At 51.7% G+C, this 57671-nt stretch carries 55 protein-coding genes and 1 pseudogene (1 of these 56 running past the window's edge); 25 read left to right on the top strand and 31 right to left on the bottom strand.

The features are described 5' to 3' along the window. Positions 1 to 95: the final stretch of a hypothetical protein gene (locus AD930_RS07670; protein WP_244150528.1), read on the top strand. 307 nt of this gene lie to the left of the window's left edge; only the last 95 of its 402 coding nucleotides appear in the window; its start codon lies beyond the left edge, outside the window; its stop codon occupies positions 93 to 95. A 37-nt stretch (positions 96 to 132) separates the two neighbouring features. Here AD930_RS07670 and AD930_RS07665 read toward each other — a convergent pair whose 3' ends face one another. From AD930_RS07665 to AD930_RS18290, 4 genes are all read right to left on the bottom strand, one after another. Continuing rightward, positions 133 to 603 (bottom strand): hypothetical protein, encoded by a 471-nt coding sequence (locus tag AD930_RS07665; RefSeq protein WP_061505745.1) that lies wholly within the window; start codon positions 601 to 603, stop codon positions 133 to 135. Beyond that, positions 600 to 914, bottom strand: a complete 315-nt coding sequence (locus tag AD930_RS07660) for a rod-binding protein (RefSeq protein WP_061505744.1) — start codon at positions 912 to 914, stop codon at positions 600 to 602. The genes AD930_RS07665 and AD930_RS07660 overlap by 4 nt, the downstream gene beginning before the upstream one ends. Further along, complete coding sequence (locus AD930_RS07655; protein ID WP_061505743.1) at positions 914 to 2053, bottom strand: flagellar basal body P-ring protein FlgI; 1140 nt, start codon at positions 2051 to 2053, stop codon at positions 914 to 916. The genes AD930_RS07660 and AD930_RS07655 overlap by 1 nt, the downstream gene beginning before the upstream one ends. 259 nt (positions 2054 to 2312) lie before the next feature. Continuing rightward, positions 2313 to 2462: a hypothetical protein gene (locus tag AD930_RS18290; protein ID WP_167375157.1), complete on the bottom strand. Its 150-nt coding sequence runs from the start codon at positions 2460 to 2462 to the stop codon at positions 2313 to 2315. A gap of 24 nt (positions 2463 to 2486) precedes the next feature. On the opposite strand from AD930_RS18290, the gene AD930_RS18500 reads away from it, so the two are divergent. Further along, positions 2487 to 3131 carry a transglycosylase SLT domain-containing protein gene (locus AD930_RS18500; RefSeq protein ID WP_167375156.1) on the top strand — a complete coding sequence of 215 codons (645 nt, stop codon included), beginning with the start codon at positions 2487 to 2489 and terminating at the stop codon, positions 3129 to 3131. A gap of 397 nt (positions 3132 to 3528) precedes the next feature. Here AD930_RS18500 and AD930_RS07640 read toward each other — a convergent pair whose 3' ends face one another. After that, on the bottom strand, positions 3529 to 5040 hold the full coding sequence (locus AD930_RS07640) for a tetratricopeptide repeat protein (RefSeq protein ID WP_244150527.1): 1512 nt from the start codon (positions 5038 to 5040) through the stop codon (positions 3529 to 3531). A gap of 296 nt (positions 5041 to 5336) precedes the next feature. Here AD930_RS07640 and AD930_RS07635 point away from each other — a divergent pair, with 296 nt between their 5' ends. Beyond that, a complete protein-coding gene (locus AD930_RS07635; protein ID WP_244150526.1) occupies positions 5337 to 7559 on the top strand; it encodes a flagellar biosynthesis protein FlhA in 2223 nt (740 codons plus the stop codon). Between the two features lie 330 nt (positions 7560 to 7889). After that, positions 7890 to 8657: a P-loop NTPase family protein gene (locus AD930_RS07630; protein ID WP_061505739.1), complete on the top strand. Its 768-nt coding sequence runs from the start codon at positions 7890 to 7892 to the stop codon at positions 8655 to 8657. A 90-nt stretch (positions 8658 to 8747) separates the two neighbouring features. On the opposite strand, the gene fliP is transcribed toward AD930_RS07630, so the two are convergent. From fliP to flgG, 11 genes are all read right to left on the bottom strand, one after another. Then, the gene (fliP, locus tag AD930_RS07625) at positions 8748 to 9542 is read right to left on the bottom strand and encodes a flagellar type III secretion system pore protein FliP (RefSeq protein WP_082781756.1); all 795 of its coding nucleotides are present in this window, start codon (positions 9540 to 9542) and stop codon (positions 8748 to 8750) included. Next, a complete protein-coding gene (locus AD930_RS07620) occupies positions 9539 to 9961 on the bottom strand; it encodes a hypothetical protein (protein ID WP_061505738.1) in 423 nt (140 codons plus the stop codon). The genes fliP and AD930_RS07620 overlap by 4 nt, the downstream gene beginning before the upstream one ends. Next, positions 9958 to 10317: a FliM/FliN family flagellar motor switch protein gene (locus AD930_RS07615; protein ID WP_061505737.1), complete on the bottom strand. Its 360-nt coding sequence runs from the start codon at positions 10315 to 10317 to the stop codon at positions 9958 to 9960. Before AD930_RS07615 ends, AD930_RS07620 begins: the two co-directional genes overlap by 4 nt. 36 nt (positions 10318 to 10353) lie before the next feature. Beyond that, positions 10354 to 11034 carry a FliH/SctL family protein gene (locus tag AD930_RS07610; protein WP_061505736.1) on the bottom strand — a complete coding sequence of 227 codons (681 nt, stop codon included), beginning with the start codon at positions 11032 to 11034 and terminating at the stop codon, positions 10354 to 10356. Continuing rightward, complete coding sequence (locus tag AD930_RS07605) at positions 11034 to 12122, bottom strand: flagellar motor switch protein FliG (RefSeq protein WP_244150525.1); 1089 nt, start codon at positions 12120 to 12122, stop codon at positions 11034 to 11036. Before AD930_RS07605 ends, AD930_RS07610 begins: the two co-directional genes overlap by 1 nt. A gap of 12 nt (positions 12123 to 12134) precedes the next feature. Beyond that, a complete protein-coding gene (fliF, locus tag AD930_RS07600; RefSeq protein WP_061505735.1) occupies positions 12135 to 13757 on the bottom strand; it encodes a flagellar basal-body MS-ring/collar protein FliF in 1623 nt (540 codons plus the stop codon). Between the two features lie 558 nt (positions 13758 to 14315). After that, positions 14316 to 14996, bottom strand: coding sequence for a MotE family protein (locus AD930_RS07595; protein WP_156476924.1), 681 nt, complete (start codon positions 14994 to 14996; stop codon positions 14316 to 14318). A 105-nt stretch (positions 14997 to 15101) separates the two neighbouring features. Beyond that, positions 15102 to 15596, bottom strand: coding sequence for a hypothetical protein (locus AD930_RS07590; protein WP_061505733.1), 495 nt, complete (start codon positions 15594 to 15596; stop codon positions 15102 to 15104). A gap of 137 nt (positions 15597 to 15733) precedes the next feature. After that, positions 15734 to 16465: a flagellar basal body L-ring protein FlgH gene (gene flgH, locus AD930_RS07585; protein WP_244150524.1), complete on the bottom strand. Its 732-nt coding sequence runs from the start codon at positions 16463 to 16465 to the stop codon at positions 15734 to 15736. A 14-nt stretch (positions 16466 to 16479) separates the two neighbouring features. Beyond that, positions 16480 to 17505, bottom strand: a complete 1026-nt coding sequence (gene flgA, locus AD930_RS07580; RefSeq protein WP_061505731.1) for a flagellar basal body P-ring formation chaperone FlgA — start codon at positions 17503 to 17505, stop codon at positions 16480 to 16482. A 7-nt stretch (positions 17506 to 17512) separates the two neighbouring features. Then, positions 17513 to 18298: a flagellar basal-body rod protein FlgG gene (gene flgG / locus AD930_RS07575; protein WP_061505823.1), complete on the bottom strand. Its 786-nt coding sequence runs from the start codon at positions 18296 to 18298 to the stop codon at positions 17513 to 17515. Between the two features lie 249 nt (positions 18299 to 18547). On the opposite strand from flgG, the gene flgF reads away from it, so the two are divergent. The 8 genes from flgF (at position 18548) to AD930_RS07535 (ending at position 26767) form a co-directional block, all read left to right on the top strand. Then, positions 18548 to 19300, top strand: a complete 753-nt coding sequence (gene flgF, locus AD930_RS07570) for a flagellar basal-body rod protein FlgF (RefSeq protein ID WP_061505730.1) — start codon at positions 18548 to 18550, stop codon at positions 19298 to 19300. 134 nt (positions 19301 to 19434) lie between these two features. Continuing rightward, on the top strand, positions 19435 to 20991 hold the full coding sequence (gene flgK, locus AD930_RS07565; RefSeq protein WP_061505729.1) for a flagellar hook-associated protein FlgK: 1557 nt from the start codon (positions 19435 to 19437) through the stop codon (positions 20989 to 20991). A 31-nt stretch (positions 20992 to 21022) separates the two neighbouring features. Further along, positions 21023 to 22108 (top strand): flagellin N-terminal helical domain-containing protein, encoded by a 1086-nt coding sequence (locus tag AD930_RS07560; RefSeq protein ID WP_061505728.1) that lies wholly within the window; start codon positions 21023 to 21025, stop codon positions 22106 to 22108. Positions 22109 to 22291: 183 nt separating this feature from the next. Continuing rightward, the gene (locus tag AD930_RS07555; RefSeq protein WP_061505727.1) at positions 22292 to 22813 is read left to right on the top strand and encodes a flagellar basal body-associated FliL family protein; all 522 of its coding nucleotides are present in this window, start codon (positions 22292 to 22294) and stop codon (positions 22811 to 22813) included. 16 nt (positions 22814 to 22829) lie between these two features. After that, complete coding sequence (locus tag AD930_RS07550) at positions 22830 to 23954, top strand: FliM/FliN family flagellar motor switch protein (RefSeq protein ID WP_061505726.1); 1125 nt, start codon at positions 22830 to 22832, stop codon at positions 23952 to 23954. Between the two features lie 13 nt (positions 23955 to 23967). Next, a complete protein-coding gene (locus AD930_RS07545) occupies positions 23968 to 24903 on the top strand; it encodes a DUF6468 domain-containing protein (protein WP_061505725.1) in 936 nt (311 codons plus the stop codon). Then, the gene (gene tmk / locus AD930_RS07540) at positions 24890 to 25549 is read left to right on the top strand and encodes a dTMP kinase (RefSeq protein ID WP_167375155.1); all 660 of its coding nucleotides are present in this window, start codon (positions 24890 to 24892) and stop codon (positions 25547 to 25549) included. The genes AD930_RS07545 and tmk overlap by 14 nt, the downstream gene beginning before the upstream one ends. Positions 25550 to 25825: 276 nt before the next feature. Further along, a complete protein-coding gene (locus AD930_RS07535; RefSeq protein WP_061505723.1) occupies positions 25826 to 26767 on the top strand; it encodes a flagellin in 942 nt (313 codons plus the stop codon). A gap of 152 nt (positions 26768 to 26919) precedes the next feature. On the opposite strand, the gene flgC is transcribed toward AD930_RS07535, so the two are convergent. The 4 genes from flgC to AD930_RS07515 all read right to left on the bottom strand — a co-directional run bounded on the left by flgC (position 26920) and on the right by AD930_RS07515 (position 30938). After that, on the bottom strand, positions 26920 to 27330 hold the full coding sequence (flgC, locus tag AD930_RS07530) for a flagellar basal body rod protein FlgC (protein WP_061505722.1): 411 nt from the start codon (positions 27328 to 27330) through the stop codon (positions 26920 to 26922). Between the two features lie 24 nt (positions 27331 to 27354). After that, a complete protein-coding gene (locus AD930_RS07525) occupies positions 27355 to 27768 on the bottom strand; it encodes a flagellar basal body rod protein FlgB (RefSeq protein WP_061505721.1) in 414 nt (137 codons plus the stop codon). A 29-nt stretch (positions 27769 to 27797) separates the two neighbouring features. Further along, the gene (locus AD930_RS07520; RefSeq protein WP_244150523.1) at positions 27798 to 30179 is read right to left on the bottom strand and encodes a tetratricopeptide repeat protein; all 2382 of its coding nucleotides are present in this window, start codon (positions 30177 to 30179) and stop codon (positions 27798 to 27800) included. Positions 30180 to 30668: 489 nt separating this feature from the next. Further along, the gene (locus AD930_RS07515; protein ID WP_156476923.1) at positions 30669 to 30938 is read right to left on the bottom strand and encodes a hypothetical protein; all 270 of its coding nucleotides are present in this window, start codon (positions 30936 to 30938) and stop codon (positions 30669 to 30671) included. Between the two features lie 234 nt (positions 30939 to 31172). On the opposite strand from AD930_RS07515, the gene fliE reads away from it, so the two are divergent. From fliE to AD930_RS07490, 5 genes are all read left to right on the top strand, one after another. After that, entirely contained in the window at positions 31173 to 31487 is a 315-nt protein-coding gene (gene fliE, locus AD930_RS07510; protein WP_061505719.1) for a flagellar hook-basal body complex protein FliE, read from the top strand. A gap of 9 nt (positions 31488 to 31496) precedes the next feature. Continuing rightward, positions 31497 to 31772, top strand: a complete 276-nt coding sequence (locus tag AD930_RS07505; protein ID WP_061505718.1) for a flagellar biosynthetic protein FliQ — start codon at positions 31497 to 31499, stop codon at positions 31770 to 31772. Positions 31773 to 31814: 42 nt separating this feature from the next. Next, complete coding sequence (locus AD930_RS07500) at positions 31815 to 32603, top strand: flagellar biosynthetic protein FliR (protein WP_061505717.1); 789 nt, start codon at positions 31815 to 31817, stop codon at positions 32601 to 32603. Between the two features lie 25 nt (positions 32604 to 32628). Then, entirely contained in the window at positions 32629 to 33708 is a 1080-nt protein-coding gene (locus AD930_RS07495; protein ID WP_061505716.1) for an EscU/YscU/HrcU family type III secretion system export apparatus switch protein, read from the top strand. 208 nt (positions 33709 to 33916) lie between these two features. Next, a complete protein-coding gene (locus tag AD930_RS07490; RefSeq protein ID WP_061505715.1) occupies positions 33917 to 35644 on the top strand; it encodes a flagellar hook-basal body complex protein in 1728 nt (575 codons plus the stop codon). 106 nt (positions 35645 to 35750) lie between these two features. Here the strand turns inward: AD930_RS07490 and AD930_RS07485 are convergent, their stop codons facing one another. The 4 genes from AD930_RS07485 to AD930_RS07465 form a co-directional block, all read right to left on the bottom strand. Continuing rightward, on the bottom strand, positions 35751 to 37223 hold the full coding sequence (locus tag AD930_RS07485) for a protoglobin domain-containing protein (protein WP_082781753.1): 1473 nt from the start codon (positions 37221 to 37223) through the stop codon (positions 35751 to 35753). A gap of 140 nt (positions 37224 to 37363) precedes the next feature. Next, on the bottom strand, positions 37364 to 37645 hold the full coding sequence (locus AD930_RS07475) for a DUF2312 domain-containing protein (RefSeq protein WP_061505712.1): 282 nt from the start codon (positions 37643 to 37645) through the stop codon (positions 37364 to 37366). Between the two features lie 149 nt (positions 37646 to 37794). Then, the gene (locus AD930_RS07470; RefSeq protein WP_156476922.1) at positions 37795 to 38673 is read right to left on the bottom strand and encodes a MucR family transcriptional regulator; all 879 of its coding nucleotides are present in this window, start codon (positions 38671 to 38673) and stop codon (positions 37795 to 37797) included. Positions 38674 to 39894: 1221 nt separating this feature from the next. Further along, a complete protein-coding gene (locus tag AD930_RS07465; RefSeq protein WP_061505710.1) occupies positions 39895 to 40752 on the bottom strand; it encodes a hypothetical protein in 858 nt (285 codons plus the stop codon). A 582-nt stretch (positions 40753 to 41334) separates the two neighbouring features. On the opposite strand from AD930_RS07465, the gene AD930_RS07460 reads away from it, so the two are divergent. The 3 genes from AD930_RS07460 (at position 41335) to AD930_RS07450 (ending at position 43897) form a co-directional block, all read left to right on the top strand. Next, entirely contained in the window at positions 41335 to 42087 is a 753-nt protein-coding gene (locus AD930_RS07460) for a hypothetical protein (RefSeq protein WP_156476921.1), read from the top strand. Between the two features lie 122 nt (positions 42088 to 42209). Next, positions 42210 to 43097 (top strand): 3'-5' exonuclease, encoded by an 888-nt coding sequence (locus tag AD930_RS07455; RefSeq protein WP_061505821.1) that lies wholly within the window; start codon positions 42210 to 42212, stop codon positions 43095 to 43097. A gap of 116 nt (positions 43098 to 43213) precedes the next feature. Further along, positions 43214 to 43897, top strand: coding sequence for a LabA-like NYN domain-containing protein (locus AD930_RS07450; protein WP_082781752.1), 684 nt, complete (start codon positions 43214 to 43216; stop codon positions 43895 to 43897). Here AD930_RS07450 and AD930_RS07445 read toward each other — a convergent pair. Next, on the bottom strand, positions 43894 to 44844 hold the full coding sequence (locus AD930_RS07445; RefSeq protein ID WP_156476920.1) for a hypothetical protein: 951 nt from the start codon (positions 44842 to 44844) through the stop codon (positions 43894 to 43896). The two genes, AD930_RS07450 and AD930_RS07445, sit on opposite strands and share 4 nt — an antisense overlap. Next, positions 44765 to 47842 carry a hypothetical protein gene (locus AD930_RS07440; RefSeq protein ID WP_061505707.1) on the bottom strand — a complete coding sequence of 1026 codons (3078 nt, stop codon included), beginning with the start codon at positions 47840 to 47842 and terminating at the stop codon, positions 44765 to 44767. The genes AD930_RS07445 and AD930_RS07440 overlap by 80 nt, the downstream gene beginning before the upstream one ends. 271 nt (positions 47843 to 48113) lie before the next feature. On the opposite strand from AD930_RS07440, the gene AD930_RS07435 reads away from it, so the two are divergent. Further along, on the top strand, positions 48114 to 52169 hold the full coding sequence (locus AD930_RS07435; protein ID WP_167375154.1) for a bifunctional DNA primase/polymerase: 4056 nt from the start codon (positions 48114 to 48116) through the stop codon (positions 52167 to 52169). Positions 52170 to 52335: 166 nt separating this feature from the next. On the opposite strand, the gene AD930_RS18285 is transcribed toward AD930_RS07435, so the two are convergent. The 4 genes and pseudogenes from AD930_RS18285 to AD930_RS17760 form a co-directional block, all read right to left on the bottom strand. After that, on the bottom strand, positions 52336 to 53064 hold the full coding sequence (locus tag AD930_RS18285) for a DNA methyltransferase (protein WP_244150522.1): 729 nt from the start codon (positions 53062 to 53064) through the stop codon (positions 52336 to 52338). 264 nt (positions 53065 to 53328) lie between these two features. Beyond that, a pseudogene (locus AD930_RS18495) lies at positions 53329 to 53553 on the bottom strand (DNA methyltransferase); the annotation flags it as partial. Between the two features lies 1 nt (position 53554). Then, a complete protein-coding gene (locus AD930_RS07425) occupies positions 53555 to 54193 on the bottom strand; it encodes a guanylate kinase (protein WP_061505704.1) in 639 nt (212 codons plus the stop codon). 51 nt (positions 54194 to 54244) lie between these two features. Beyond that, on the bottom strand, positions 54245 to 54418 hold the full coding sequence (locus AD930_RS17760; RefSeq protein WP_156476919.1) for a hypothetical protein: 174 nt from the start codon (positions 54416 to 54418) through the stop codon (positions 54245 to 54247). 214 nt (positions 54419 to 54632) lie between these two features. Between AD930_RS17760 and AD930_RS07415 the strand changes: the two genes are divergently transcribed. Further along, positions 54633 to 55538: a hypothetical protein gene (locus tag AD930_RS07415; protein ID WP_156476918.1), complete on the top strand. Its 906-nt coding sequence runs from the start codon at positions 54633 to 54635 to the stop codon at positions 55536 to 55538. Next, positions 55535 to 56128 carry a hypothetical protein gene (locus tag AD930_RS07410; protein WP_061505701.1) on the top strand — a complete coding sequence of 198 codons (594 nt, stop codon included), beginning with the start codon at positions 55535 to 55537 and terminating at the stop codon, positions 56126 to 56128. The genes AD930_RS07415 and AD930_RS07410 overlap by 4 nt, the downstream gene beginning before the upstream one ends. A gap of 47 nt (positions 56129 to 56175) precedes the next feature. Here the strand turns inward: AD930_RS07410 and AD930_RS07405 are convergent, their stop codons facing one another. Next, positions 56176 to 56796, bottom strand: coding sequence for a hypothetical protein (locus AD930_RS07405; protein WP_061505700.1), 621 nt, complete (start codon positions 56794 to 56796; stop codon positions 56176 to 56178). A 165-nt stretch (positions 56797 to 56961) separates the two neighbouring features. Here AD930_RS07405 and AD930_RS07400 point away from each other — a divergent pair, with 165 nt between their 5' ends. Together AD930_RS07400 and AD930_RS07395 are read left to right on the top strand one after the other, a co-directional pair. Continuing rightward, positions 56962 to 57249, top strand: coding sequence for a hypothetical protein (locus tag AD930_RS07400; protein WP_061505699.1), 288 nt, complete (start codon positions 56962 to 56964; stop codon positions 57247 to 57249). After that, positions 57246 to 57671, top strand: a 426-nt coding sequence (locus tag AD930_RS07395; protein WP_156476917.1) for a hypothetical protein, incomplete at its 3' end; no start/stop codon positions are given. The genes AD930_RS07400 and AD930_RS07395, both read left to right, overlap by 4 nt.

Below are 57671 nucleotides of genomic sequence, written 5' to 3'. Positions count from 1 at the left end.
GGCGGGATACGACCGCATGGGATTGGAGTGCATGGACGCCCAGCGCTGATCCCGGCAGCAACCAGCCCAAGCATATGATCGGAGCTTACTGGTAAGCCTTATCGTGCGGAGGGGCTGTCATAACGCCCCCCCTCACGCATCTCGCTGGTGAGCTATCATGCCCTCCGTCTTGCCAGAAACCGGCTCGCCTTTAGGCCCGTAACCAGAAAAGCCCCCTTGCACGGCGCTCTCAACCAGCATCCTCATTACGACCTTCTGGGCAGCAATCGATGCGTCTAGAAGGACAGTGTTTTCCTGGACAGCCAAATTGAACCTTTTCTGCTCCGCCCCGATCCGCTGCGATATCCCGTTTGCATAGTCGCCGGATGAACTAAACACCTCGAATTCTTTCTTGAGATTTGCGAGGGATGCCGTCTTCTCGGGCAGGAGTTTCTGGACATCCTGCAGGCTGACAGCCTTGAGAAATTCGTTCTCTTTCTCCAGGATTTCCGTTGTCTCGGCAAAAGCTGATATCAGCCTGTCCTCCAGACCGGCCGCGTCTCCTGTCCTGGTAGATCTGCGAAATATCTTTCCGATATCCTTTACAGTGACTGGCGCTTTCATCGACGGCTACCCCCTTTCTGCATCTCTACCATTTTTTGGTAAACCCGATGGGCGATCCCAACACCACCGCTGTTCGCTATCTGTTTTCCAAGCTCCATAACCTGAAGGGACCTGAACTGTTTTTCAGCAGAGCCGCCCCCGAAAGGGCCGGACGATGTATCGACAGTATCAAACATCGGCTTGAGCATTTCCCCTAACGTCACGGCCTCAAAATCTCTCGCAGTCTTTTCAATCTTCGGGTCGATTTTTTTTTGCTCTTGCAGATCCCGGTAGTGCGAGGGACCAGAGTTCATGGCTGTGATGCCTGACATTATCTAACCTCCAGATCAGCCTGTAAGGCCCCATCAGCCTTAATGGCCTGTAGAATGCTGATCATATCCCTCGGCCCCATCCCAAGCGCATTCATGCCCGTAACAAGGCTGGACAGAGTTGGCCCTTCCTTAAGAATGCCAAGTCGCTCCTGGCTTCCTGTGGTGGCATTAACCTGCGTACGAGGCACCACAGCCGTCTGCCCTCCGGCAAGAGGGTTTGGCTGCACAGCCTGTGGAGTTTCGGCCACCTGAATGGTCAGATTGCCTTGTGCAATCGCCACCGTCGAAATCCTGACATTGCTGCCCATAACAATCGTGCCGGCCGCCTCATCTACAATGACCTTGGCCATCGTGTCCGGCTCAATCGTAAGATCGCCGATCTCATACAGGGTTTGCGCAGCCTTTCTGCCCTGAAGATGCACAGCCACAGTGCGGGGGTCATCAACTTTGGCAACGCCCTTCCCAAGATTTTTATTGATGACGTTGGCAATTCTATTGGCCGTGGTGAAGTTGGGGTTCTTCAGAGACAGGTGAATAACGCCGCTGGAACCCAGCAGAACCGGAACCTCCCGCTCTACTGACGCACCGTTGGCGATATGGCCGCTCGTTGGAACGTTTCTGGTAATGGAGGCCGAAGCACCAGTCGCCGTGAACGCATTCGTCACCAAAGAACCTTGGGCAACAGCATAAGTCTCGCCATCTGCGGCCTTAAGCGGGGTCGCAACCAGCGTCCCCCCCGTAAGACTTTGCGCGTCACCCACCGCTGACACTGTCACATCAATATGGCTGCCGCCGTGCGAGAATGCTGGGAGCCATGCCGTTACCATCACTGTTGCGACGTCATGGGTCTGCAACTGGATCGAGCGGTCGCGGATATTCACGCCTAATCGATTGAGCATCCCAACCAATGTCTCGCGTGTGAACAGGGTGTTAGTCAGACGATCACCGGTGCCATTCAGACCGACAACGAGACCATAACCCACAATTGGGTTGTCTCTGACCCCCTCGTAGTCCACGATATCCTTGATCCGAACTGATGCCGCGTGCGCAGTAACCGGGACCATCTGCCCACAAAAAACGGCTGTCGCCGCCGCGACCGCCATCCCTTTGCGGAAGATCCTCCTTGCGAAATTACTCATCCGCGCGCCCCTTCTTTTCCATCAGATGACGACACGCCTTGGATGAGGATCTGCACCTCAAATTGTTGCTGTAGGAAGATGTGACGTCTGTAGGGTCTTGTATGCACGCGATACTGCTCCAATGCCATCTGCTTTCTGAGAGATGGCAAGATTATCCAGTTGTTTTGTCGCAAGGATATTAACCCCCTCACTATCATTCAACCGGAAAGGCGGAAAAGGCTTTGGATTTTGTTATTCCAAAAGATATAAACTCCTCATGTCATGCCCGCCGCCACCCTTCATAAAAACACGCCTGTTCGGGGCGTTCGTAGGAATAGTCTTTGCCTTGGCTCCGGCTCTGGCAGAAGGAAGGACTATTGAGGGTGGGCAGTGCGTTGCCGCCACCCAGCAGGTCGAGCGCGGACTTCATATCCCCGACGGTTTTCTGTCAGCCATGAGCCGGGTGGAAGCAGGGAAACAGGAGGCAGACGGCAGCATTGTACCGTGGCCCTGGACAGTAAACGCTGCTGGCGTGGGTCATCACTATGCGTCAAAGCAAGAGGCAGTGGCTGCGGTTGAGGAGTTCCAGAAGGAAGGCATTCGCTCAATCGATATTGGGTGCATGCAGGTGAATATAATGCATCACCCGGACGCATTCTCAGACCTGAATGCGGCATTCGACCCCTATACCAACTCAGCCTATGCAGGCAGATTTCTTACTCAGCTTTTTGACAAGATGGGCAGTTGGCCAAGAGCGGCGGCCGCCTATCACTCCCAGACCCCAGGCGTCGGGGAGCCATACCAATGGAAAGTACTAGAAGCATGGGCGATTCCGCAGGATGAGAGAGGAGCCAGGCCGAACAGACAGCTTCCGCCAGCTCATCCAGCTCCGCTGCCGGCCCCCGTGGTGGCTGCCAGCCAGAATATTGCCCCTACAGTGAGTTCTTTCCGCCCGTTCCGACCTTTTACAGGAGTTTCCGGAGGACTATCCTCCACCCCTCGGCAGGCCGACAAATTTAGCTCTGGACGCACTCTGGCCTCCTACAGAGCCAATCCAACGCATATGGTCTCTATGACCCCCAGGCCGCAAATATATTGATAAGGACCGCGCCCTAGATGCCACCCTCTGAAGATCAGATCACAGACGAGCTGATAACCCCTCACCCTCAGTGCCTGCGCTGCAACGGAACTGGCTGCCACGCGATATGGCATAAGATTCGAGAGGGCGATGAATTCCGCACCATAGAGCGATGCGCTTGCTGCTCATCCCCTACATCGGAGTGCGAGTTAGAGGCCGCTTTAGATAAGCTTCCAGTATCAGACGCCTTGAAAGAGGGTATAAGAACCCTTTTCTCAACCTCAGCGGAGGAAGGCATGGAGAACGCCCGCAAGCTCCTGCGACTGGCCACCGCGAGATATCAGGCAACCGCTCCAACACCAAGATTGGGCGGTGTGAAAATATCCCCCGAATAGAATTCAGGGGATATTTGCCACATTCAGACACCCAAAGGTTCGGCATCATTAAGGGCAATAGTGTCCTTTAAAGCCTCTCCAACCTGGGACAAGACAGGCCCAAATGATAGTCCGTTTGCACGGAAAATCTTGATTGTTGGATACCACGGCGAGGTTTCGCCTCTGTCTCCCCATCTCCAGCATGCATCCCAGCGGCTGATCATCCATACTGGCACGCCAAGCGCCCCCGCAAGATGCACAACCGAAGTGTCTACAGACACAACCATGTCCAGATTTTTGATCAGAGCGGCAGTGTCAAGCATATCGCCCACATCGCTCATGAGATCGATGACAGGCTGCCCCTTCCACTCTGCAAGGTCTTGCCTGCGGTCACCGAACTGGAGGTTGAACAAATCGGCGTCAAGTGGCGTGAGAGCCGTGATAAGATCGTCGAATGTCACCGACCGCCTCTTGTCAGCGGCCACATCCTTGGCATTTTTTCGGCGATCACCTGACCAGACGATGCCAATGCGAAGCCGCCTCTTATCTGGCACAGCCCCCGTCTTTTCGATCCCCAAATCACAAAGCGCTGAAAAGCGGTCTGTGATTTCATCAGGGACATGAAGGTAAGGGACCTCGCTCTCTTCCCCACGCGCCAAATCATGTTCGGTGATGGCCTTCACGCGAGCGATATAAGGCAGGTCCGGAATAGGACAGCCATAATGATAGACGCGTTCGTCCTCGGAAGACTTGGGGGTGTTGAAATCCGTCATGAGGCGGACATCAACATCAGGGTAAGACGTTTGCATGAGCCTGAATAGTTGGGGCGGTACCGCCAGGACTACCTCCGCCCCCATAGACACAACCCATGGGATATAGCGCACGAACTGGAGTGTATCTCCAAGCCCCTGCTCCTGATAAAAGACAATTCGCTTGCCTTTCAGCTCATCCTCTTCAGTGAGCCGCGGCAAATCAAGAAACCAGTAATTGTTGGTGCTCATACTGGGCGTACGGCGGGAGTAGAGGCGCAGTCCCTCCTGAATCCTACCAGCTTTCAGAAGAGTGATTGCATAGCCGAAAGAAATGTCTGGATGGTAAGGGGATAGGGCAACAGCTTTTTCATAATATGGGAGCGCCTCAGCGGATTGGTTCAGCCGCTGTAAGGCGCACCCCAGATTATTGAGAAGAATGGGAGATGAAGCCCCCACCTTCATCCAGGTGCGAATTACTTCCGCAGCCTCAAGAGGATAGCCAGCCTCCAATAGAGACATGGAAATATGCTCACAAAGAGACATGCCATCTGCGGGCTGCTCAGCGAGATTCTCTTTGTAAATCGACAGAGCTTCACCGACTTTGCCGTCCGCCATCAATGTATCGGCCAGGCTCGTCTTAATGTCCGCCGCCAGCTTCACGAGTTGCGGATTATCCCTTGGCAGCAGGTGAAGGGCTTTGCGAAATAGCGCTGCAGCAATATCGTGTCGAGAGGCAAGACTGCCCATGATCGTAGCTGATGCGAACAGCAGATCCGCCCGGTCGCTTTTCCCTCCGACATTCATGGCCATCCTGACCGCTTCGTCCCCCCTCCCTCTGGAGAAGAGCATTTCGCAGACGAGTATCAGATCCGTGGGGCTAAGATCTTTTGCGGCGGCATCAGCCCGTAGTTTATCGTTCAAGGGCAGAACCTTTCTTGTCTTGGGCCTCGTGAACCCGGCTTCCTCAGATAGGAAAGGATAGCAATCAAAAACTACGGCTCAAGGCCTTTATTCCTTGAACAGCTCCGCAGTGATAGATAGTTTCCATTCAGCAGATTTCCAGCAAGCCTTACTAGCCAGTCAGCACTCAGGGGATAAATTTGGAAAGTTCCAATTCCGCCAACTCCGGCTCACCGCAAAAACCCGAGAGCAAAACGGTAGGTATTGCAGGAAGCATTCCAAATCTTGGGGCAGCAGCTAAGCATCTAAACTTTCTGATTTCCCCCATCAGCCGGGCTGGATGGAAAGTTTTCAAGTTCAAGTCGGTCATGCCGGGGACCGACGTATCCCTCGCCTTGGGCGTGCTCGCACTACTTGCAATTTTCCTTGTCCCCCTTCCTTCATTCATCCTTGATGCCGGACTTTCTGTTTCGATCACCTCATCAGTTTTAATCCTGATGGTTTCGCTGTTTATTGAGAAGCCTACTGAATTCACATCGTTCCCAACACTACTTTTGCTGACCACAATGTTTCGCCTTGCTCTGGAAGTGGCTACGACAAGGCTCATTTTGGGGCGCGGCAGCGAAGGATCTGATGCTGCAGGCCATGTGATTGCGGCATTCGGCAACTTCATGATGGGGAATAATGTCGTTATTGGCGGCATCGTTTTCTGCATCATCCTTATCGTCAACTTCATGGTCATAACGAAAGGCTCCGGGCGCATTGCTGAGGTTTCTGCCAGATTTTATCTGGACGCCATGCCCGGCAAGCAAATGGCTATCGACTCCGATCTTTCTTCAGGTTCCATGAACGAGGCTACAGCCCGAAAAAAACGTAAAGAGCTGGAGGAAGAGAGTGCGTTTTTCGGCTCAATGGATGGTGCTGCAAAATTCGTAAGAAATGATGCTATTGCCGCAATTATTATCACCTCGATAAACATCATTGGCGGCCTTGCTATTGGCGTAATCTACTTCGGAATGCCGGTGGCAGATGCGGCGAGAACCTTCACCACACTGACCATCGGTGATGGCCTGGTCTCGCAAATCCCCGCCCTACTTATCTCCCTTGCTGCCGGGATCGTGGTAACAAAAGGGGGGACAGACGAATCTGCTGACGTGACGCTGTTTAGGCAGCTTGGCAGCAACCCCAAGCCCCTGGCTCTGATGGCAGTCATATCAATGGCATTCGCGCTTTTGCCAGGCCTTCCCGCTTTCCCCTTCATAGCAATTTCCGTCATTTCGGGAGCTGCAGCCTGGACCAAGCGCAATCAGCCCGTGGTCGATAGTGATGGTGATGTCACCGAGTCCATCCCATTAACACCCTCTTCCGTGCCTGTAACGGAACTCCTGAAGGTCGAGGCTATACGGATCGATATGGGCATTGGCCTTACCTCCTTGGCGACCGGCGATCACTCCCCACTAACTGAAAAGATCAAGGCCCTGAGACGTCAGATAGCATCAGAAATGGGTCTGATCATTCCGTCAGTTCGCCTGCTGACCGATATCAAACTCGATGCAGACAGATACGAAATAAAGCTGAAGGAAATCACCGTTGGAGCATGGTCGATGCGGCCAGGGAAGTTCCTGGCCATTCTGCCCATGGGCGCTCAGAATATTGATGGCGTTCCAGGAGAAGAGACCACAGAACCATCCTTCGGACTTCCTGCGCTCTGGATCGATCAGGCCGACAAAGAAAAGGCCATTGCAAAGAGATGCTCCATCATCGACCCTGCTTCCGTCCTCATCACTCATTTGACAGAAGTGCTCAACAACAATCTCAAGGATCTTCTCACATATTCAGAAACTCAAGCTCTTATTGATAATCTGCCTAGATCCGAGCAGAAGCTGGCTAATGATCTAATCCCATCGCAGATCAACCTGATAGTCCTGCAGAGAGTTCTTCAGTCTCTCCTGCAAGACGGCATCTCGATCCGAGATCTCTCGACAATTCTTGAGGGCATCCAGGAAAGTTTGAGCATGAACAAATCCGGCGTGGTCGAAATGACCAGTCATGTCAGGGTAAAGCTTTCCCGCCAGATCTGTGATGGCTACGCCAAGCTAAGCGGGTTTCTCCCAATCGTAACTTTCTCAAGCGGATGGGAATCAATCCTGGCAGAGCAGAGCAAAATTAGTGGAAATGGCGACGAACGGGTCCTCGCGCTCAAGCCTGAGACCATGGATAAACTTTACAAATCTTTGGTCAGATCGATCAACAAGGCCTCAGAGGACGGGAATACGCCTGTCATCCTTACGTCTGATATCAACAGATTGACCGTCAGGATGATTATGGAGCGCTTAAGAGCGAACAAAAGCATGATCCCTGTAATTTCCCAGTCTGAATTATACCTTCCTACACCACGGCAAATTGTGGCAACTGTTGCCTGACATGGATTTTGAGTGTTAAATCCATGGAATTCTCTAGATGTTGTCGATCGAAAAAATACGAGGCTCAAACCATTGCAGGATAACCATGACGCGGCAGCGTGCGCAGACAGTTCCGTTCCTGCGGAGGTGCAGACGCCATTGGAAGCCGCACCATCCAGTGCACCTGTATCTGCGAGGTTAGATGTGGATTTGACCGTCGACAGTTCTCAAAGTCACCACTGTCAGCCTACATCGGACCGAGAGCATCCGGCTGGAGACGGAACAACTGTCAATGCGGGAACTGATGCTCGGATTGCGGCTGCTGAAAAAGTATCAGGGGACCAAAGTGTTGTGCACAGCACGGACACTCATCCCGAAGTGGCTCTTCCCGTCCATAATCTTACTGTCGAAGATATCCTGAAATGGCATTCTCTTCCGAGAGAGCTGATTACAGCCTTGTCAGGCGGGACGCTCGCCTCTGGCCTTGAAAGACTACTCACCTTCGGTGATTTGCCTGTAGCGCCGGGTAAGCCCATCGCCTTCTCTGGGGCATCCGGCTCCGGAAAAACCATGGCGCTGGCCAAATTGGCTGTTCGCCTATCCCAACAGAATGTAGCGGGGCAAAGACCGCCTCTCGTTGTTGCGTGCGACACAACACCCGGAAGCTTTGCCAAACTCGTCACAATCCTTGATCCATACAATGTTCAGGTTATCGACGGAAAAGACCTTCCCAATGAGATTCCTGAAATTCTCAAAAGCAAACGGACGGCCAGTCGGAGAGTCCTCGTGGATCTTCCTGGAGTCTGCATTTACAATCAGACGGCGATGTCTCGGATCTCGGACATTATTCGGGTCCTGAACTCCTCTCTCTGCGTCGTAATCCCCGCAGGAATGGATCCAGAGGAGGCCGCTGACATCGCGTCAGCGATGTCAATGATAGGGGCCAAATATGTGATCGGCAGCCGACTGGAGCAGTCCGGCCGCATTGGTGGCCTGTTAACTGCGGCCGCTTGCGGCCTCACAATGACCTATGGAAGCCATTCAGAACACATAACGAAAGGGTTCTCGCTCTTAACCCCCAACGTGGCAGCCAAGAGGCTTTTAAACCTACCCTCTTGAGATTCTCCCCGCCCCGGAGGGCGGGGTTTCAAGTTGCGTCTAATGCAATCGGTAAGAGCAGGATCACCCGCTCTTTTTTGCTAGAAGCGGTTAGCCCCCAAAACTTCTTACCAGGCCGCCCGCCACCATCTGCCAACCATCAATCATAACGAAGAAAATAAGCTTGAACGGCAATGATATTGTGGCCGGCGGCAGCATCATCATGCCTAAGCTCATGAGTACACTTGATGTGACGATGTCGATGACCAGAAAAGGCAGGTAGATCAGGAAGCCCATTTTGAAGCCACGGCTAATCTCTCCAACCATAAACGCCGGAATCAGGACACGCCATGGGGTGTCTGCCGCAGTTTTTGCAGGCTCGATATTTGCGAGATGATAAAATGTCGTGAGGTCAGCCGGCCTTACATTGTTCACCATGAAGCCTCTAAAGGGCTCCGCAGTGGCTTTAAGCCCATCCATCTCTTCCACCCGGCCATCCATAAGCGGCACAATGCCCTTATCCCACGACTGCTGGAGCGTAGGCTGCATAACGAAAAAACTTAGGAACATGGCCAGCCCAATGAGGACCGTGTTTGGTGGAGTTCCCTGCGCACCTATGGCGCTTCTTAGCAACGACAGCGTGATGATGATCCGGGTGAAGGCCGTAACCATCACCAAGAGGCTGGGAGCCAAGGAGAGAAATGTAAGGAGAGCAGTAAGCTGCACTATTCGGCTGGTTGTTCCAGCCTCTCCTATCCCACCCCCCTTGCCCATATCTAAGGTAATGGATTGGGCAAATGCCGGATGCGCGGCCACCAGCAAAAAGCCAAGAACCCCAGCGGCAGACAAAGCTGCCACTGCACGAAAGTTGGAACGATCAGGAAGCAAGAAGCCTGCAAATTTCATAAAGAGACCTCACCGCTTTTCATCGGGGGTGAAAGATCTTCCATCCCGCTGCATTCGTTAGGCATCCATCCGAGACAGACATCCTCGCCACCGCCGGTAAGGACAACCACCGTGGCTTTTTTTCCAGACGGATCTTTAACCTCAATGGCAGAGACACGTCTTTTTTGGTCCAAAGCTATAGTGTCAAGGATCTTCAGACACTTATCCTTGCCGCCTGAACTGGATGCGCGCTTGGAAATTGCATTTTGTAACCTCTCCGCCACGAATTTGGAGCCAAAAATCATAGCTAGGACAACCAGCAAGGCGATCACAGGAAAAATGTAGCCCCAGGCGGCCCCCATAGCGACGTGCCATGTAAAGGGGGCGGTGCTCGCCTGAACCATGTGCGGCACCACCGCCGCACTGTCACCTGAATTCATCCCGGAATGGATTTCGACATAACTTCTGTCATAGTGACGGCAATACTTTCCCCATCCAAAATGACAATTTCACCGCGGGCAATGACAACCCCATTGGCATAAACATCGACAGATTCGCCGATTTTCTTGTCCAGCTTGATTACGGCACCACGGCCAAGACCAAGAAGTTCACGAACGGGCATTTTTACCTTACCAACGACGGCCATGATCGCCACCGGCACATCAAGGATCGCTTTATTCTCGACCTCTTCCTGTGACATTCCGGGAGGGTAAGGCCTCGCGCCTTTGGCAATGTCATCATCCAAAGATGAAGATCCGAAGTCTTGGAGGTCAACGGGTTTGTTTTCTTCAGCCATATTATCCTCTTGGATATCGTAGTTCTTGTCTAGCAATCAGGATGCTGATGCGGCAGTTTTAACAGTGTCCAGAACTTTCCTCTGAACTTGGTTTACCCAGCTTTCATGGTCAATGCTGATCTTGTTTCTACCCGACATAAAAATAACCTGCCCCTTCTGCAAGTTTTGGTCTGGTAGGATCTCGATATCTCCTTGACCCCTTACAGCCTCACCTAAGGCGCTCTCTTCAAGCGGTGAGACCGCAATGGATATTTTTCCATCACAATCAGATATTAAATCGATAATATCAGAGGCAAGTGATCGCTGAATGGAAGAACAAATCTCTGGCGCGCTTATCAAAGCGCAAACGGTGCCTGTTAGACCATCAACAAAAGTCTGGGACACTTCTTCCAGTATCCTTTTTCCTTTTGACGCCTCTTCTTCCAGGAAAGAAACCACATGGCGAACAACACCAGCCAAAGCCTCGGTTGATTGCTCGGCCGCCTGTTCAAAGCCTTCCTTGTGCCCGTTCGCGTAAGCCTCATGACGAATTTGATCAAGCTCCGCCTTTGTGAAAGAGAATTTTTCTTCCACAGGGAGTTCTGGAGCCAACTCCTCGAAATCGTCATCCAAAGGGCCATCCCGCTCAGAATCACTTGCCGAACGCTGCTCACGAAAGTCCGTGAGTAGCGAAGAGAATGGTTCTCGGGTGCCTGCTGAGGCCTGATTCATACTCATCAATCTACCAGTTCATCATCGGATGAACCTGGGGCCAGATCCACTTCTCCCTCTGATGCCAAATCCTTGATTATGTTGATGATGAAGAACTGCGCCGCTTCAACATCTTTCATTCTCACAGGGCCAAGGTTCGCCACCTCTTCAAGCAGCATAGCCCCGGCTCTCTTGGCCATACATGCAAGGAACAAATCTCGAATTTCCGGCTTAACGCCTTTCAGAGCCAGAGCAAGTTTTGTACGCCCTTCCGGATCTTTATTCACTGCGTTCACCACCCGCATCATATCAGGGTGTGTCAGCCTCTTAATATCGTCGAATGTGAACTTGAGCTTGTTCACTTTTTCCATATCGTCTTGGTCGCGCTCGCCGAGCTTCTCTGTAAGAACGGACTCTGTTTTCCTGTCAAAATTGTTATAAATTTCTGCCACGAACGCGTAGCTATCTCTTTTGGAAGAGCGGCCAAAGGTGCTGACAAGTTCTTTCCTGAGGGTCGTTTCGAGGCAGTCTAGGACGTCTTTGTTCACTGACGTGACATGAAGCATCCTGTAGATCACATCAACAGCAAAGTCCTGCGGGAATAGTGAAATTATCTTGGCCACATGGACGGGTGGGAGATTATTCAGGATGACTGCTACAATTTGCGGCTGTTCGTTCCGAAGATAATTGGAAAGCGTCACTTCGGGCATATTGCTCATCTTGTCCCAAACGCTTCTCCCAGAAGGTCCCCTCAGGTCTTCCATAAGACGTTCGACAACATCGGCCGGCAGCGCCTTTCTTAGGATTTCCTCAGTTGTCTCGTAATTCCCTATAATGCCATCGGAAATCTCGAAGTTCCTGTTGAACTCTTCACATACGGCCTCGACAGTAAGCGCCTTTACAGGACCAAGCTCTGACATGGCAGCAGAGATATCCCTCACTTCATCTTCGTGAAGGGATTTGAAGAGCGGAGCTGATTTCTCCCGCCCAATGGCGAGCATTAAGATCGCCGCTTTCTGCTTGCCGTTTAAATTGCCCAAAATATCAGCTTTTGCGCGCGCTCTGTCGGCGGAATTGGCTTCAGCCAACTGCTCCGTCATCTGGTTCTCTGTCATGACTGCCTTCCCTTACTTATTCGCCGAATTGTTTTTTTGAGGACCAGCAGGCTCTGACAACCACCCTTTAATAATCATGATGCACTCATCATGATTTTCTTCGACATGCTTGGAAACTCTATCCAGCGTCTCTTTGCGCATCTTGCCTTCGACATTGCCGACGGAAACTTCCTCGTCGGCAGCTCTGCCGTGCAGTGCATGAGAGACGATGGCCGCACCTTCCGCCGCGAGTTCAGAGATTACCCCTGCGCCACCCTCTCCTTCTTTGCCTCCTTTGCCCATAGAGCGGAGAATAATGAGGGCTGCCACCACGAACAGTATGATAGGGATAACCCACTTTGCGATGTAGACGAGCATGTCTTTAGTGAAGAAGCTTGTCTCCTCACGCGGGAAGTCAGTGCCACCATCGCTGCGGAACGGCATTGATACAACATTCACCTCATCGCCACGCGCTTTTTCGTACCCAACGGCAGTTTGCGCCAGCGTTGTCAGACGCTTGATCTCCGCGTCATCCAGAGCCTTCCAAACTTCTTTCCCGTCTTTGTCTTTGATAAACTTACCATCAACCATGACGGCCAGACTAATGCGAGATACACGGGGTCTCGTTTGGTTTACGACCCGCGTTCTCTTCCCGACCTCGTAATTATTGGTTTCGTCTGTTTTATCGTCAGTCGAACCCGACTTGTTATTTTGTGAAGCGTTTGCATTCGGTAAGTTGTTACCAACGGATGTGTTGGGGGTCGTTTCAGTGTTGACACTTTTCTCTGTACTGGTCTGCTGAGACCGGAGCACCTGCTGATTGGGATCGTAGGATTCTTCAGTTTCGTGGATTTCATCCGTGTTCATTGTGACGGCGGCCTTCGCGCGCACATGTCCACTTCCCAGTGTTGGGATAAGCATCTCCTCGACGGCCTGGGCTAGTCGCTGTTCTTCTGCGTGTCGCTGCTTTTCAAGGGACGTCTCCTGGCCTGCTAGGCTGTCAGGATCTCCGGGCTTTGCCAACACATCTCCGCGTGTGTCCACAATCGATATATTATGCGACTGCAGGCCAGGGACTGCTGCAGCAACAAGGTTGAGTATGGCCTGTATGGCTTCCTCAGATGCTGCCCCAGAGCGCCCAACATCCAACACTACACTTGCCTGTGAAGGATTGGTTTGAGTGGCGAAGAGATCTCTATGCGGAAGAACCAGATGCACTCGTACGTTGCGGACACCGTGAAGAAGGCGAATGGAACGCTCCAATTCACCTTCCATAGCACGTGTCTGATCTATTCCCTGCTCGAACTGGGTGCTCGTCAGTGTTCCGCTTTTGTCGAAAAGTTCATACCCAACAACACCACCACTCGGCAGCTTGTCTTTCGCAAGGAGAAGCCTTGCGCTGGCAACTTTATCCTTAGGGACATAAATACTTCTTCCATCATCGCTGGAAGTAGAGGGGATATGAGCCTTTGTGAGATCCTCGACCATCTCCGAGGCTTCATTCAGGTCGAGCTCGCCATAAAGAAGAGACATCGGGGCAGAACCACCCCGAATGGCGATAACGCCAATGGCAACGAGCAGAAGGACGCCCACCGCGCCAAGTGCTATGAGCTTCGTCCGTCCAAGGCCTTTTAGGCCGGCAATAATCTTCTGCATAAGGAGACTGTCTACCCGCTGCTAACTGCTAAATTCCAATCACAGAAAATCGCCATGATTGTATACTGTGACGTATCATCTGAACGCTTGTCGCTACCTTCGCGCACCAAGCAATAATACGGACGAAAACCCCGCAATGAAGGACAAAAGGCCTTCTCGCCAAAAAAAGCTGTAGGCGCGCTCATCCATCTTACGGAGGAGAATACTGAGAAGTTGGCGGAATCTGATCCACAGACATGTTCAGCCGTCTCGCATTCTGATCTTGCGTCAAACCTCTTGGCCCTTGGTATGTCTCTTTGGCCATGTTCGGCGTCAAATCAGGTCTGGCCCAGCAATCAACACCATTCCAGCTTTGAGTGCAGTAAGGCTGTGGCTGAGGGGGGCGCTCAACGGGCGCGCACCAATCTTCCCCTTGCGCCAGATAACCAGAATTACATTCGCGGCCAGTTATTTTCCGGGCTATCATATCAGGGGAACATGCAGACACAGAGAGCATCGCCAGCATCAGCGCACTCGCACTCACAACATGAAGTTTGTTCTTCATCTAAAAGGGAAACCTCACTGTCTGGAAGGTATTAACGGAGCTATTTGAGGCATTTGACCTTTTTTGGGAAAGGCTTTTTCGCTTGAAGACCCGCTGTGAGAGGGGAATGTCCTTACGCCGACCAAAAATTGAGAAATCAAGTTAACCCGATCGGGGGACATGTTGGCCATTATGGCGGACAAGTGTCGAGTGTCCATTTGGCTGGCAATACCCACAAGGATATGCGTATCCATAACATCAAAGATAGCAGCCGCCTGCCTCGGCGGCATTGCCTGATAGATCCCAACCAATCTTCCGGCTGCGTCCTTATCAATCATTTCCCTTGGAGGCTGATCTTTAGCGAGAGCATCAGAGGAAAGATGGAAGTCCCGCATTTTCGCTTGTAACGCCTGCTTCGCGGCATCCAAAATTCTCTTTCTTTCAGACAGACTTTGAGACGTAGGGTCGTCTATGCCATCCAATGCTGGTGGCGTAACTACTGGTTTTTGAGCGGGATCGCCACGCTCCTCACCGAATGGATCTGCTATCTTAGGTGCGGGAAGGACGGACCCCGGATAGAGCGGAGCAGCCGCGCAAGAAGCCCCCATACATGATGACCCAAGCCAAAGGGACAATACGCCACAGCCGAGCCATTTCAGCCCCAACCCTTGATTGCGCCCCACCCCAAAATTCCCAGATACAGACCATTCTGACATTTTCGATGTCTTACCATAAAAATGAGGCGGAATCTCAAAAAAAACCCGCCAATTTTGACATTGGCGGGCGGAGAACTAGCGCTAACCAGCACTAATAAGTCGATGTTAACCTTCGCCACCCACCTTGATAGCTTCCTCCTCCGGCTCTGCCTTTTTGGTCGGGGAAGGCGATGAGGAAGGCTTTTCCTGTGCGGACGGCGCTGCGCGGACGGGAGCTTCTACCACCGGGGCCGCAGGGGATACATCACCCAAGGAAACATTGGTGACGTTAAAAACCACATCGCCTTCAAGGCGAGCCTTCTCATCGATTGCAACGCCGACATCGCCCTGCATCCCGATAGTCGCATCCTGACAAAATGAACCTGCTGCGGCCACAAAGGTATTTGCGAAGGTTTTTGTGTCAGACATCTTACCTTGGAGCACAAATGCACCAACACGAACTTCGGATCGCGTAAGACTGCCATTTTCCGTGATGACGACGCTGTTAGCCCGGATCTTTGCGTCCCGCACATGCCCTGAAATGACAAGGCAACCTTCCACTTCCCCGGTCATTCCGGAAATTTCAAGACCCATGGGAATCTCGTAACGCGTCTCGCTCATATTTTTCGCCCTGTTCAAAAAAACAAACCGCACAAATCATCGCAAATGAGAAATGCAGGTTATATAGCAAGGATAATTAGTCCGACGATCTGTCCTGTCAAGTTTGCTGTAGCCTTTTTTTAATAATTTATCCTTGTCTAGAAAGGCAGCACACCATCAATGATCTGCTGCCCATACCTCGACTCCTGAAGCCGCGATAGCTGGCCTCTGCCGCCATATGAGATCCGAGCCTCAGCAATACGATCGTGCGTAACAACATTGTCTTCAGAGATATCCTGAGGACGCACCACGCCACTAATCATAATCTGACGAAGCTCACCGTTAACTCTCACTTCCTGTCGGGCCACTATTACGAAATTCCCGTTAGGCAGGACCTGGGTAATCGTGCCCCCCAGTGTCAACGTCACAGCATCAATGCGCCTAATTGAACCCGTGGCCGCATTCGCGCTGGAACTGCTCGTATTCAGTGCATCTGAATTCGTTAAATGTGAGAGCGCCTTCCCATGAAATCCGAGGAGACTGGGGATTCCAAAATCTTCCGATCCACTGCCGCTTGCCGTGGTGTTATTGGTGACGTTTGCGTTGTCGGCGACTTCCACTTTGATCGTAATAAGATCACCAACCTGCGAAGCCCTCTGATCCTTGAAGAACGCCTGGCTTCCCGGCCGCCATAAACTGCCAGCCTCGGTCGGAGGGGCCTGCAGAGGAGGCATCGGCATTGTGACTGGTCGATATTCGGGAGCCATAGTCGGATCTGATGTCTGGGTCATCCTGGGCGGGTGACCGATTTCGCTCATGGTCGACATCCCGGCCGTGCAGCCAGTCAATGCGCTTAGGGCGAGACATGCCGCAATTTTCAGAACGTTCATGCGAATCAACAGCCTCATTTACCTTCTACCAGCAGTGCAGAGACACCCAGCTTTTTTGCTTCACTTGAATCTGAGGAAATAGCCGTGGAGGCAGCATCAACAGTGACTTCCCCTGCCCCGCTGACTCTCCCATAGACGATCATCTTGCTTCCGAGATTCAGGGCGTGGACGAATTGAGATTTCCCCCCCTCCTCCAAGGCCCGACCTGTTGCTGCAAGGTGTATCCCCGGAGAACTGAAGGAGATCAGAACCGGGTCTCCGCGATGCACAAGCAAGGTCTTCCGGAGGTCACTGCTTAATACCGGCGTTCCCTCCGCCACAGGGTGAGAGAGGGCCATGCCCACAACATCATCTGGCGGCGGAACTGATCCTGGCACAAGGTTCCCAGAATAGGATTGATCAACATGCACGTCCCCATCCGCAATGATGTATCCAGCAGGGAAAGCTGAATTGTAAACCATTACAGGCTGCGCAATCTGCACCTCACCCTTTATCTGGACAGTGTCCTCTGCTTCAACGCCGGTAGGGTGCGACCTGTACGCTGTGGCGAAAAATTTTCCCGTCTTTTTGTCCCAGTTTACATCAGAAAGCACAAACGGCTCTTTATCGTCAGATGGGACGGTTATCGGCTTGAAGTTCCCGACAGATACGACTGCGCCCTCGCCAGAACCCCCAAGGCCACGCTTCACGAGGGAGGCTATATAATCACGCCCAACAACGTGCCCCGAGCGGGTCAGAGTAAGCATCACGGATGACGACTGGTCTTCCCAGTCCACACCATATTGATCGGCGATCGCGATAAGCTGATAGCCGCCTATCTGGATTGACTTACCCGGCGCAGGAGCAGGCCCCAACACACGGTTCTGTCCTGCTTCCAGTCCATCAAAGATATCGGAGAGAGAAACAGTTGGTGCAGAGATGTCTCCTGACGGACGCAGCGTGGCAGCCACAGCCGAATGGGCAGCCACCACCCCGCCAAGCATGCAGGCGATGGCTGCAGAGAGATATATCTTGCCGTAGGACGGCTTCTTGTCTGTCATTTTTACCTTAGGTCTGTTTGGTCAGCGTCTGAAGCATTTCATCAGAAGCGGTGATGGTCTTACTGTTCATATCATACGCACGCTGTGCCGTAATAAGATCCGTGATTTCCGTAACAGCATTAACCGCGGACTCTTCGACAAAACCCTGACGCAGATCACCAAATCCTGTGCTTTGTGGCGTGCCGACATTCGGATCACCTGAAGCCGTCGTCTCAGTGAACAGGTTCTGCCCCATGGCGGCCAGGCCATTTTCATTTTGGAAGGTAGTCAACTGCAACTGACCGGCGACCTGGGACGTGGTCTGCCCTGAGACCGTATACTGAACCTGCCCAGTCTGATCGACAGTAATATTTTCCGCGTTATTGGGAAGAGTGATATTCGGAACGACAGGATATCCGTCGGCCGTTACGATAGCGCCCGTTTCCGAAAGGGAGAAAGTCCCGTCTCTGGTGTAGGCATACTCCCCGCTTGGCAACAACACGCGAAAATAGCCACGCCCTTCAATAGCAAGATCGAGTGAATTGCTTGTCTGTGAGAGCGAGCCTTGCTCATTAATACGATAAATTGCAGCCGTTCTTACACCAAGCCCGACCTGCGCACCGGCAGGGACACGATATCCCGTATCCGAACTCATTGTGCCCACGCGCCGCTGATCCTGATACATCAGATCCTGGAACTCAGCACGCCGCCGCTTGTATGCCGTCGTCGTCATGTTGGCAATGTTGTGAGAGATAGTTTCCACATTGACAGTTTGAGCTTGCATGCCCGTGGCTGCGATATCGAGAGACCGCATCATATGCGCAGAATTCCTTCCGGATTGCCCACGCCCGGTTCTTCGGTCGTACGGCGTCTTATCGAAACAATTGGTTGAAAGCTAAGGAGTAGCATTTTTCTTAGCAAGACGTTTTTCTTACATGGATATTAATTTGTTTTAAATCATAAGGTTAGGTGGCTGATATAAAAAAACATTCAAAGTCGAGACCTCTATCCTTACACTTAGCAAGATCAAAATAACCATCGGACCAACCAGCCGGAGCGCCGCGTGGACAACACCAGTTATCTTTCTCTTTCTCGCATCGATGGCCTTACCAGAGCACTGGACGTCACAGCGAACAACCTCGCTAATGCCAGCACTGATGGCTTCAAAGAGTCTCGTGTTCAGTTTGCCGACTACCTTTCAAAACAAAAAGGCACCCAAGGCGCCGCAGGTGAGAAACAACTCCAGTACAGCCAAGATCGTGCGACTTATCATAATTTTGATCAGGGCGCGCTGAGACAGACCGGCAATACTCTAGATCTCGGCCTGAATGGCGAAGGCTATTTCACCGTAAGAACAAAGAACGGAATACGTCTCACCCGGAATGGGCAATTCCTCAGATCAGATGACGGCACCATTACTGACAGCGCTGGCAACCCCCTATTGGATCAGGAAGGCCGCAACATCAGGATGGATCCAGAAGAAGTCATGGAACCTCTCTCCATTTCTTCGGGTGGAATTATCTCCACGAACCGCAATGGTGCGCTTGCGCAAATAGCGGTCGTTAACGTCGAGAATCAAAACACCCTGAAGGCGGAGGGGAGTGATCTCTATAACCCGACCACTCCGACGACGGCGGTGGCAAGCCCGGAAATCCGTCAGGGAATGCTTGAAGCCAGCAACGTGAATGCGGTGCAGGAAACGACCGAAATGATCAGAATACAACGCGCCTATGATCTGAATTTCCAGGTCGTTCAAACTGAATCAACCAGGCAGCTAGACGCTATCAGCAAGATAACTTCAGAGCCGAACGTCTAATTCCCCTCCGTCCGTTAACCTCTTTGTAGCAATCTTCTCTTACACAAGAATGACCACGCAAGGTTTGTTTCATCTTTGCCTTACGTGAAGGCAGAGCAGTTCATGTGAACTGGACATAATTTGAGGACGTTACGATGGGCCTGAATGCTTCACTATCCATTGCCAACAGCGGACTGCACAGTATCGAATCTCAGCTTGCTGTGGCATCGGAGAATGTGTCGAATTCCGGCACGCCCGGATACGTCCAGGAAACTGCAGTGGTTAATTCTGCCGTAACTGGAGGGGTCGGAGCTGGGGTCAGAAATGGCAATACAGCTCTCTCTGTATCCCCCTTCCTTCAGAAAGCCCTATACACGCAGAATGCGGAGGTGTCGGGCCTGACGGTGGAGAGCAATTCACTGGCAAGCCTTTCCGCCGTCCAGGGAACAACCACATCATCGTCTGACAGCTCAGGCACAGATTCCACCGCAAACACACTGACTGATCTCCTTCAGAACGTGTCGAGCGCGTTGACTTCGCTAACAGCTACGCCCGACCAAAGCGCCTCTCAGGCGTCCGTCGTCTCTTATGCGCAGTCATTGACCGACAACATCCACACACTGGCCAGCGTGTATCAAACACAGAGGCAATCGGCTGAGGATAGCATTGGCACAGCCGTTTCTGGTGTAAACACGGACCTTACCTCAATCGGCCAGATCTCTCAGAAAATTATGGCAGTTAAAGCCGGTGGTGGGGATACCGCGTCTCTCGAAAACCAGAGATACGAGGCCATGAATGATCTGTCCAGCAAGCTCGGGGTCCAATACACCGAGAAGTCAAATGGAGATATGGTTGTTCGAACACAGGATGGCACCATCATCCCTACTCGGCCAGATCAGATCAATCAGAACGATTCAACTCAGAAACTTCCAAGCTCCACGTGGCCACTTATCACGTCATCTGAGAACATCAGCAGCAGCATGTATTATAAGGCAGGAGATGCGCAGTCCATTCCTGGGATTATGCTGGGCGATAAAGATATTACCAGTCACCTGACTGGAGGCACGCTTGGGGCAAACATCACGCTCCGTGATGAAACCTACCCCAAAATGCAGGCTCAACTAGATTCCTTCTCTTATACCCTGATAAATCGCTTCAGTAGCGCCGGCCTCCCCCTCTTCACCAATGGCACATCCTCCCCACTCTCAGGCGACACCCAGAAAACCACGCCTAACGGAATTGTCGGCCTTTCATCGGCCATTTCAGTCAACGCGACTTACGCCGCCAAGCCTTCTCTACTGACGACGGATGCAAGCGGGAACACTGGTGTCACCTCAACCATAACCAGCGCATTACAGAACGCTTTCGGGACTTCGACTGACGACACAACAGGTGCAATGTCCTCACCGACGTCAAAGCTCGGCCCCGACGGAGGAATCTCGATCAGCTACTCAGGCTCGCAAGGACTTAGTGAACTGGCAACTTCCCTGACGACTGATCAGGCCAGTGTGATTGCCAATGCGAGTTCAAACCTGACGTCGGCCACATCCATGAAAACAACCTTATCGACAAAAGTGGCCAACGTCTCCTCCGTCGATGTGAACAGTCAGATGGCTGACGTGGTTACGCTTCAGAACGCATACACTGCCAACGCGAAAGTCGTTTCAGCAGTGCAGTCGATGTTCAGTGCACTGCTTGGCGCGATCAATTAAAACAAGTCGAAATATCTCAGGGAAATAAGCAATGACCGGCTCGATAGGTTCTTACGGCGCATCGGGGGCGTCTGTTATCCTGACATCAGGCATTAAATCAATCACAGACGCGCAGACAGCAATTGCCTGGGAGGTCTCGGAGGGCACGACTTCACAGACAATTGCCGGACTGGGAGACTCTGCTCATGAGGCCGTCTCGCTAAGCCCTAAAATTGGTCAGATTAGCGCCGTACAGGGCAACCTATCGTCCGCGCAGGGGCGCCTGTCGAGCACGTCTACCGCTCTGAACCAAATCGTGAAGATCGCACAAGGGCTTTCCACACAGGCTCTGTCCACAGAAGAAACTCAAAGCGGAGATAGCACAAGCTTTTCCACCCTATCTGACGAGGCACAGTCGGCTCTGACACAGCTCGGAACCATTCTGAACTCCACCGATGGCAACGGTTATATTTTCTCTGGCTCCAACTCTTCAGATAAGACCGTCCCAGACCCATCCGGCCTGAGTTCCGGAGCGCTGGCGGCCAAGATATCCTCTTTGGTCTCCGGACTGACAGATGACAACCTATCTGACGTTATCTCAGGGGCCACAGACGCAGCCGCTGACAATTCAGCAGGAACCAGCGTCTTTGCAGGGAGCCTTTCAGTAAGCGGATCGAGTGCTGCGGATCTGACGAAGTCCGTAGTGACCGGGACTGATGGTAGCACCACCCAAATCGGGGTCGTGGCCACACAAGGCGGAACAAAAACTTCAGATTCCACAGGATCGCCAATCAGAGATCTGGTGCGTGACCTCATGATCCTTTCCTCAACCAAAGGAATGACATCATCCACTCCTGGAGCTAACCAACTTCTCCAAAATCTCCATACGTCACTCACCACTACAGCCAACAAGGTGATTGACATGACGACTGGCGTGGGCGTCACCCAAAACAGCCTCACGAGCAGATCAACCACCCTCTCCAGTGCCCAGCTCATGATGAAAGAGCAGATGACAACGAATATCGGGGCCGATCTTGCGACGGTGTCTTCTCAGTCAAATACTCTCCAGGCCAGCCTCAAAGCCACCTTTATGCTTATCACAGATATGAAGGGCATGACATTAGCCAACTATCTTTGATTGTAAGGGTCTTTGGTCGGGCGGCCTATTGCTCATTTGGGGGGCTACAGCCCATCCCACGCCCCCTAGATCCCGGATTACATTCCCATTAAACCTTGCCCCTCAAGGTCGAATTTAACTCTTCCATTGAGAACGAAGAGAATATCCTTTAACACCTAAGGAAAATTCACGGGGCAAGGCGTAATGAGCGAAAGCATTTCCACACCAGAGGTTGACGACGAAACCACCTCCCCTCCCCTTTCTCAAAAAGGGAAGTCCAAAAAAAAGCTTATCATTCTTCTTGGCGCAGTAGTCCTTCTGGGGGCCGGGGGCTATGTAGGTTGGTCGAAAAACCTTCTTCCGCTGGCAGGTCTGAAGAAAGAAGCAACCAAGGACGAGAAGGCTGCGCACGCAGCCCTTACTCCCCCAGTTGTATTGAGTATTCCCTCCGCGACTGCCAATCTTGACAACGGCAATGGTCGGGTCGTTTACGTCAAAATGAGCGCCTCCGTTGAAATTTCAGGCACGCAGAACAGTCCGGAACTGCAATCTCGCATTCCGGAAATTGAGGATATATTCCAGACATACCTGCATGAGACACGGCCTCAGGATCTTCGTGGGAACGGGTTTTACAGGTTGCGTGAATCACTGCTGCGGCGACTGAGAGCGGATCTGTCCCCTTTAAACGTCACGAACCTTTATATCACCGAATTCCTCACGCAGTGACTGGAACGATTTCACGATGGCTGATTTGAAAGACAATATGGAAAATGGTGAGCCGGACGGCGTGGAAGGCAACGTCCTTGACCAGGACAGTATCGACAATATGTTCGGGGGGGCATTTGACGGCCCGGCGCTGCCAGAAGAAAGTGGCCTGGAGCGCATGGCTAAGGCAGGTTTCGTTGCTTATCCGCGCCTGCCGATGCTCGATAGTATTTTCGATCGCCTGACACGCCTTCTCTCCGTAAGTTTGCGCGGGTACACCAGCGACACTGTCGACGTGACAATCGATAGTAAGAATTCAATGCGGTTCGGGGACTTCATGGAGAGGGTCCCCTCTTCATCCATGTTCGCCATATTCAGTGCTGAACAGTGGGAGAGCTACGGGCTTATCGTAATTGATTCCGCTCTTTCCTATGCGCTTGTCGACGTCATCCTGGGGGGGCAAAACGGATCAAAGGTATCCGCAAAAGTTCCAGAGAACCGACCGCACACTCAGATAGAAAAAGATCTGATTGAAAAAATTCTGAACGTCACACTCCAAGATTTTTCGGAAGCATTTTCCCAGGTCTGCGAGATCGACTTTAAGCTTGAACGAATGGAAATCAGCTCAAGCTTTGCTGGGATTGCTAGGCACTCGAATGCGGCAATCATTACCAGATACCACATCGACTTATCGCCAGAGCGGCGCGGAAATCTGGATATCGTTTTCCCTTATTCCTCTCTGGACTCAGTTCAGGGCAAACTATCTCAGCAGTTCATGGGGGAAAGCTTCGGAAAAGACACGATCTGGGAAGATCATCTAGTCTCTAAAATCAAGGCAACCGACATAATTGTCGATGCTATTTTCAAAGAAAAAGATTTCCCTCTTGGCGAAATCATGAATCTCAAAAAAGGCTCGACCCTTGTCTTCCCCCACACTGCCGGGACTCCCTTCCGGGTGCGCTTGCAGTGTGACAACACTCCGCTGTTTGAAGGAGAAATGGGAAAAGACGGCAGCCAAATGGCTGTTAAGGTCACCGAACGGCTCATCCCACCCGAAGACGCCCTTCTCTCCGCGGAAGATTTCTCAAGCATAGGCTTAGCTCCGGGCGACGCCCCCTCCATGAAGAACACTGTACCGCCTTCTTCAAACAACCCCTCATAAGAAGATCGTGTGAATGATTAACCTTGTTATTCAAAATCTGCAGACAATTGTAAGCGTCGCCACTTGCCTTGTGATCCTTATCGGGTTGCTGGGAGGCCGAAAAATTACGAAAGCCCTGAAAGAACTGAAATCGGTCCAGCCTGCGGTACAGACCCTCGTACAAAGCCTGGACAACGCCTCGGATGAAGCGAAAGCGAACATTGATGCCCTCCATTCTGCGGCCAAAACCGGTGGGAAAAAACTCACTGACACATTAAATTCCGCCGGTATCGTTTCAGAAAATCTTGAGGATGCTCGAAACAGCGCAGCCCAAACCCTAAAGTCACTCAGCGAAAGGGAGGATGCCTGTCTTCAAACGATGATAGACCTTCGGGGCACGATAAAAAACTCAGAAGAAGTTAAAGCCTCATTGGCTTCGACCATCGAGGAGGCAGAGAAGGCTCGGCGGGCTTTTACCCCGCCTATGGCCTCCCTTAAGGATGACAGCGCACCAGAAGAGTTGGAAGATATTACGACCTCTGAGACGATCAATGCCCCCTCGTCACCTCAGCCTGAAGCGCCGCCAAATCAGGAGAGCGCGGCTCATTTGGATGATGAGACGCCCGCTTTGGGAAGCACGACTACTGCAGCCGAACAGCCAGACACCTCAGCAATGGCTGAGGCCGATATGGACAGTCACGAAGAAACAGTTGCCTCCCATGCGGAGGAGGACGCCGCACCCGTCAAGAGCGCTTCGGAGACCATTGAGGCCGAAGACACGCCTCATGTAGAAATTCCTGTTGACGCAGAAGAGGCGCCCATTACCTCTGAGGAAGACACTATGAAGAAAACTGCCTTCCTGGACGTCCTGCCAACGGCCACTCCCACGGCGCTATCCAAGCCGCGCCCCTATCTTAAGGCTCTTCACTCTTCAGAAAATGAGTTGGAGGCTGCCTTTGACCCGGCCTGATGCATCCTACTTCTTCTCCATCGAAGGGATAGATGGTAGTGGCAAGACTACGCAGTGTCGATCTGTGAAAGAGCGTCTTTTGGCTCTGGATCTCCCCGTAATCCAGACGCGCGATCCCGGCGGCACGGCTGCCGGGGAGGCGATCCGAAACCTACTCCTGTTCGAGAAAGCTGATCTTTCAATCACTGCCCAAGTCCTTCTCTTTTTTGCCGCCAGAGACCAAGCGCTTAATGAGGTTATTCGGCCATCTCTGTTGGATGGCAAAATAGTCATGACTGATCGCCACACACTCTCCACCCTGGCTTACCAGGGATATGGACTGGCTAAGGGGGACGAAGGCACTTTAGAAATGATCAGCACGCTGGATAGGACTATGCCTGTACGCCCGGACATTACATTCTGGCTCGACGTCCCTGTATCTATTAGCTCCCAACGAACAGAAGCGAGGAACGCTGGCAGCGATCGCCTTGAAAGCAACGGAGCAGATTTCTTTGAGCGTGTACGAACGGGATACAGCGAAGCATGGAAGAAAAATCCGGAAAGGATTATTCGGATAGATGGGACTAAGGAGCAGTCCTTAATCACCCTTGAAATAATGTCTATCCTTAAACAAAGTATGGCCGAGAAGGCTATTCTATCCGCATGACGGCTAGGTTCTTAAGCCTGTGAAGAAAGGTTTAGTCGAGCGCGCAAAATTGCTTCAAACTTCCTTTTTAATCTTGGCATAAGGGCAGCAAGCATACAAAAATTCGTTTCGTATCTTTTAAAAAGCACTGATATGTCAACGACAAATATTGACATTGATATTTTATTGAAAAAATATCTAATCCATTAATAATCTTGTAGCAAATGTATTGTTTAACCTGTGTGTCATTAAAACTTCCGGCCCCACAGATGGGCAGGGAAATTACGGAGCACACACGTGACCCTTTCCATTAACACCAACACTTCTTCAATGGTTGCCCTGGAAACTCTGTCCGCCACGGGCAAAGAGCTTTCCGCCACAGAAAACGCCGTCTCCACCGGCAAGAAAGTCTCCACTGCTGCTGACAGCCCGGCCGCCTTCGGCATCTCTTCTCAGATCGGTGGCGACATTGCTGGTCAGAGCGCTGTCAACGACGGTCTGAGCTACGCGAGCCAGGTTGTCTCTTCAACAACGACAGCGGCCAACAGCATCATCTCCGTCCTGCAGAGCGTTCAGAACGCTGTGACCGGCCTGGAAAACAACGAGGGCAATACGACCTCTCTGGGCCAGATCAACGACGAACTGAACGGCTACATGAAGCAGATCGACACGATCGCTCGTGACGCCACAGTGAAAGGCATCAACCTGCTGGCCACCAGCACGAAAGATGGCCTTGGCATCACCGCCACAAACATGACGTATGTCACAGGCCTGCAGGGCGACACGCAGACGATCAGCGGATTTACCGCCTCCATCGTGGCCGATACCGGCGCGTCCGGCACAGCCGGTTCTCTGACCGACGCTCTGGGCCTGACCACCGGCAGCACGGTTGGCGTCAACCCGACATCCAACCTGTTCCTGACCGGCACAGGCGCCTCCATCGCGCTGGCCGGCACGGGCGGCGGCGCTGCACTGATCGACCTGGTGAAGAACGCCATCACGGCTATGACGAACGTCACGTCTCAGCTCGGCTCGAACTCCAAGATGATCACGCAGATGTCTTCTTTCGGCCAGGCTCAGGCTGATGATCTGACGGCTGCTTCCGGCGCCCTGACCGACGCGGACATGTCCGCTGAAAGCGCAAAACTGACCTCTCTGCAGACGAAGCAGTCTCTGGGCATCAAGTCCCTGTCGATTGCCAACAACTCTTCGCAGAACATTCTGTCCCTGTTCCAGTAATCACTGCTGGCCGGCGCGGTCGCCTCAGGGTGACCGCTGCAGGACTAAGAACGCCTCCGGTTACGGGGGCGTTTTTTTATGGGAACAATCCGACAAAAAAAACCGAGACCATTGGCCTCGGCTTAGGAACTCAGCCTCAAAGTTATTTGAGTTCAATTCTTCATCAATGATATGGATCGCGCCAGCATTGACCTCGAAACCTGCATTGTATTGAGGTTTGCCTGATAAGAGTGCTGCGCGTCATGCGTATCCATTATCTCAACCATTGGGTTCACATTCGGCATTTTGACATACCCGTTCTCGTCTGCCCCTGGATGCGATGGATCATAACGCATCTTGAAGTCTGACTGGTCTTTCCCGATCTCCTTCACCTTAACGGAAGAGACGCCGGTCGAGCGGTCGAGGACATCCTTGAATGTTATAGTTTTCCGCCGGTAAGGGTCCCCTCCGGGGGAAGATGACGTCGTTTCTTCATTCGCAAGGTTCTCCGCGGCGATACGCAGCCGAGCAGATTGCGCGCTCATTCCACTGGCTGAAATGCCTATCGTGTCAGAGAAGTCCATTCCCTACCTCCGTTGTAGCTATGATCATTGAGATGAAGATCCAAGCACCGTTCCGAACATGCCCATATAACGGCTATAGGCCGCCGTCGCCAGACGATGCTGATCGTTAGTGTCGGCTATTTTTTCCAACTCGTTCTCCAGGACAACATGGTTCCCATCGATAGATGATGGGCCTCCGACATTATGTGAGCCAGACTGCCCGCCATGGCCTGCCATATGCCCCGGCTCTGTCTGCGCCAGAGTCACTTCCTGGTGCGAGCTAAGAACGCCGTGGAACGATGAAACGTCTTTTGGAACGTAGTTGGGTGTGGTGGCATTGGCGATATTCCCTGCAAGTACAGACTGTCTGTTCTGGAGCCAATGCATTTTTCTTTCTGCCAGGCGGAGGAGATCAGTCCCCCCCACCTTCTGCTGCATCATAGGAATCGGATCAGCCATCTACTGCCCCCTGAATTTAGAAGTTTCCATCAATTCACGGACACGAGAAGGCGAAACATTTTCTCAGTTTCGCTGTCGAACTGCCGGTCCCCTATCCGATCAGATATCCACTTTAAAGCCCCAACATCCCCCGCCCGCGAGGCGTCAGAAGCAAACCTCAAGGCAAGCAGTTGCTGGTCGACGGTCATAGCCCCCTCCGCGGGGATTTGCGCCTCGACTATTTTCCTTACGTCAGAGACCGCGGGCGACCATTCTTCTCGGCTTTCGTGGATGCGGCCGCGCATATCTGCCGCAACAGCATTGTTGTCGCCATTGAGAAGATACAGAGAAATCTCAGGTTTTCCGGATGACAATGCAATTCGCGCCGCGACTCTATTCCTGCCAGAGACTATTTCGGGCGGCAGGTTACGCGCTCCCGTGTTGGCAAGCGCCTCTGACGCATCATTGAGCATGCCTCTCTGGATAAATGCATCAGCCAGCCCTTCACCAGCAATGGCCCTATCTGCTTCGGAATCGATCATTGGGATGGCATCAGAAAATGCCTGCGTGGCTTCATCTGCAAGTCCAAGGTTCAGAAGCATCCGCCCGTAATCAGTAAGGACAGTGCCTTTTTCAATGCCGGGGGCCATATCCGCTATATGGGCGCGTAACATTGCTGCGCTCTGAAGAAGTGCATTCTGCGACGCGCCATGTGACGTTATATTGTCCATGGCCTCACGCGCGATGCCTGCCAGTGTGGCATAGAGCTTAGGAGCAAGTGACGGGTCAACCTGTCGAGACGGAGATCTCTGCGCGAGATCTATTGCCCCCAAGGCTTTTTCCCATTTCCTCTGCGCCATATAAACATCTGCCTGAAGCAAGCGTGGCACGCCTTCCCTCCCGGCCAGCCTGGCGTCCGGAATAATACTTCCATACATCTCTGCCGCTGTGTCAGGTGATATCAGGCCGCTATCCACATCCATAGATATCTTTTTCTCAAGAGCCTTCTCCGATACGACCGGGTCCTTGTCCAAGGCCAGATTGTTTATTTCGGAGTGTGCAGCATCCTTTTTACCATCTTGCAGGTCCGCGATTGCGCCTGCAAACTTATAAGCGGCATCATCGGTAGGCATGGATTTAAGAGCAGCCCTATCTGCTGCTGTGCCATACCGAGCAATCTCCTCTGATACACCTGGCAGGATAGCGCTCCTCAATGGCTCCGGATAGTTAAGGAGGCGTTCAAAATCTGTTGCGAGATAGTGAGCCGCATCCTGGTCCCGTCCGCCCAGAGCAGAGTAATAGATGCCCCTCCATACCTGGGTCGCTCTCTTATCCCCTTCAGGCCAGGCGCCATCTAGCAGGGATGCTCCATCCATGTTTCCGTTCATCAATTCAACGGCCCCTAGGAAAAAGCGAACATCTGGCTTGAATGCTTCTTCCGGGTCATCTTCCAAAGCCACAGTCATTATCGCTCTGGCGTCGGGGAATGCCCCTAACGAAAACGCGGCGCGCGCCGCTTCAATCCTCTTCTCAAAGCGCTTGGCTGGCTCTGAATCAGCGGCATCAATGATGGCCTGACGATAACGTTGCTCCAACTTCTGTGTCGGAAGATTTTTAAGACCAAGCCATTTCAGATCCACATCACTCGCAAATACAGCCTCGGACGGATCCGGAAACTGCTTGCCCGCGACCGATAGGACATCCCCCAGCGGTCCCGGTTTGATTTCGACTTTCGGCGGAGCATGATCATCAACAACGACACCTTCCAGCGACGGCCAGACGTCATAGTCTTTGCTCTTACGAAGGGAGAGCATGCCGCCATCATCAGCGGCGGAAGTTCCGATCAGAAGAGGCGCTCCAGATGCGGGATCCTTAATCGCAAGGACACGACCAGGCCGCCGCATAGGGAATAGAAGTCCCTCGGGAACAATACGCGGATTGATTACGCGCCTGTCACCATAGTCATTGCCCGGCGGCTGTTCATCACCAAGAACCCAGCCATTACTTTGCTGAGAAAGGTAAAGGCGCCTCGTATCAGGAATGCGAACAGAGACCAGTGTAGCATCTGCGATTGTATCGACAGATAACGTCGAGAAAATACCATCGCCTCGGAGGGCAGAAGTATCCATGGGCTCTGCGCTGTCAATGACGATAACGAGCCGATCGCCACTCTGATAGGCAGCAATCCCCATCCGGGAGGGCACTGGCAAAAGAATACGACTATGGGACATTTCTGGAGGCGCACTGGTCTCAGCGAGAATTTGCGTGCCTTTTTGCGTCCCAGATTGTTCTTCTGGGGTTTGTGCAGAGGGCGGCAATGCACTGGCAGTGCCTGCCTTAGCCGGGATTAGCTTGCGGGAATTACGCCGTGCTCGGTCGTTCTCAGGCACACCTGCATTGGGGGGTATTTGACCGGTGCCTTTGCCTACCACGCGCGCACGCCAGCCGGGGGGCAAACCCTTCAACAATAGATCGCCAGACAGATCACTCTGAAGAGAAGCTTTCGCTTCACTCGCACCTTTCTGCGTCCCCTCCGTCACTGAAGGCGTCACTGAAGGGTTAGATTTGATCTGCTGCCTCTGTGTCCGCGACTTGTGTACACTTTTCCCAGAAGCCTGAGTAACTGATGAAGATGATATGGTAGGCTGAGGCAAAGATTGCGCTCTACTCTCGACCGTACCTAAGCAGGTAGAAAACACCGCTGACGTAAAGAGGAGGGCAACCCTGAGAGAAGACTTCAGTCTTTTCTCATTACTGATCACATAAGCGGACCCTTCGCCTCCAGCTTTCATCAACTAAACTTCCTCATAGATCCACATCGAAGCGATCAGATTTGTAACGGAACGGGCCGCATCGATAACGAAACACGGCCCGACGCAATTCTGTTTGATAAACAGTGCCCTTAAAATGGCACCGCCTGATTAGTTGAGAAGATCCGCAAAACTTGCTGTTGCAGAACCTTTTTCAGGCTTGGAAACGGACCGCACCACCTGGCCGGTCGCATCAAACTGCATAGCTGCAGTCGAGCCACCAGAATGATGGCTTGAAATCCCCATTTTTCCGGCGATGTGCTCAGGCTTGACACTGGCACGGGCCGTTTTCGCCGCGTTAGCAGTCTGCTGTCTCATGATGGTTGCGATCTGTGAGGCCGCTGATACTTCTGACATCTCTTTCGCTTTCGTTATGGTCACGACAAACCTCTCTCCGCAAAGAGATGGCTCTCCCAGAAATACGTCATCGTCAGTGCCCGTCCAAGGCCTTTTTAATTCTTACCCCTTAGAATTTTACGCAAGGATTAAAATTAGACTGGCTTTCATGATGGTCGACCATTAATAAGCAATTAGCAATTAGCAATTGGCACCTAAGGCCTACCCTGACAGTGGTGATATCAAAGGCCTTATACGTCGGATCGGAGATAACAGATTATGACGACCAGCCCCATTCAGCACCTTAATGCAGGGAACGCGTATAGCGCAGGAATGAACCTTGGCGGCAACACCGCAACGGGGGCCGGTGATAGCGTTACGAGTTTCAGTAGTGTTCTGAAGAGTGCCATTTCCGGCGCGATAGACACTGGCAAAACAGCCGAAACCCAGACTGCTATGGCTCTGTCAGGTAAAGGCAACATCTCAGATGTGGTCGCCTCCGTTGAAGAGGCGAAGCTGACAGTCCAAGGTGTGACCGCGATCAGAGACAAATTTGTCGGAGCGTACAAAGAGGTTATGAGCATGACGGTCTGAGGATTATCGATGAGTGCCGGCATCGATGTTCAGGAGATCCTGAGGCAAACCCTGATCGTGACAGTGAAGTTAGGTGCCCCCTCGCTTCTAGCTTCGCTGGCCGCAGGTGTCATGGTTTCACTCTTCCAGGCGACCACGCAGGTTAGTGAGGCGACATTATCATTCGTACCTAAATTCGCAGCCTCCATGGCGGCTCTTATCCTCACCGGATCATTTATGTACGCAACGCTTCACACATACTCGACCATGCTTTTTGATCAATTGATCAAGGTCGGGGGATCGTAATTGGCTTCAGTCCCTGACTTTTTTGGCTCTCCAGACCTGGGCATGCCTAACGGCTCTCTGGAAATCCTTTCTGCAACATTCGCTATAGTTCTATGCCGGGTCAGCGCTATCGTTATGACCTCGCCTGGCCTGGGCGAGACAACATCCCCTAAAACAGTCAGGGCTGGGATTTCTCTCGCCATTACCATCACCCTGCTTCCTGTGGTGCAGGGGAAAATGGGAGTGGCAGCGGGGGAAGCTATCCGCATGCCCGCCATGGCTATCGCCATAGTTGCCCAAGAACTGTTATGCGGCGCTTTTATCGGCTTCCTTGCTAGGCTGATCGCTATGTCACTGGCCATTTCCATGCAGATAGTGTCCGTATTTACTGGAATGAGCAGTATCGTCCAGCCAGATGCCCAACTCGGCGCATCAAGCACCGCTATCAGTCATATGGCAAACACCTTGAGTCCTGTGATCCTTTTGACCACAGGGCTGTATGCACTCCCACTATATGCCATATCGGGGTCATATGATCTTTTCCCTCCTGGGCATATGACCGAGTTCATGGTCAGCGACATGGCAAAAAGTATTTCTCAGTGTGTCGCAGAGACTTTTGGCATCGCAATGCAACTTTCAGCTCCGTTTATCCTAATAGGGACACTCTGGCCGGCTATGCTTGGGGTTCTCAACCGCCTAATGCCATCAATCCAAGTCTATTCCACAGCCATGCCCGCCCAGATCCTTGGGAGCCTCCTGCTTCTCGCAATGCTGATTGAGGTCACGACTGGAACTTGGCAGGAGCAAATTTCCGACATACTCCGCTCATTACCAGGAATTCTGCCGGCCTAACTCACAACCAGATAGAAGACGCGCTATGGCAGACGAAGGAGGCAGTGGCGAGAAGTCACAAGCCCCGACAGCACACAGACTTAGGAAAGCCCGAGAAGAAGGCAATATTGCCCAATCGCGCGAATTCGTGCTCCTAATTTCTCTCGGTGCCTTCATTTTAGTGTTCATGGCAACGGCCGGCAATTCCGCCAAGGATTTTACAGCCGCCGTTCAGCGCATCATCATACATTTCGGCGAAGTTTCGGATGATAGCTCCTCTATCTATAATTTCGGCTGGCAAATCGCCAAGTGCGGACTAAATCTGGGCTTGCCCCTCATGGCGGCTGGCGCATCTACCACATTAGTCTTCGGGCTTCTGCAAACTGGCTTCCTTTTCCGACCAGAAGCCCTGACGCCTGACCTCAAACGCCTGTCTCCCATGAAGGGCATTAAAAGGACATTCAGCGTCAATAATCTCGTGGAACTCCTGAAGGGTCTGGTAAAGATAGCTATCTTTGGGTGCATCCTTTATGGGGTCGCCTTGGAAACTATTCGCATATCGCCCGAGAGTGAGCGGTGGAGCTCTCTGCATCTAGCTTCCGAGCTGGAGCATTGGTTCATATATTCAACACTCCTCGTTCTCGGTATTCAGTGCATAATAGCTTTGGCAGATGACCTCTGGACGCGATATCACAGGATGTCAAAACTCAAAATGAGTTTTCAAGACATCAAAGATGAAGTCAAACAGACCGATGGCGATCCTTACGTAAAGTCTCGCATGCGGCAGATCAGAACGCGCCGCTCCAGAAGGCGCATGATGAAAGCAGTAAAAGAATCAACGGTCGTCGTGGTAAACCCAACGCATTATGCTGTTGCCCTTCTCTACAGCAAAACTTCCGGAGGGGCACCGCAGATCGTAGCTAAGGGCATGGATGACCTGGCTGCCAGAATCCGTGAAACGGCAGGTGAGGCTAAAGTTCCCGTTGTCTCAAACCCCCCGCTCGCAAGATCACTTTATAAGTTGCCTTTGGACACTGAGATCCCAGAAGAATTCTGGAAACCTGTGGCCGCAATCATTGCCTACGTCGTGAAGCTGAAAACACCTAAGCGTATGCACAAACCCTAAGAATTGGAATTCAGCGCAACACTCAGTCAGTGTCACGTTTGAAGTTCTCTTTCTAGTTCGCTCATTTCTAGTATTAATATTCCATAAATATCTGGTTAATCAATCCTTGCTTTTGGGAATCTGATCGCTATCCCATTTGTAAAGGAACATCCAATGCGCATTGCCTCCGACCCCGGCGGCAAAAGTCTGGAACAGGGATCAATACTCTATGAGCGGTGTTTTCAACGCACTTCAAACGGCTGTTAGCGGGATTAGCGCACAGTCTGACTCTTTCACGAACCTTGGCAACAACATCGCAAATAGTCAGACCACTGCTTATAAAGCCAACAGCACCGCGTTCCAGGATTTCGTCTCAGGGAATCTCAGCGGCTCATCACAGTCTCAGGCCAATTCGGACTCTGTAGCTGCCGTGACAATACAGCACGTTGATAATGAGGGCACTGCCACGGCCAGCACTGATAGCCTGGCCATGGCGATATCAGGCACCGGACTTTTTAACGTTTCCAAGCCGATCAGTGCAACGAATGCCTCCACAGCCACCAATTTCTCCACGCAGCAATACTACACCCGGAATGGCGAGTTTTACGAGAATAAGAGCGGTTATCTCGTAAACACCTCTGGGTATTATCTTGACGGATACACTGTCGATTCAAGCGGCTCTCTCGGGAATAAGCTGACGCCGATCAATGTCTCCGGCATCACGTTCAAGCCGACACAAACCACGCAACTGACGCTTTCCGCTACGGTCGGGAAGTTGCCCACAGATACCGCCTCAGCGGAAAGCTACACACCTCAGACCTACACTACCGCCCCGGTCACCACCTACGACGCTTCTTCTAACCCCCACAAGGTCGCAGCGTCCTGGACCCAAAGTTCTTCAAACCCGCTTGTGTGGAATGTCTCCGCTTACGACGCTGACGGAACCGGCACCATTGCGCCCAATAATTATCAAGTGACTTTCGACTCATCTGGAGATCTGGCCTCTGTCGTCGATAGCTCAACCGGAAAAACAGTTGGCTCAACAATCTCAGGCGCTTCCGTCGGCATTCCGATCACTGCCAATTATGGTGATAACCACACCCAGACGATGACATTAGATCTGGGGACGATAGGCGGCACTAGCGGCACAACAATGGCGGCCTCGAACCAGACGGCCTCCACCAGTCAAGCTTCAGCCCTGACCGTTTCCGGCACAACACTCACAATGCCAGCGGGAACGCAAATAGGGACGACGACGGGCAGCAATCAGTCTTACATGACCACACCCGTGGAGATTGGAGGGACACCTGTCGCTGAGAAATGGACTCAGACCTCCTCGTCGCCTGCAACGTGGTCGGTTCAGACGATCAATCCCTACGACGCATCGTCTTCCGCGGTATCAAGCCCCACCCACAGTGTGGTGTTCAACACAGATGGGTCCGTGAAGACCTTCGACGGCGCAGCCCCCTCCTCCCCCCTTACCTCAACGGCCACGGTCAACGGCACCGCCTACACGGTCGATCTCTCAGGTGCATCCCTCTCAACAAATTACGCACTCGACCAGGACACCACATCATTAACCACTGATAGCGTTGCAAGTGGCAACTACGAAGGTGTCTCCATCGAAAGCGATGGGTCGATCCAGGCTCAGTTCGACAACGGCTACAGCCAACTTATCGGAAAGGTCGCATTGACCACATTCCATAATGAGAACGGGCTGCAGGCCGTAGACGGGCAAGCTTATCTGGCCACTTCTAAATCGGGTGACCCTGAAACGGGGGTTGTCGGAGAAAATGGTACCGGCACGCTTTCTGTCGGCTACACCGAATCCTCAACGACAGACCTCACATCAGACCTGTCTGCACTGATTGTCACCCAAGAGGCTTACACGGCGAACACGAAGATAGTCACTACGGCCGATACACTGCTGCAAACAACCATCGGAATGAAGCAGTAATTCCGGCGCAAGACCTACTGACAATCTGAATCGGCGTTAAGCATTAAAAAGGCCCCGCTCCATTTGAGCGGGGCCTTTGTGCATAGAGCCGCAGATCCGGCCTCAACTAGACCTCTACGGGAGCTCGATCAAATTCCAGAACAAGGTTTGTTAAAACTCCTGACTGATCGACTAGCTTGTCACAGCTTTCGGTCATCTTATTCGCCTGTTCCACAGATTGATTGGCAGACTGGTTGAGACGTGAGGCCACTTCATGATTTGCACGAGCACCAGAACTTTGGGTCTTCATTGCCTCATCGATTCTAGCCACCACATCACGAACCACACCGACACCGTCTTCAATATCCGACAGTACCACCTTGGTCCTACCGGCGGATATTTCGGCAGAGGTAATACTTTCTTGGCTTGTCTGAGCCAGTTCAGTAATGCTCGCCGCAGCCCTACCTGTTGTGCCTGCCAGCTCCCGAATTGATTCAGCGATTACGGAAAAGCCCGATCCGTATTCTCCAGCCCTCGAAGCCTCAATATGAGCATTCAGCGCCAGCATCCTTATCTTTGTGGATATCTCGGAGATATCCCTCACAAGGGTGAGCATAGCTCGCCATGCCTCACCTATCTGAGCAATGCTCAAGCTCAGAGCGTCGACATCGCCGTTCCCATTGGCAACCGCTGTCGAGAAGTTATCAATGGTGACCGTTGCTGCCTCCATCTGCACAAGAACGTCAGAGACAGTTTTATCCAGTATGGCGGAGGATTGAGTAATGTCAGATATCGCCCCCATTTGAGACGTGGCACGCTCCCGGAGGGTTTCAACATTATTTCGTATTGAGCGGGAGGAATCCTTTACCCCTGATGAAACATCCCTGATATCTCCGATGATAACACCGATGCCAGCCTTAAGACCGTTGAAGGACGTTGCCAGTATTGGAGCCTTTTCGACAACCTTTTCATCAAGCGTGACTGACATATTGCCTTCAGTCATCTGATCAAGAGCCTGCGCAATAGCAACTAGGGCTGCGGTCCCTTCTTCTTGGGCAGCCTCGCGGTCATCTCTCAATTTATCAAGGTATGTCGAAACAGATAGGTCGATATCAAGTAACGCGACGCGAATAAGGGTCCCAACCATCTCCCCCAGGTCAGTTTGGGGTTGCCTGCCAAAACGTCTGGTTCGTTTGTTTTCGTAATCCGAAACGATACGTCGGATCATGTTGTCCAAAAGCACGGCGTATCCCGCAATATACCACTTGGGTGACAGCCCAATCCTTGCGTGGGTATTACCAATCCGGGTTACGTTCTCAACATATTCCCGTCCGAAATTCGCGGACAAGATGGTTTCCCAATGCTGCTTCTGCCTGTCGCGGGCGCTGGAAACCATATCTTGGCTAGGGAAGAAATGAGAGAGTTCCGGATTGCTTCCGACACGTTCATAAAAACTTGCCAGGCTTTCATCAAGGATAGGGCCGATGCCTTTGCGGAGATTTTGCAGACATTCTCTTTCTTTATCTCCTATGCTCAAAAAATGCAGTCTACTAGCGAGTTCTGCAAATCTTTGCGCATCTTCTTTTGGCTTAACAGGCATCAAAGTGATTCCTAATTTTTTAAAAAAAAGACCCGATCCACCTATCAGATTTTAAATCTGTAAGGTTAGACCGAGCCTCAATTTATCGTGCCCAATAGTTCTTTGGTGATCCTTGGATTGGTCTAGGTAATCCTGAAGGATTACATACCCAAGGCGCGGCGGTAGATGTCGAGCAGTGTCTCCTGCTCTTCCACTTCACTTGGCTCCTGCTTGCGCAGCCGAATGATCTGTCGGATGACCTTGACGTCAAACCCAGCAGATTTCGCTTCGGTGAAGATGTCCTTGATATCGCCGGCAAGGGCCTTGCGCTCTTCTTCAAGGCGCTCTACGCGCTCAATAATGCTGCGGAGGCGATCGGCGGCAATCCCGCCCACAGCAGTATCCTCGCCACCAGAGAAACCTTCGTTATCCTGTCCTGACATTAGGCGTATCCTATAAGATTTTTAAGCTTGTCACATTATAGTCACCACATATTCCTTTATCAAATAATTTGCCGAAAAAAATGGCCAGGGCATTGCTGCCTTGGCCATATTAACTGGTCTGCGGGCAATCTTTTTATTTAGACAATAAATTAATTGACGCTTTCCTTTTTGCGAGAACTCTTCTTGCGGTTGTAAGTTCCAAGGCCGGTTCCCTTCGCCTCTTCGCGCTTCAGCAACGTATAATTTGTCGCCGCCATAGGATATTCCGGCGGGAGCCCCCAATAGGCCCGGTAATCCTCTGGCGTCTGCCGATGCTGCCTTTCAATATGCCGTTTGATCATTGTGAATTCTCCGCCACAATGCAAACAAGTGATACTATCCTCGGAGACAGAAAGCCCGATATCTGCTTTTGGGTGCTCCTTTGGTGCAATCCATTGGCCGGGCTTTTCAGGAAGCGTGGTGGACATTCCAGGAGCAAACGTCTCGCCGTAACGCTTCTTTTCCTCAGCAAGTCTGGCACTAACCTTTGATTCAGCCTTAGGGATGCGAGGCTGATCCTGCTGAGGCAGGATTGCCTCCGCATCTTCTGCCTTAGGCGTTGTAAAGCGCGCCGCGTCATCAAACAGATGCTGGTCCATTTTACTGGCTGCCTTTTCAGGCTTGTTGGCCGCCCGAGATCCCGGAATGCTTGTAGCCACGGCAGGCGTCGCCACCGGCAAAGGAATAGCAGGTCGAGACCCGACATCCACCGGAAGCAAATGCATCAGCCGCATTGTCTCCTCAACCGCGGTATCCATGTTATGGATTACGCCGATATCACCCATCCCGGATATAACACTCAGGAACACACCAAGCCTGTCAGGGCTTTTGGAAGCAACCGCCATAAGGGAAAGGGTCAGATCTCTAACCTTCTCGGCCTGCAAGATAAGGGAGTCAGGCGTCTGGTCAGATGAAAAGTCCCGTTGAAATCTGGATACGAGCCGGGTTATTCCTTTTTGGCCGATATCACTAACAATATGTTTTTCCACTATTTTATAGTCCCTATGTTTACATGATCGAACGAATCGTATTTAGCACAAGAAAAATAATAAAACCCGTTTGTATATCATTGCAATCTGGTAATTCTCCTTGTAACACTTTGTTATGCAACCTGGCGACTAACATCTGACCTTCATTTCAGCATGAAGAGTCATTATCATTCGTCAGGATAGCAGAAATTCGGTAGTCCATCCCTTCGCTCCAAGACCTAGCCCGGAGTTTGCTTTGCGCCGCGCGATATTAAAGAACATCCTGATAGTGACGTGTGGGCTTGCCTCTATGGCCCTAGCGCCAGCGAGAGTCAGTTCTTCAGCGCTTACGTGGCTGAAGAAAAACCACGCTTCACCAGAGACCTTTGGGCAACCGTTAACAGTGATACCACAACAAGATTCTCAGAAGACAAATGAGGCAAGCAAAAGCCAAGTTGCTGAAGGAGACTCTGCCGCTCCCAGTGAGGAAATACACCTTCTAGAACGCAAAGTAGTTGGGTCAGTTCCATCTCAAAAAAACTCTCTACGTCCGACGAAGGAAAACACGGATAGCAAGACGAAAGCACCCCCTCAAACTCCGGCCGAACAGTGGGCCAACCGACTAAAGTCCATGTGGCCAGATCAGAGTGGTATGTGGGGCATGCGTCACCTCACTACCAAGCAAGATATGGTCCAGATGAAATATGGTAAGAAAACCGCCAGGCAAGATAAGGTGCCAGGTCAAATCTCCTCCACGTCCCCTAACTTACTCCTCACAAGTAGAAATAAATCATACTCCAATCAAAAGACATTCTTGAAGCCCTCTTTTCTGGATAGCTGCTCTTCATCAAGGGATCTTGCCGTGCTCCTATCGCCAGCGTGCGTTCAGGAAATGGAAGCCGTTCACGCAAAAGGTGCCTCTGCATATTCAGAAGAAAAAAGGCAGAATTTTGAAAGCATCGGCGCACCGCAAATATTAAGCGCCACACCAACAACTCCTAATCCTTATCCAGTATTATGTCATATTTCATTCTTTCCGTCTGCCGGGGAAAGCATTATCCACGATGTCCGGATATCAAGCGCCAAAGACTGCATGGTCGAGGCTGATATCATAAGCCGCGGCCACACAGGCCATGAGGCTGTAACGATAGACGATGAAAGCTCGAAGGCACACTTTGACGTGGCGTGCGTAAGATCTTCCCCCCTAACTATCGCATGCCACGCAAGATAACCCTCAAAGCTTCATGCAACTGCAGCCCTACCCATCAAGGCAAGCGTTAGCCTGTCCAAGCTAATCTTAACCTGCTCGATGCCGCGCACGGCCCGCTCACAAACCGTTGCATTGCTAGTGTCCGGATCAACGCCCATCAAAGTCATCTCAAGGAGCGTCACCACGCGCTGGGCCTGCCCATGAAGTCCCTTGTCTTGCGCCTTCTGAGAAAGCTCTTTTGGCTCAAACTTTTCCTTCAATGACGGAGATATCTCATTCGACACCCCATTCAACGTCAACTTGCCCGCCCTAGGCGCAATGGTTTGTCCACGCAGAACTGTTACCGGGCGTCGCCCTTTCCCAACAGAAAGAACCTCAGGCTTCCCCCTGCGCAAACCCTTATCGGAGGTGGCCTGGATTTTTACCTGCGCTTCGAGGTCAGACAACTGATCCCTAAGTCTAGACGCTTCAGTCTGAGAACTCCTCAGTTGCGTCTGCAGCGCGGAAACTTCGGCTTTCAGGCTACCACGAGTTTTTTTCAGCTCGTCAGCCTCGATAACCAGAACGTCTTTTTCCTTTGCGGCAGCCTCTGCGCGACCCAGCTTCCCCCTCAACTCCTCAATGAAAGATTCGGCATGCTTGAGAGCTACGCGAAGATCGGCTTCCTCAGAGGAGGATGTTGGCGCACTTTTCGCCGTAGCGGCCACATCTTTCTTTCTTCTGCCGGCCTTTCTTTTTGCTCTTGAGATCAAGGACTCACGCAGAGAAACCTCAGACCCTGAAGGACTAGCCTCGAATGAAAGCTGTTCCCCCTGCCGGGATGAAGGCAGGACCTCCTTCCCAACAAGATCATGGCTATCAGCTTGGTCAGGCTGAACATCTACCAGCACAGAGCTTTCCTTAGGAAGTCCAGGCAAAGCCCCACGTGCAGTTACGCAAGGCTTACGCAAAGCGGATTGGTTTTTCCTGCCCGCCTTTTTGGCAGCAGGAGACACCCCACGATTACGCACCTGGGTTTCATTCTGAGCCTCCTCTGCCCGTTTAGCGGTAACCTTTTCCGCTGCGGCAGGCGTAAGCCCAGCATAAGATCTTCGGAACTCTGCCAAATTAAATTGGCTTTTCCCTGACCTTGACGATGATGCTGTTATCATACCGCTCAACTCATATGGTTAGCTTTAAATTCAGCATTAATTTACAACACCAACTCCCTAGAGACAACAAAAAAGTCAAAAAAATATCTTCACATAATTGAATACAGGGTTGAGGCGCGATGCGCAAGACCATTTTTACCTTGCAGTGATGAAATTCGATGGACAGACTAAACAGCATCTAAAAACTGAATAAATCCTCTCCTGAAAGGGTTCCTTTCTGAAATGTTCCGGAAAACTCGCATCCATCTGCCTCCGAACAACGTCATGGAGCCCAACTCCTTAGCTCGCGCATGCCTTACGCCCATATCTAAAGACGGGAAGTTGCTTACCGAGGGCACCATTATCATTGCGATAGAGCCATCCAATAAGGCCAAGCTATTGTCTTGCCAGGGGCAACTTATTTCTGAAGGAGAATTGTCCCAGCAAACCAGCGATGCTCTAGAGCGCGCAACAGGCCTTCCCTCCTGCATATCGGCAAGGACCGTCTCACAAAATAGACCATTCTATCAACGCTGGACCTTTTACCTCTTCGCGCTCATGACCCTTCAAACCGCTCTTTTAATCTCCATGGTTATCAATGGTCCGCTGCGCCATATTCAGATTTCGCCGGAAGTCCCTGTCCTTTCTGGGCCTCAGGACCAGGGGGGCAATTCACCTCTTTACACTCGTCTTCAAAATTCCATCCAATCTGGCGCGCCGATCTCTGAAGCAGACTTTGCTCAATTCCCAGATTATCTACAAAAGGCAATTATTGAGGCAGGCATGAACGTCGGCCGCCGGGGGAACTCAGCACCCAAGATGACTAACCTTCAACAGATGCCCGCCCCGCGCACCGGCAGTCGCTCCATAACAATCGTTAAAGCAGACGGCGCCAAGCCCGATCCGGCTTCATCCTTTCCGGGTGAAGACGCTTACGGTATCAGCAACCTCCCCCCACCCAACACCACCGCCAGCACAGGGAATCTTAAAATCCCCATGCCCGGTGGCAATGACTTTCGCTCAAGGAATGACGCAAAGAAGTTTGGGCTGGGAGAGTTCCCAAGTGATATAGATGAGAAAAGCATAAGTCGCTGAAATGCAATTTTGAAACTGTATTCAGAAAGATGAATATAGCAAATCTTATATTTTCGTTGTTATTTTATCAATGCAAGTCTATAGTATATCCACCTTTAAAGAATAGATTGCAGTTGGACTCCATGGACTACAACCTCCTCGCTGAACAGCTCTCCTCTTCTGACGACCACAGAGTCTTAACGAGACTATCTCCAGTTATAGCTGATCCGCCAGAAGGGGATCAGGATTTACGCAAAGCGATCTTTGTCGACACTGAGACAACCGGCCTCGACCCCTCCCTGGATGAAATTATCGAGATCGGCATGGTTCCATTCATTTACAACGCTAAAAGCGGAGAGATAGTCGGGACCCTACCGGCATTTAACGCTTTGCGTGAGCCTGGGTGCGCCATCACCCCTGCAATCACCGAAATCACCGGCATCACTCCCGAAATGGTTTCAGGTAAGTCGATTGATCCGAATGATGTTAGGGAATTCATGTCCGGAGCTTCGTTGGTGGTCGCACATAATTCAAAATTTGACCGCCCATTCCTTGAGATATTTTGCCCTGCTTTTTCTCTTGCCCCGTGGGCATGCTCTTTGGAGGATGTTCCCTGGAGAGAAGCCGGTCTCTCTGGGGGCCAACTCCAGTCGCTCGCTTTGCAGTCTGGCTTTTTCTACGACGCACATCGAGCGCAAACAGACTGCCATGCCGGCATAGAATTAATGCGCCGCACTAGATTGAGAGATGGCACGCACTCCTTCCTAAGCCTCCTAACTAAAGGGAGGACACCACACTTCCGCATTTGGGCCATTTCCTCCCCTTTTAGCCTCAAGGATATTTTGAAGGCGCGTGGATACAGATTCAATTACGAGGAAGATGGTCGCCCCCGAGCATGGTATGTCGATAAGCCTGCCAGCGAAGTGCAGACTGAAATTGATTACCTGCACAAGGAAATCTACCAGACTGATGCCTCACCTATTGTCGTCGTTAAGATTGAGCCGGGAGATCGATTTACCAATCGTGTGTGATTATCTGAAAATGCCATTGCAAGGATAATTTCACTGATATATCAATGCGCATCTGCATATGAGCATGGATAGCAAAGCTCGCAGAAAGATATTTGATATGCACAACAAGGATAGTTATGGCCCCCCGATCTTCACGAAATAGCATTCAGGATTATCTTGTCTCAGGTGAAAAACTCGCCGTTTTCATCGATGGCCAAAGCCTTTATCAGTCGTCGCGAGCACTAGCCTTCGAAATCGACTACAGCAAGGTTCTCGCTGAGTTCGAAAAGGCCTCGCTTCTGCGAGCTTATTATTTCGTAGCCATGCTCGAAACCGAAGATTACTCTCCTCTTAAACCGCTTACTGACTGGCTCTCATATAACGGCTACTCTGTCGTCACCAAGCCTGCACGGGAATACAATGATGGCAATGGCCACCGGCGCGTTAAAGGCAGCGTAGCTGTGGAGATTGCTGTGGAAATGATGGAAATGGCCCCTCATGTTGACCACATCATCCTTTTCTCCGGAGACTCAGAACTCAAGCACGCCGTAGAAGCGGTCAAGCGGCGAGGAACCAAAATAACTGCTTTCTCCACTATGCATGCCGGCCCCCAGAGCATAAGTGATGATTTGCGCCGCAGTGTTGATGGGTTCGTAGAGCTATCTCAAGTAATGCGCCCGATCCAAAGGCGCCCTCCACCCGCCTCTCAGCGTGTTCCTGAGGACAATTTCCAAGATCCTGAAATCGACAGCCCGACCCCGCAATTCTCAGCTACTAGCGGCTCAAATAAGCCTCTTTCCCCAATCCGAATGGGCGACTAAACAGCCAGGGCAGAAGCGACACCACCAGGGCAGACAGGTAAGGGTTTGTGCCCTTCAATGACAGAATACGGGGGGCATGCCACCAGCGCCCCCCCGATGAGAGTGCTTCTGTCTCCCACTCGTTCCATGAAATCCTTGAGCAATTCCTTAGGAACGTTTCCTAAAAACCCATACAAACCTCCAGCCAATGTCGCTGTGAGCTGGGCATTCCCACCAAGTGATATTGCGTATCGGACTGCGCTTTCATAGCCCTCCGCAGCAACAACGCATGAAATGGCGGCTCTTACGTAATCTATACCTCTTGCCCCCACCTCAAGACCGCCACTCATCCAAATCTCCTTTTGCGCCGGTATTTCAATTCCAAAGCCATTTTCGACGACAGACCTCATACGTGAGCGTCCTTCCCCGTTTTTTAAGCATAGTCCTGCCACAAGAACTATTTTGATCAGGATTAAAATCTCTCTATCGTCCGTAAATTGCGAACAGAAAGAGTCAACCCACAACAGAGCATCTTCTTCCGTGGAGAAAACTGAGGCCGCGGCCAGTCCTACGACCGAGAACATTCCCATATTGCCATCAATGCGCCGCTCTCCGCCGCTCGAAATCCAGTCCGACAGCCCTGCCCCTCCGCCTGGGGATGGCAGTATGAGCGCATCCCAAACAGAGAGCACATCTAGATACGACATTCCGCATGTGAGGCTCACTGCCGTTGAAAGAAGAAATATCGAACAGTTACCGGGAGAGCATATCTCTGGCCTGTGTTTGAAATTAATTGAATTCATCCCCGTGTATAGAAAAGGATGTCCCATGTAATCGCCAAACACTGCACCAAATATACCACCTTCAATTTGGAAGGATTCAATATTCTCAGGACTGGTTCTGCACGAAACTCCTTTGCGCCAGCTCTTCGGCCATAGTCGCCACAACACCCTTTTGCCCCTCATCATCTTTTACGTCCCCACTTTCGATCGCTGCGTTAATCCTCTTGGAGATAGTGCTTTCTGCGGACCCCTCCGGGAAAATTTGAGATAGAATTTCCCAGGCTTTCTTATAACCAACCTTCTTCGCCAAAAGTTCTCGCAGCAATGAGTTGTGAGGATCCGTCTGTAGGGCCCATATTTCCTGAGGCCCAAGCGAGTTGTATAGGAAATGCTCATGCCGGAAACCAGATCTGGTCTTGATGCTAGTGAATACCGGAGCACCTCTGGCAGTAGGGCGCCCCATGTGATTTATGACCTCCTGAGCATAAGCTGAAAGATCCGCGTTAGCGGCTAATGTTTTAGTTTCGTTTGCGTTAGCTGTTCCCGTGACCCAAATCGCGGTAGATAAGCCCACCATCTCCTTGTCGAAGTCATCAGGCATTTGAGACGCCGCGACGACGATCACCCCGAACTTCCTTCCAACACGTCCATCAAGGACGATTTGGTTCCGCGGGCCGGGGCAGCCTTTCGTTTTGTGCACCTCGTCCATTATAATCATTTTTTTCGTCTCATTGAGACGCTGTACACGCTCGGCGTGGTATTCTCGGTAATCAGGCTCAAATTCTGTAATATTTTCCTGGATAAGATAAAAATCTCCTGCAGTGGCAAACCTGGCCAAAAGGCAAGCGATACTTGTTTTCTTACGGCCCGCCGGGCTGGTCGCATCCCCACAGCATTCGTCAATGTCGAGTGAGACAATGCGCGCATCGCCGAGATCAAAGGTGCTCGGCGCAGAGAAAACCTTATAATCCCGCAAAGCTTCTGAAATCATTCTCCGAAATGCGTTGAGAAGAGGCTCACCACTTTCGGTAGGCGTCTGCTCATATATGTCTGTCACCTTCGGATAATTCATGACATACATAAGATCGGCGATTAACGGCACCGCATATCGCTGAGCTCGATATGCCATGTGGTAGTCTTTTTTCTCTTTCGCCAGATAATCAACAACTTGATACCAAGTTGTTTCATCATCTATTAACGCCCCATACTTCTTCAGAGCCGCGTCGATTAAGTAGTCGCCGGGAGCATATGGCTTAGGGTTCCCATCCCTGTTTCGATCACTTTTGGCTTCAAATATTTCGTCGACAAGAGTGGATGCCAAGCCAGCCAAACCCTCAGGCGGCTTTCCAGCAGAAGGATCAGTAGCTAACTGGCAGACGAGGTTTACCAGCATATCTTTCTGGTGGACTGGCGGCTTCCTATTGCCGAGAGGAAGGTCGCATGGATTGATGATATGCTTATCGTCGTAGCGAAGTCTCTTATAGACAGCCAGATGCTCCTGCCCAGCAGGCAGGTTTTCACTGATTAGCGATATCAGCCCCTTACTTGTCGGTCCATAATCGATCATAGCAATACGGGGGAGCTTGAAGCCTCCCGTTCCTGCTGTTTGCAGGGGTGACAAACACGCTCCAAGATTGAAGGTGTTCAACAGAACAGACTTACCGCCACCAGATGCGCCCACAACAAGATGGAAGTCACTTGCTGTGATTGTCCCGGCGATATCAAACGGCCACACCCTGCCATCCGGCGTTCTGAACAGCACAGGCCCTGTTTGGTAAGGGGATGAGTCTCTTTGCCATGGCTGCATCCCCATAATCTCTTTAACCGGGCCTGCTCCTGCGGGCGCCGTTGACAGTGTGTTGATGCCCACTGTCGAGGACATGAAGGCCGCCAAAGGGTCCCCTATAGCGACGGTTGTCTCACAGTGCCCCCATCCCTCAACAGCACTCTGTAGTCTGCTCAGTCGCTCTTCTAAAAGCCGCTTTTCACCAACAGGAGCCCACGTAGCAAAGGAGATCTGTACCCTTCCGACTATCAGACTTTCTTCCGAATGTGCCCTCTGTGTGAGTTCATCTATCGATTCTTTTATGATCTTGTTCTCAGGATTGGTTATCTGAAATATGGCAGCCAATGTCCTGCGCAACGAAAGGCGAGCCACCCCTTGCCCTTGAAGTAAGAACCGCGCGCGCCACGGTGGCTCCTTCCCGCTCATTCTCATGCGTCTGATCAGCTTATTGAATGACTGCTTTTGTCGCTGGGCACTGGTGAGATCCATTCCCGCGAAGACATACGGACCAATTTTGAGGTTCTGCGGCGTCTCTTGGATGCCGGGAATAGAGAATATTTGATCATCCAGGCGTGACCACAGGCTATCTGTAACATCCCCCTTGAGGGATGAACTGCGATGAATCGATGTGCTTCCACCTTTATTATTTGCGGATTTACGGATCTGATCTTCTGTCTTTTCTTTGCGAGTTTGATACGGAGTTGATGGACACCAGTCACGAGCTGTACCCGTACGGTCGACCGTTCTACGGATAGCGCGTAAGGCCTCAGTAACATTCAGCACCTCTTGGCGCATGCCCGCAGACGAAAAATCGTTGCTTACGCTCTCAACGAAAGACTTATGGTGATCGAGCATCTTTTGAGAGGATCGAAACACCAATTGGGCGTCACTATCCGCAGGCCACCATGAGGGAGGCTTTGTATCCTCTCCAATATTCCGTAACTCTTTGGGCGTGAGGACACTCGTGAAAGTCCACAAAGCCAAATAGCTTCTTTCGTCCACAATCAGATTTTTCAGGTGCTTTTCGCGCGCGGAGAGCAGACTTCCCAAATCCAGACCGACCCGTTCCATGACGTTCCTGGCATCGGAGTAGAGTTCTCCAACCAGTGAACTGGAGGTCTCCGGATCTCGCTCTATGTATAGCTCAAAAGCGTGATTTCCTTCGTCAAGATAGTTGCCAAGGCTGATCGTCATTTTCGTTAGGAAATCGTCGAATTCGTCCGGACCACTCATGACCCGCGTTCCGTCGAGACGAATCACGGAGACCATGCAACCATCTTTGCCGACGATCACAGTGTCGTCTGCAGTCGTTTCCAGTCGGCTATAGGAGGCGAATGTCGCACGAAATTTCTGGTCGAATAACGCGCGTACGGACAGGGCTGTTGCAAGTAGGCTCATGATAGCTTCCGATGATAACCTTAATGGCCTTGAGAAGGACTATTCCATCAAGGATAACAACCAGAGACCAAAATCCTCACATAAAATGGATGTCAGGTGGCTCGCAAAATTAAATCCAAGAAATAGACAGGTTTTTTTCAGCTCGTTCCCTATTCGTGCCCACAAACAAACCTTGTCTCATGCACCACTTCTCACTACCATCACGCCATAAATTTAATGTGAGGGGATAATGGCTAGGGAAGACTTAATCCCTTCTGGCCGGAAGAGAGACGTGTCCGCACAGGCCATTCCTGGCGAAACTCTCTTTGGTAGTGTCGGTAGAGCGATAGCTCACAATGGGTGGTCAATTTATCCCCAGGAGCAGATGGGTAGGCGCTTACCTGGGCGCGTGGATGGACGGACCATCCGCGTTTCTGAAGAGCATGACCTCGCAAACAAACTTCCCACCGCCCCATTTTTAGACGCCTGCGTAAAGCAGTGCGCAAGCATGAACGTAGCCTGCGTTCTGGGACCCGCCACCTCTAATGTCGTGGTCATCGACGTCGATATTACCGATGTGGCCATGTCTATAGCTGTACAACGGATTGCCTTCGAGATCTTCGGAATAACACCGTTTAGGCGTGTCGGTCGTCCGCCCAAAATGGCCCTTTTTTACCGCCACGCGCAAGAAGATCCGGTGGCCAGTATCTCGCGCTTTTTCTCGGCAAAAAATGAAAAAGGGGAAGAGATTAAGTCTGGCCAAGGTGTGGAAATCCTTTCCACCGGCAAAAGCGTCACGCTTTATGGTCGACATCATGGCACCGGGCGATATTTCACTTGGACCGGCGAAAAGGACCCAATCACTTCCAGCCCTTCAGAAGCGCCGGTTGTCACTTCTGAGCAAATTCAGACCTTCCTTGAGCGTGTTGACGAAAAATACCCCTTCCATAAAGGCGTAGACAGCGCATCATCCTTCGAGATGGTCCAAACCAACGGACGGCGGCTTTATAAGCCTTCTGCTCCTGGCGGCGGCACATCTTGGGTCGAGAACTCAGACGGCTTAATCATCGATGGCCGAGAAGCCTACCTACAATCACTAGCCTTCGCCGCATGTCGCTCCCACGCGGAAGACATCAACCGAAGCGCACCTAATATTCACGATGTCATTTGTTCAGAAATTCTCGAAAGCTTCACTGAAACGGTAAAGCCCGAGAACGGAGGTAGGTGGCACGGCAATAGCCTTAAGAAAGAAATTTCCACCCGCGTTCAGAGACTGATCAGATCAGTCGCCTCTGGGAAGGTTGTTCTTCGTGCTCCGCGGGCAGGCGGGCTTAAAGCTTCCGCATCGTCACACATTCTGCCTTCTACGAAATGGTCGGAAGCTGACGATCTGGCTTTTATGATGCCCACGTCTTCCAGACGACAAAATCTGGCAATCAAAAAAGACAAGCCGCCTACCCCCGAAGACGAAGCGAACAATGCCCTTGTAGCAGACCGGCATCTAATTACCGACGGCATCAAGGAAGGCATCCAGGCCGGGCTTACTGCCTTTTTAACCGATGTATACGGCCACCCCACCGATTACGCTCCCGAGCTGCGTCGTATTAGGATTAACATCCTGCGTGCCCCTACTGGGGCTGGTAAGACGTCACAAACAGTCCGTCGCCTTGCTATGGACCCAAGAACCCACATTCCGTTTCGACCCGGTCATCTATCATCCCCAGAGGAAGTCGGGGATGATAAGAAGAAAGAGCTCATGTGCCCTTGGGTCATGCTTCTTCCCACTTATTCCAACATTGATGAGCTTCGCACCCGCGCCGAAATTCTTAATTTGGATGGCTCTCTCCCTGATAATGAACTGGCCGCTCAGGCCGTTGAGATCGGCCTGCTTCATGAAGACGATCCGGCTGTAGATGCAAGACTTGCTGAGTTAAGGCGAGACGCAGAAGACTGCGGTCTGCGCACCATGGTCTATGCGGGGAAGATTAAGGCCGGCTGTATGGTGCCTGAGAAGGTCGCCCTCGTCTCAGGCGCAGGGCTTGGCACGGCCTCTCTATGCAAGACGACGAAGAGAGACGCAGACACCCACGAAACTACAGAAGTTCTCTGCGCATACTACGACGAATGTCCCGCGATACGACAGCGTGAGAATATTCAGAATTGCCACATCATTTTCACGCCCCACTCATTCCTCTCAATGACCCTTCCAGAGGAACTTCAATACGTACGTGGGATCGTTGCTGATGAACGCGTGCATCATATGTTCCTACACACGACCACGCTGAGCGCCTCCACCCTGACATCCCCCAGGAAGCCCCCAAAGCTTACGAAAAGGCTCAAGGAAGAGAAGGTTACCCCGGAAGAGTTGCTGGCCGACAGAGGCAGAGTTTCTGAAATTGTCGTTAAGGCAATGAAGTCGGGACTGTGCCCTGCTCAGGCCGTGCTGAACGCCCCCCTTAACAGGCCAGGTCGCGAGGCAGAAGGTGCGCTCCCTCTTGTCGAAAGCGCACTCACCGTGATGCGTAGCGCAACCCAGAGAGATATGAACATCTCCCCGGACACATCAGAAGAGGATCTCACTGAGATCTGCTCACGCCCAACGGGGAAGGATGTCCATGAGGAATTGCGGTTCTGGAAAATAGTGGAAGAGCGCATCGGCCTGCTGATAACCGACCGCCTGCGTGAAGAGGGCATCAAAAACATGAAAGAGGACATCGCCCGCCTGACAGGAACTTGCAGTGAACTCTCTTTGCACCGACTGCATCGGGAACTCACAAAATTGGAAACGACGCCGGCTGCAGCAAAAGGGAAGAAAGATTATCGCATTCAATGGCTATGCGGTGACTCTGGCGCACCGGATGGAAGCGATCTCATACGTATATCTTGGCGATCCAAGCCAAACTGGGGGGACGTGCCTTTCCTCCTTTTAGATGCATCGGCGGCCCCTGACATTGTTGAGAAAATATGGGGCGGAGGGCGCGATAGAATTGTGGTGCATGACGTCGTTCAGGATGTCGGACGCTCGCTTAATGTCCGCATTGTCGGTATTATAAACGAGACAATGTCTACTTCATCAATCATTGGGAGTGACGGCGGATCTCATAAGAAGATGACCGATCAGGGAAAGCGCCTTGATCGCACCAGAAAAGCTATCTCGGCTGTATCCGGTCTTTATGGAATGGGACGTGTTGTCGTAGGAACAAATATCGCCCTTCGCAGGACGATTAACTCCGGATGGGTTTGCCCGGACAATGTTGACTGGTGCCATTTCGGCGCGATGCGAGGGCTAGACATGTTCAAGCATCATGCCGCGGCTTTATCAGTCGGCAGAATGGAGCCACCTACCCGCTCAATCGACGGTCTTGCAGCGGCATTAACTTACGATGATGACACTCCAGAACTGCCCTATGATTCTAGAGGGGATGGCCTTGATAGAGAAGGTGAACAACTAAAGGTTCCCACTGGGCAGCAAACACTGCGCCACAGAAGCGGCGAGACCCTCATTATGGCAGTGCCGCGTTACCCCGGAAAATGGGCCGCACTGATCCAGAAGCAATATAGGGAAGAAGAGCTTCTTCAGTTCCTCGGCCGCCTGCGCCCCGTCTACCGGGCCGGTGAACCTCCAGTTTGGTACGCCATGTCATCTATCATCCCTGAAGGGGTGATCGTGGACGACATCATTCACATTAAAGACTTCCTTTCCAGTCGACAGGGAAACAAATTCGCAGAGCGACTTTGGGACGCCATTCGCCGAACTGGAGGGGTAGTCGTCCCGGAGATCCTTCACAAATTCTGTCCGGACCTGTTCTCCAGTAAGGATCATGCTGAAAGAATCATGACAAGGATGCGGTTTACCGGCAATCCGGAGGAAGATTTCAGGGAAACACGCGGCTTTAACATCTGGGAATGGACCGGTCTGGATGGGAGCGAAAGATACGCCTACGTTCGCGGCTCCGTGCCTAACCAGGAGGTTTACCTCCGTGAGAGTCTGACACGCTTTATGATCCCTGGCAGCTCCTTGAAGCTCGTCCGTGATAGCGTGACGGGGCTGAACCTACTGGCTAAGCCTCGCTCCCCTGATGCCGTTGAAGAAAGCATCGGAAGTAGGGAAGAGAGAATTCAGGCTGAAAATGCAGATTTCAATTCGGCCAGCTTACGCCTGATTGAAGGAAGTACAGTGCATACAAGCTCAAGCGACGCCGAGATGCGCTTTTTATGGGGGCGACCAGACGATCAAGGTCAGGCCTATACGGATTTCAGTCTTTCAGAAATGAAAGCGGTGGTCGCTATTGAACGCACCAAAAGAGAAATCGCCAGCAAGAAACAATTGACCACAGATCAGGATTAATCCGATGACACCACCTGAGGGACTCTGCGGCTGCCAGAGATGTGATCGGGCCAGGCCGGGGCTGCCCGGCCCAACTAAAGATGGATGGCGCTATGCTTGCGAAATCTGTGGGAACAAGCGCTGCCCGCATCACAACTGGCATAATTATCGCTGCACTGGAAGCAACTCAGAGGGACAGGTCGGAGAAAGTGCCTGCGTAGTCGAATAACGGGCCGCCCGGCTTGCGCAGCAACACGATGCGATTGGTATTAGTGCCCTTAACCTGATTATTGACCCCCCAAATATGAGCGGCTTTCGTGAACTTCTGACAGTTGATGAACACTGAGACTGGTAGGAAGCCTACTTCTTTTGCAAGCCTCGTCACTCTTTCATCTAAAGGTTCACTTCCCTTCCTGATCTCTCCAACCTCGATCGCCGCGAACCCACCCGGCTTGAGTATCCGCAACATTTCCCGCATCGAACCATTCATCAGATCTTCCCACCCGGCCATTGAGCTAGAATTCCAGATCTGAGGAAACCGGCTTTGCGCCTGTATTGCATGACTGTAGGTCTTTGCCACTCCGCCAAACCACATCCTCATCCAGTTCTCTTTCGCATAGTCGATCACATCGACAAAAGGAGGACTGGTCATCACTAGCTGGACGCTATTGCCAGAGACGATGCTTAAATCATCCGCACTTCTAACAAAGAGGCGGCTGCCGGTAAGGTCTGCTACCCCACCCCCGGCCAGAAAACGTGCGGATTTTGCCTCAATGAGAGCGGAGACATCCTTACGCTCGAACATTTTGTCGTATTTGACATTAATGCTCCGCTGGGCTTCAGGCGAGGCAGTGTTACCTGGCGGCAAAGAGTAACGAGAGAGAAAGCCTGGCGAGTGTCCGGTAAGAATAGCCATGACAACCATCCTTATCCAGCCATCAACTGAATGGGGGTCACAATCACAAAGCATATCCCGGAGCATTAGAACATCAGCAAGGGTATCTTTGTGAAAGAAGGGTGACAAATCGCCATATTGGACAGGGTTCTTTCTCTCCCACCTGCCCATTCGCCTAGACCAACTCCCCCACTTAAAGAAGCTCAGGCGCTCTTTTATCTGGGCCATGGACGGAGGGGATAGGCGTGGTGCCACTATCATGGGAGATATAGGGTTGGCGTCTGATCCAGAGACGCTTCGCCCCATTAGTCCCGCTTCCAGGAGGGTTGTCCCCCTTCCCATAAACGGATCATAAACCGTGTCTCCAACCTTGGTCAGACGGGATATGAAGAAAGACGGGAGCGTGGATTTATAGCATCCTCGATATGAGAAACCATGAATTGGGTTCCCTTGATTCTGCTTGGCTGACCACAGCTCCCCGTGGACTATGGGTGGTTCGTGATCGGTCATATCAGAGACGCGGAACACCAACTTCATCGTCAGGTGACACTGGGTGGGGAGGAACAACAAGTCGGCTCGACGAATTCACCAATACCAAAGCATAATCCTCCAGTTCTTCCATGGTGGGACTGGTGATCACGATGCTCGATTTCTCCTGTGCGATCTCAAACTCACATGAGAGTTCTCCATCAATAAGGGAAATACGCTCGGCAAATTGCTCAGGCGTAAGGCCACCCGCGCGGTGTCTGTTCTGCAGACGCTTTTCAATTACGTCCCGGCTGCATGAGAGGAAAACCCCTGTCAGATATTGCCCCATTCCGGATACGGCGGCCTTCAGGCTCCGAAACCCGTTAATTTCGCAAACGAGTACCGCACAGTTCTTCGGGGATTTCTCCAAGGCCTGTTTGAAAGCGCTTTTCGTGGCCCCATAGTAGTTCTTACCAAAGCGTGCGTGCTCGACGAATTCACCCTGTGAGATCTTCTGGAGGAAACTCTCTTCCGTTACGAAGTGATAATCCACGCCGTCGCGCTCACCGCTTCTGGGAGGTCTTGTGGTCGTGGAAACCACCGCTTCAGCCCCATATTTGCGCATAAGATCTGAGAGGGTGGTCTTTCCGGAGCCAGAAGGGCCCACAATCGCGAAAATCATTAGCAAAAAAATCCTTGAACCTTGCGCGGTCTTCACCGAATGGATATCTGCTCAAGATCTACTGAGTTTTTTCCTTGCGAGCAACCAAAGAAAGGTCGCGACAACCCCGGCAATCACAAGGCATATAATGGTGACAATATTCGCCACAACACTGGCAATCCCAGAGAACGGAAGACCGCCATTGTGCGAGGCATACCAGTCCAGGAAGAGGTCAGAACGCATCAAAAGCGACAGAACTTCCGGCACCATTGGCGATAGAAAAGCAAGCGTAAGAAGACATTTCGCTATGACATAAAAAGAGGTAGCCCCTATCATATCTGCCAGGAATAAACTCTTAAACACCAAACCCCCTGGCTCTCTTCAAAGCAGACTATCTACGCCGTTCGCAATCGACCCTCACCTCCTGAGTTGTGCCAGAGGATCGCATCAAAAGCCATAGGTGGATCATCTTGTCATGGAAACCGCAAAATCAAGAGGTTATATTGCATTCATGGTGCATGATTTAGTGGGTTTGGGCACTGATTTAAGGAAAAGGCTGAAGGTGATGAGGTCGAGGTTAGGATACACAAAGCCAATCGCTGCCCTGGTTGTTGGGATTGTGAGCAACAATGTCTCCTACGCCCAGGAAGCTCCTCACCTCTCGCTGCCTAAAAATAAAACGTCCAATCAGGCCTCTGCAAATCCTGAAATATCTGGGAAAATGCTGGCCAAGATTTCAGACAACATTCGCGGCTGTTCGGAAGCACCGAGCGCCTCAGACCGCCTGCATTGCTACGACATGGTAGCTCAAGCCACTCAAATAGTCCCTGGCGCGAACGGAACTACAGGAGCTTGGGTCACTTCTCCTGGGGCCGCAGCCCTTGCATCATCCTCAACTACAACAGCAAAAGACGCTCCTCACCCAGGGCTTTTCGTCAAATGTCGACAAGAGAGCATCTTTGCTTACGTAGAGTTCGGGGAAAACCCCTTCCCACATTCCAATCATGACGGATACAGACACATAAAAGTAAGCCTTAACGAGCGAAGGCTGGACGGCGGGAGCGCCAAATCCTCCGTCGTATGGACATCTTCTTCAGCGAAAAGCGCCATCGGCGTTTGGACAACAGACGAGGCCATGATTTTTGCTGATCATCTTCGCAGAGATAAAACCATCACGATGACGATGGAGCCGCTTCCCTCCCCTCCGGCCACCATAAATCAAGAGGGCAAGGAGAAAGAGCAGGAATTAGTGCCGGTCGCGGCTGGTAGTGAACGTATCGCTATTAATTTTTTTACAGAGGGCTCTGAAGGCGCTCTGACGCCAATCCTTGCATCATGCCGCCTAAAAGGAAAGAAACAGTCATGAACATCAAAACGGTGGGCCTCCTCGCCACATTGCTTATTCCTTTAACCGGCTGCAGTGAGGAATATGGCTCTGGGGCAGATCAGGAAATTTACGTCCACACGTCCCCCGAGGGAGCGCACTGCTCCCTGATCAATAAGCGTGGCGGATGGGAGATCTTCAACACTCCTGAGCGCATCAATGTTACGCGTGGGCGTGAGGCTCTTGACGTAAAGTGCTCCAACTATAAAGGCTGGGCCGGTCAGGCCAGAATTGGAGCAAACGGATCTGTAGAGGGTGTTGCGGATGCTGTCGGAAGCATTCAAATCGACGCTATAGACAGTGTGTTCATGAAATACCCGAATGAAATTGTCGTCAAACTCTCTCCGCCTGTACATGATACAACCGGAGGTTATAATTTGGGCGGTATCAGCGAGATGAGTTTAGAAGCCATCCAGAGGAAGCGAGAAGCTGAAATGGAGGCCATGAACCCACCTCCGCCCATTGCCAAAAAGGCCCCGGAGAAGCGGAAATCTCAGCCAAAGAAAAGCCATCGGAAGCCTATCAAGACCAATGACGATTGCCTGCCGCTGGGCATGAGAGCTGCAAAATGAATTTGGTTATTAGCTAAACAAACGGGGGCGCGCGCCCCCCTATCAATTTACCAGCAAATATCTGCGTTGATTTTTTTGCACCTTGGGCAGATTCTGTTTCCAGGTCCGTCGGAGATGAACCTTTTTCCGCATTTCAAGCACTCTTCTTCCGCGGGCCACTTTTTCTTCTTGATGATCTGACCGGCCGCTGTCGTAACCTCGGTGAAAGATGGGCTGTCATTCAGGGCGTGAGCATAGGTAGAAGTCAGCTCCAGTAAGGACTTCACACCTTCTGAATCCTTACCCAGAAGATCTTCCAGAGAAGGCACCCATAAGCACTTTAGAAGCTCGGGCTGGTCTATCTCTTCCAACCTGTCCATAATAGCATCGATAGATCGCCCGATCTCTTCTGAAAGCTCTATGACAGGTGTGTAGCCGTCAGACCTCCTCAATTGAGAGATCCGCGACACTAGATCAGCATCCTCTTCTGCGGTCCATCTTTGTCTGTGGCGAGCGCCACCACCCCTCACACGAGGCAGTTTCTGCCTGGAGGCATGGGTCTGCACAGAAGATCTCGTTCTGTTCAGAGCAAGCGCAATGAGAGCGACACTTGAGAATTTATGCCAAAGCACTGCCAGTGCGACATTATCCTCTTCAGTCCAATCTTTTTTTGGCCCTGTTTTCGCCATCGCTCCCGCCAAACAATACTCCGACAGATATGGAGTGCTTCAAGGTTAAAGACCGAGGCGCCCGTAAAAAAGGCAAAAATGCTCCGCAAGGTTAAAACACTCTTTGTTCCTTGCACAACCGAGGCCTAGAATTCACTCCGTAAAGCCATTTTCGGGGTAGCATTCATGTCTCAGAAAAGAGAAAAAGTTTCATCTGCGTCAAACTTATCTGGCGATCTGGTGATTATAACCAGGTTCTCTGACCCCAATTTTGTCCCGGATGGCTTTCATCTCACGGAAGATGGCGATGAGTTTCTGCTTACCAGTAAAGGTAAAGCCTACAACACTTATTACTCCATATCCCCAGAAAACATGGAAATTTTGAGGAAACTGGACAGCGTTCTTGTGGTGTTTACCACCCCAGATGATCGCCTTCATGAGGCGATGGCGACCAAGAAAGGCCTTGCATCATGATGAAGTTGATCAACGAAAACGAGATTGAAGCTCTTCGCGGGAAGATGCCTCTTCTTGCTGGTTTCCTGTCCAAGGCCGCCCGCGTCAGTGTTCCTGAGGGGGCAGACTTCAAGGCTTTCCTCGACAAAGCAGTCGATGGCGCGAAACGATATAAGGCCACCACTTTGGCGTCTGGCCTGGCCATCGTCGGGATCTGTGCCGCGACGCCGATCATGGTCCTAGATCCGCACAATACGGATCACCTCTTCAAGAGATTTGTCTCCTTGGACTTTCCTTCTGCTTCCTCTCCGCTCGCTGAGGCGCCGAACGCTCCTCCATCGTCTGGGGATGTCAGGCAGGCTCCGCCCACAGTGATATCGAAGAAGGCACTGCGGGATCTTGCTACAAATGCGCGAGAAAAAGCTGCCCGCCCCCCCCCGCCC

Origin of the sequence: Acetobacter malorum (assembly GCF_001580615.1) — a bacterium.
Lineage (GTDB): Bacteria > Pseudomonadota > Alphaproteobacteria > Acetobacterales > Acetobacteraceae > Acetobacter > Acetobacter malorum.
This window is presented reverse-complemented; position numbering and strand designations above follow the sequence as displayed.

Coding starts and splice junctions, on each gene's coding strand:
- AD930_RS07665 (WP_061505745.1), bottom strand. CDS start 603: ATGAAAGCGCCAGTCACTGTAAAGGATATCGGAAAGATATTTCGCAGA.
- AD930_RS07660 (WP_061505744.1), bottom strand. CDS start 914: ATGTCAGGCATCACAGCCATGAACTCTGGTCCCTCGCACTACCGGGAT.
- AD930_RS07655 (WP_061505743.1), bottom strand. CDS start 2,053: ATGAGTAATTTCGCAAGGAGGATCTTCCGCAAAGGGATGGCGGTCGCG.
- AD930_RS18290 (WP_167375157.1), bottom strand. CDS start 2,462: ATGAAGTCCGCGCTCGACCTGCTGGGTGGCGGCAACGCACTGCCCACC.
- AD930_RS18500 (WP_167375156.1), top strand. CDS start 2,487: ATGAGCCGGGTGGAAGCAGGGAAACAGGAGGCAGACGGCAGCATTGTA.
- AD930_RS07640 (WP_244150527.1), bottom strand. CDS start 5,040: ATGAATGTCGGAGGGAAAAGCGACCGGGCGGATCTGCTGTTCGCATCA.
- fliP (WP_082781756.1), bottom strand. CDS start 9,542: ATGAAATTTGCAGGCTTCTTGCTTCCTGATCGTTCCAACTTTCGTGCA.
- AD930_RS07620 (WP_061505738.1), bottom strand. CDS start 9,961: ATGAATTCAGGTGACAGTGCGGCGGTGGTGCCGCACATGGTTCAGGCG.
- AD930_RS07615 (WP_061505737.1), bottom strand. CDS start 10,317: ATGGCTGAAGAAAACAAACCCGTTGACCTCCAAGACTTCGGATCTTCA.
- AD930_RS07610 (WP_061505736.1), bottom strand. CDS start 11,034: ATGAGTATGAATCAGGCCTCAGCAGGCACCCGAGAACCATTCTCTTCG.
- AD930_RS07605 (WP_244150525.1), bottom strand. CDS start 12,122: ATGACAGAGAACCAGATGACGGAGCAGTTGGCTGAAGCCAATTCCGCC.
- fliF (WP_061505735.1), bottom strand. CDS start 13,757: ATGCAGAAGATTATTGCCGGCCTAAAAGGCCTTGGACGGACGAAGCTC.
- AD930_RS07595 (WP_156476924.1), bottom strand. CDS start 14,996: ATGTCAGAATGGTCTGTATCTGGGAATTTTGGGGTGGGGCGCAATCAA.
- AD930_RS07590 (WP_061505733.1), bottom strand. CDS start 15,596: ATGAGCGAGACGCGTTACGAGATTCCCATGGGTCTTGAAATTTCCGGA.
- flgH (WP_244150524.1), bottom strand. CDS start 16,465: ATGAACGTTCTGAAAATTGCGGCATGTCTCGCCCTAAGCGCATTGACT.
- flgA (WP_061505731.1), bottom strand. CDS start 17,505: ATGACAGACAAGAAGCCGTCCTACGGCAAGATATATCTCTCTGCAGCC.
- flgG (WP_061505823.1), bottom strand. CDS start 18,298: ATGCGGTCTCTCGATATCGCAGCCACGGGCATGCAAGCTCAAACTGTC.
- flgK (WP_061505729.1), top strand. CDS start 19,435: ATGGGCCTGAATGCTTCACTATCCATTGCCAACAGCGGACTGCACAGT.
- AD930_RS07560 (WP_061505728.1), top strand. CDS start 21,023: ATGACCGGCTCGATAGGTTCTTACGGCGCATCGGGGGCGTCTGTTATC.
- AD930_RS07555 (WP_061505727.1), top strand. CDS start 22,292: ATGAGCGAAAGCATTTCCACACCAGAGGTTGACGACGAAACCACCTCC.
- AD930_RS07550 (WP_061505726.1), top strand. CDS start 22,830: ATGGCTGATTTGAAAGACAATATGGAAAATGGTGAGCCGGACGGCGTG.
- AD930_RS07545 (WP_061505725.1), top strand. CDS start 23,968: ATGATTAACCTTGTTATTCAAAATCTGCAGACAATTGTAAGCGTCGCC.
- flgC (WP_061505722.1), bottom strand. CDS start 27,330: ATGGACTTCTCTGACACGATAGGCATTTCAGCCAGTGGAATGAGCGCG.
- AD930_RS07525 (WP_061505721.1), bottom strand. CDS start 27,768: ATGGCTGATCCGATTCCTATGATGCAGCAGAAGGTGGGGGGGACTGAT.
- fliE (WP_061505719.1), top strand. CDS start 31,173: ATGACGACCAGCCCCATTCAGCACCTTAATGCAGGGAACGCGTATAGC.
- AD930_RS07505 (WP_061505718.1), top strand. CDS start 31,497: ATGAGTGCCGGCATCGATGTTCAGGAGATCCTGAGGCAAACCCTGATC.
- AD930_RS07500 (WP_061505717.1), top strand. CDS start 31,815: ATGCCTAACGGCTCTCTGGAAATCCTTTCTGCAACATTCGCTATAGTT.
- AD930_RS07495 (WP_061505716.1), top strand. CDS start 32,629: ATGGCAGACGAAGGAGGCAGTGGCGAGAAGTCACAAGCCCCGACAGCA.
- AD930_RS07490 (WP_061505715.1), top strand. CDS start 33,917: ATGAGCGGTGTTTTCAACGCACTTCAAACGGCTGTTAGCGGGATTAGC.
- AD930_RS07485 (WP_082781753.1), bottom strand. CDS start 37,223: ATGCCTGTTAAGCCAAAAGAAGATGCGCAAAGATTTGCAGAACTCGCT.
- AD930_RS07475 (WP_061505712.1), bottom strand. CDS start 37,645: ATGTCAGGACAGGATAACGAAGGTTTCTCTGGTGGCGAGGATACTGCT.
- AD930_RS07455 (WP_061505821.1), top strand. CDS start 42,210: ATGGACTACAACCTCCTCGCTGAACAGCTCTCCTCTTCTGACGACCAC.
- AD930_RS07450 (WP_082781752.1), top strand. CDS start 43,214: ATGGCCCCCCGATCTTCACGAAATAGCATTCAGGATTATCTTGTCTCA.
- AD930_RS07445 (WP_156476920.1), bottom strand. CDS start 44,844: ATGATGAGGGGCAAAAGGGTGTTGTGGCGACTATGGCCGAAGAGCTGG.
- AD930_RS07440 (WP_061505707.1), bottom strand. CDS start 47,842: ATGAGCCTACTTGCAACAGCCCTGTCCGTACGCGCGTTATTCGACCAG.
- AD930_RS18285 (WP_244150522.1), bottom strand. CDS start 53,064: ATGGCTATTCTTACCGGACACTCGCCAGGCTTTCTCTCTCGTTACTCT.
- AD930_RS07425 (WP_061505704.1), bottom strand. CDS start 54,193: ATGATTTTCGCGATTGTGGGCCCTTCTGGCTCCGGAAAGACCACCCTC.
- AD930_RS07410 (WP_061505701.1), top strand. CDS start 55,535: ATGAACATCAAAACGGTGGGCCTCCTCGCCACATTGCTTATTCCTTTA.
- AD930_RS07405 (WP_061505700.1), bottom strand. CDS start 56,796: ATGGCGAAAACAGGGCCAAAAAAAGATTGGACTGAAGAGGATAATGTC.
- AD930_RS07400 (WP_061505699.1), top strand. CDS start 56,962: ATGTCTCAGAAAAGAGAAAAAGTTTCATCTGCGTCAAACTTATCTGGC.